44 protein-coding genes and 1 tRNA gene (2 of these 45 running past the window's edge) are annotated in these 57,671 nt (G+C 31.4%); 13 read left to right on the top strand and 32 right to left on the bottom strand.

What is annotated here, in order from left to right; translation table 11 throughout:
* The 20 genes from FUA26_RS00760 to FUA26_RS00665 all read right to left on the bottom strand — a co-directional run.
* On the bottom strand, window positions 1-127 hold the start of the coding sequence (locus tag FUA26_RS00760) for a hypothetical protein (RefSeq protein WP_147130491.1). It extends 299 nt beyond the left edge of the window; only the first 127 of its 426 coding nucleotides appear in the window; the start codon lies at window positions 125-127; its stop codon lies beyond the left edge, outside the window.
* Complete coding sequence (locus tag FUA26_RS00755) at window positions 127-1,617, bottom strand: cryptochrome/deoxyribodipyrimidine photo-lyase family protein (RefSeq protein WP_147130489.1); 1,491 nt, start codon at window positions 1,615-1,617, stop codon at window positions 127-129. The genes FUA26_RS00760 and FUA26_RS00755 overlap by 1 nt, the downstream gene beginning before the upstream one ends.
* The gene (locus FUA26_RS00750; protein ID WP_147130488.1) at window positions 1,618-3,123 is read right to left on the bottom strand and encodes a cryptochrome/photolyase family protein; all 1,506 of its coding nucleotides are present in this window, start codon (window positions 3,121-3,123) and stop codon (window positions 1,618-1,620) included. It abuts the gene before it with no gap.
* A 2-nt stretch (window positions 3,124-3,125) separates the two neighbouring features.
* Complete coding sequence (locus FUA26_RS00745; protein WP_147130486.1) at window positions 3,126-4,430, bottom strand: DASH family cryptochrome; 1,305 nt, start codon at window positions 4,428-4,430, stop codon at window positions 3,126-3,128.
* Window positions 4,406-4,549, bottom strand: a complete 144-nt coding sequence (locus tag FUA26_RS00740) for a DUF2256 domain-containing protein (RefSeq protein ID WP_147130484.1) — start codon at window positions 4,547-4,549, stop codon at window positions 4,406-4,408. The genes FUA26_RS00745 and FUA26_RS00740 overlap by 25 nt, the downstream gene beginning before the upstream one ends.
* Entirely contained in the window at window positions 4,539-5,963 is a 1,425-nt protein-coding gene (locus FUA26_RS00735; RefSeq protein ID WP_147130482.1) for an SDR family oxidoreductase, read from the bottom strand. The genes FUA26_RS00740 and FUA26_RS00735 overlap by 11 nt, the downstream gene beginning before the upstream one ends.
* 1 nt (window position 5,964) lies before the next feature.
* A complete protein-coding gene (locus FUA26_RS00730; protein ID WP_147130480.1) occupies window positions 5,965-6,597 on the bottom strand; it encodes a flavin reductase family protein in 633 nt (210 codons plus the stop codon).
* Window positions 6,594-7,907 carry an ABC1 kinase family protein gene (locus tag FUA26_RS00725; protein WP_147130478.1) on the bottom strand — a complete coding sequence of 438 codons (1,314 nt, stop codon included), beginning with the start codon at window positions 7,905-7,907 and terminating at the stop codon, window positions 6,594-6,596. Before FUA26_RS00725 ends, FUA26_RS00730 begins: the two co-directional genes overlap by 4 nt.
* Window positions 7,907-8,560 carry a TetR family transcriptional regulator C-terminal domain-containing protein gene (locus tag FUA26_RS00720; RefSeq protein WP_147130476.1) on the bottom strand — a complete coding sequence of 218 codons (654 nt, stop codon included), beginning with the start codon at window positions 8,558-8,560 and terminating at the stop codon, window positions 7,907-7,909. The genes FUA26_RS00725 and FUA26_RS00720 overlap by 1 nt, the downstream gene beginning before the upstream one ends.
* A 306-nt stretch (window positions 8,561-8,866) precedes the next feature.
* Entirely contained in the window at window positions 8,867-11,566 is a 2,700-nt protein-coding gene (locus FUA26_RS00715) for a S9 family peptidase (protein ID WP_147130474.1), read from the bottom strand.
* A gap of 282 nt (window positions 11,567-11,848) precedes the next feature.
* Window positions 11,849-12,823: a type I phosphomannose isomerase catalytic subunit gene (locus tag FUA26_RS00710; protein WP_147130472.1), complete on the bottom strand. Its 975-nt coding sequence runs from the start codon at window positions 12,821-12,823 to the stop codon at window positions 11,849-11,851.
* Complete coding sequence (locus FUA26_RS00705) at window positions 12,801-15,416, bottom strand: glycoside hydrolase family 2 protein (protein ID WP_147130471.1); 2,616 nt, start codon at window positions 15,414-15,416, stop codon at window positions 12,801-12,803. The genes FUA26_RS00710 and FUA26_RS00705 overlap by 23 nt, the downstream gene beginning before the upstream one ends.
* Window positions 15,417-15,622: 206 nt before the next feature.
* Window positions 15,623-16,459 carry a sialate O-acetylesterase gene (locus tag FUA26_RS00700; protein WP_147130469.1) on the bottom strand — a complete coding sequence of 279 codons (837 nt, stop codon included), beginning with the start codon at window positions 16,457-16,459 and terminating at the stop codon, window positions 15,623-15,625.
* An 8-nt stretch (window positions 16,460-16,467) separates the two neighbouring features.
* Window positions 16,468-18,063 (bottom strand): sodium:solute symporter, encoded by a 1,596-nt coding sequence (locus tag FUA26_RS00695; protein WP_147130467.1) that lies wholly within the window; start codon window positions 18,061-18,063, stop codon window positions 16,468-16,470.
* A 13-nt stretch (window positions 18,064-18,076) separates the two neighbouring features.
* Complete coding sequence (locus FUA26_RS00690) at window positions 18,077-19,648, bottom strand: hypothetical protein (protein ID WP_147130465.1); 1,572 nt, start codon at window positions 19,646-19,648, stop codon at window positions 18,077-18,079.
* Entirely contained in the window at window positions 19,645-20,742 is a 1,098-nt protein-coding gene (locus tag FUA26_RS00685) for a glycoside hydrolase family 130 protein (protein WP_246109042.1), read from the bottom strand. Before FUA26_RS00685 ends, FUA26_RS00690 begins: the two co-directional genes overlap by 4 nt.
* Window positions 20,742-22,277 carry a hypothetical protein gene (locus FUA26_RS00680; RefSeq protein ID WP_147130464.1) on the bottom strand — a complete coding sequence of 512 codons (1,536 nt, stop codon included), beginning with the start codon at window positions 22,275-22,277 and terminating at the stop codon, window positions 20,742-20,744. Before FUA26_RS00680 ends, FUA26_RS00685 begins: the two co-directional genes overlap by 1 nt.
* Before the next feature lie 55 nt (window positions 22,278-22,332).
* Entirely contained in the window at window positions 22,333-24,033 is a 1,701-nt protein-coding gene (locus tag FUA26_RS00675) for a hypothetical protein (protein WP_147130462.1), read from the bottom strand.
* 11 nt (window positions 24,034-24,044) lie between these two features.
* A complete protein-coding gene (locus tag FUA26_RS00670) occupies window positions 24,045-25,580 on the bottom strand; it encodes a RagB/SusD family nutrient uptake outer membrane protein (protein WP_246109041.1) in 1,536 nt (511 codons plus the stop codon).
* 9 nt (window positions 25,581-25,589) lie between these two features.
* The gene (locus FUA26_RS00665) at window positions 25,590-28,667 is read right to left on the bottom strand and encodes a SusC/RagA family TonB-linked outer membrane protein (RefSeq protein WP_147130460.1); all 3,078 of its coding nucleotides are present in this window, start codon (window positions 28,665-28,667) and stop codon (window positions 25,590-25,592) included.
* A 218-nt stretch (window positions 28,668-28,885) separates the two neighbouring features.
* Between FUA26_RS00665 and FUA26_RS00660 the strand changes: the two genes are divergently transcribed.
* Window positions 28,886-29,746, top strand: a complete 861-nt coding sequence (locus tag FUA26_RS00660; RefSeq protein ID WP_147130458.1) for an AraC family transcriptional regulator — start codon at window positions 28,886-28,888, stop codon at window positions 29,744-29,746.
* Between the two features lie 77 nt (window positions 29,747-29,823).
* Here the strand turns inward: FUA26_RS00660 and FUA26_RS00655 are convergent.
* Window positions 29,824-29,897: transfer RNA gene (locus FUA26_RS00655), tRNA-Arg, on the bottom strand.
* A gap of 163 nt (window positions 29,898-30,060) precedes the next feature.
* A complete protein-coding gene (locus FUA26_RS00650) occupies window positions 30,061-31,704 on the bottom strand; it encodes a sodium/sugar symporter (protein WP_147130456.1) in 1,644 nt (547 codons plus the stop codon).
* 147 nt (window positions 31,705-31,851) lie between these two features.
* On the opposite strand from FUA26_RS00650, the gene FUA26_RS00645 reads away from it, so the two are divergent.
* The 6 genes from FUA26_RS00645 to FUA26_RS00620 all read left to right on the top strand — a co-directional run bounded on the left by FUA26_RS00645 (window position 31,852) and on the right by FUA26_RS00620 (window position 38,274).
* Window positions 31,852-32,844, top strand: coding sequence for a winged helix-turn-helix domain-containing protein (locus tag FUA26_RS00645; protein ID WP_147130454.1), 993 nt, complete (start codon window positions 31,852-31,854; stop codon window positions 32,842-32,844).
* An 8-nt stretch (window positions 32,845-32,852) separates the two neighbouring features.
* Window positions 32,853-33,743, top strand: a complete 891-nt coding sequence (locus tag FUA26_RS00640; protein WP_147130452.1) for an aldose 1-epimerase — start codon at window positions 32,853-32,855, stop codon at window positions 33,741-33,743.
* A gap of 12 nt (window positions 33,744-33,755) precedes the next feature.
* The gene (gene galK / locus FUA26_RS00635; RefSeq protein ID WP_147130451.1) at window positions 33,756-34,904 is read left to right on the top strand and encodes a galactokinase; all 1,149 of its coding nucleotides are present in this window, start codon (window positions 33,756-33,758) and stop codon (window positions 34,902-34,904) included.
* A 22-nt stretch (window positions 34,905-34,926) separates the two neighbouring features.
* Window positions 34,927-35,946 carry a UDP-glucose--hexose-1-phosphate uridylyltransferase gene (locus FUA26_RS00630; RefSeq protein ID WP_147130449.1) on the top strand — a complete coding sequence of 340 codons (1,020 nt, stop codon included), beginning with the start codon at window positions 34,927-34,929 and terminating at the stop codon, window positions 35,944-35,946.
* A 307-nt stretch (window positions 35,947-36,253) separates the two neighbouring features.
* The gene (locus FUA26_RS00625) at window positions 36,254-37,813 is read left to right on the top strand and encodes a hypothetical protein (RefSeq protein WP_147130447.1); all 1,560 of its coding nucleotides are present in this window, start codon (window positions 36,254-36,256) and stop codon (window positions 37,811-37,813) included.
* A gap of 209 nt (window positions 37,814-38,022) precedes the next feature.
* The gene (locus tag FUA26_RS00620) at window positions 38,023-38,274 is read left to right on the top strand and encodes a YgaP family membrane protein (RefSeq protein WP_147130445.1); all 252 of its coding nucleotides are present in this window, start codon (window positions 38,023-38,025) and stop codon (window positions 38,272-38,274) included.
* Between the two features lie 67 nt (window positions 38,275-38,341).
* On the opposite strand, the gene glyA is transcribed toward FUA26_RS00620, so the two are convergent.
* Window positions 38,342-39,616 carry a serine hydroxymethyltransferase gene (gene glyA, locus FUA26_RS00615; RefSeq protein WP_147130443.1) on the bottom strand — a complete coding sequence of 425 codons (1,275 nt, stop codon included), beginning with the start codon at window positions 39,614-39,616 and terminating at the stop codon, window positions 38,342-38,344.
* A 213-nt stretch (window positions 39,617-39,829) separates the two neighbouring features.
* Here glyA and fahA point away from each other — a divergent pair, with 213 nt between their 5' ends.
* Together fahA and FUA26_RS00605 are read left to right on the top strand one after the other, a co-directional pair.
* A complete protein-coding gene (fahA, locus tag FUA26_RS00610) occupies window positions 39,830-41,113 on the top strand; it encodes a fumarylacetoacetase (protein WP_147130441.1) in 1,284 nt (427 codons plus the stop codon).
* A gap of 127 nt (window positions 41,114-41,240) precedes the next feature.
* Window positions 41,241-42,419, top strand: coding sequence for a hypothetical protein (locus FUA26_RS00605; protein WP_246109040.1), 1,179 nt, complete (start codon window positions 41,241-41,243; stop codon window positions 42,417-42,419).
* A 243-nt stretch (window positions 42,420-42,662) separates the two neighbouring features.
* On the opposite strand, the gene FUA26_RS00600 is transcribed toward FUA26_RS00605, so the two are convergent.
* The 6 genes from FUA26_RS00600 to FUA26_RS00575 form a co-directional block, all read right to left on the bottom strand.
* Window positions 42,663-43,322, bottom strand: a complete 660-nt coding sequence (locus FUA26_RS00600; RefSeq protein WP_147130439.1) for a hypothetical protein — start codon at window positions 43,320-43,322, stop codon at window positions 42,663-42,665.
* Window positions 43,323-43,482: 160 nt separating this feature from the next.
* The gene (locus FUA26_RS00595) at window positions 43,483-44,508 is read right to left on the bottom strand and encodes an NUMOD1 domain-containing DNA-binding protein (protein WP_147130437.1); all 1,026 of its coding nucleotides are present in this window, start codon (window positions 44,506-44,508) and stop codon (window positions 43,483-43,485) included.
* 150 nt (window positions 44,509-44,658) lie between these two features.
* The gene (locus FUA26_RS00590) at window positions 44,659-45,183 is read right to left on the bottom strand and encodes a hypothetical protein (RefSeq protein ID WP_147130435.1); all 525 of its coding nucleotides are present in this window, start codon (window positions 45,181-45,183) and stop codon (window positions 44,659-44,661) included.
* A 158-nt stretch (window positions 45,184-45,341) separates the two neighbouring features.
* Window positions 45,342-45,953 (bottom strand): DUF6252 family protein, encoded by a 612-nt coding sequence (locus FUA26_RS00585; RefSeq protein WP_147130433.1) that lies wholly within the window; start codon window positions 45,951-45,953, stop codon window positions 45,342-45,344.
* 233 nt (window positions 45,954-46,186) lie between these two features.
* Window positions 46,187-47,764, bottom strand: coding sequence for an alpha-L-fucosidase (locus FUA26_RS00580; RefSeq protein ID WP_147130431.1), 1,578 nt, complete (start codon window positions 47,762-47,764; stop codon window positions 46,187-46,189).
* A gap of 8 nt (window positions 47,765-47,772) precedes the next feature.
* Complete coding sequence (locus tag FUA26_RS00575; protein ID WP_147130429.1) at window positions 47,773-49,347, bottom strand: alpha-L-fucosidase; 1,575 nt, start codon at window positions 49,345-49,347, stop codon at window positions 47,773-47,775.
* Between the two features lie 269 nt (window positions 49,348-49,616).
* Between FUA26_RS00575 and FUA26_RS00570 the strand changes: the two genes are divergently transcribed.
* The gene (locus tag FUA26_RS00570; protein WP_147130428.1) at window positions 49,617-51,176 is read left to right on the top strand and encodes a helix-turn-helix transcriptional regulator; all 1,560 of its coding nucleotides are present in this window, start codon (window positions 49,617-49,619) and stop codon (window positions 51,174-51,176) included.
* On the opposite strand, the gene FUA26_RS00565 is transcribed toward FUA26_RS00570, so the two are convergent.
* From FUA26_RS00565 to ytxJ, 3 genes are read right to left on the bottom strand one after another with little or no spacing between them, the layout of a single operon-like run.
* A complete protein-coding gene (locus FUA26_RS00565; protein WP_147130426.1) occupies window positions 51,177-52,868 on the bottom strand; it encodes an RluA family pseudouridine synthase in 1,692 nt (563 codons plus the stop codon). It abuts the gene before it with no gap.
* Window positions 52,861-53,256: a gamma-glutamylcyclotransferase family protein gene (locus tag FUA26_RS00560; RefSeq protein WP_147130425.1), complete on the bottom strand. Its 396-nt coding sequence runs from the start codon at window positions 53,254-53,256 to the stop codon at window positions 52,861-52,863. The genes FUA26_RS00565 and FUA26_RS00560 overlap by 8 nt, the downstream gene beginning before the upstream one ends.
* Window positions 53,257-53,646 carry a bacillithiol system redox-active protein YtxJ gene (gene ytxJ / locus FUA26_RS00555; RefSeq protein WP_147130423.1) on the bottom strand — a complete coding sequence of 130 codons (390 nt, stop codon included), beginning with the start codon at window positions 53,644-53,646 and terminating at the stop codon, window positions 53,257-53,259.
* 158 nt (window positions 53,647-53,804) lie between these two features.
* Between ytxJ and clpB the strand changes: the two genes are divergently transcribed.
* From clpB to deoC (FUA26_RS00540), 3 genes are all read left to right on the top strand, one after another.
* Window positions 53,805-56,411, top strand: a complete 2,607-nt coding sequence (gene clpB / locus FUA26_RS00550; RefSeq protein WP_147130421.1) for an ATP-dependent chaperone ClpB — start codon at window positions 53,805-53,807, stop codon at window positions 56,409-56,411.
* Window positions 56,412-56,815: 404 nt separating this feature from the next.
* Window positions 56,816-57,463 (top strand): deoxyribose-phosphate aldolase, encoded by a 648-nt coding sequence (gene deoC, locus FUA26_RS00545; protein WP_147130420.1) that lies wholly within the window; start codon window positions 56,816-56,818, stop codon window positions 57,461-57,463.
* Window positions 57,464-57,582: 119 nt separating this feature from the next.
* Window positions 57,583-57,671, top strand: partial view of a deoxyribose-phosphate aldolase gene (gene deoC / locus FUA26_RS00540; RefSeq protein ID WP_147130418.1) — the start only. The gene runs 577 nt beyond the window's last position; only the first 89 of its 666 coding nucleotides appear in the window; its start codon is at window positions 57,583-57,585; the stop codon falls past the right edge of the window.

The raw sequence follows: 57,671 nt of genomic DNA, 5'->3' as shown, positions 1-57,671 counted from the left end.
CTATAATAAAACGGCCAGAACCTACTCCATTCAGTTTAACTTTATTTAGTAACGAGAATGGTTTCCCTAGTAATTCTTTACTATGGACTAAAAAGTCTTCATTTGTATATGTGGTATTAAATATCATTATTCATCTCTTAACATTCTACTTCTATTATCAATTGTATGCTTTTTTAAAATTCTATAGCTTTCTCTACGTACTTCAGGATCTTTTTTCATATTCCATAAAATATCACTAGCACGTTTTCTATTCTCTTTAATATCTACAATTGGAGCTGGATAATCTTCCCCAATAATGCAATTATTAAATTGTTGCTCTAAAGGAGTCAATAAATAGGGTTCATGAATAAAAGGAACTGGTAAATGAGCTAATTCAGGCACCCATTTTTTTATGAAAACAGCATCAGGGTCATGTTCTTGTCCATTTTTAACAGGATTATAAATTCTTAAATTATTAATACCTGTTTCACCTGCTTGCATCTGTAATTGTGGAAAATGAATACCAGGTTCAAAATCAAGAAATAAGCGTGATAAATGATGGGTTGCCTCTTGCCATGGTTGCCATAAAATATGCGTAAAAAAAGATACTAACATAGCGCGCATTCTAAAATTTATATAACCTGTTTGTGCTAAACAACGCATAGAAGCATCTACTAAAGGAAAACCCGTATATCCTGTTTCCCAAGCAGTTTTATAGGTTTCTGATATAGATTTTTTTAGCTTATGATATCCCTTATTAACACTTGCATTTTCCATAGTAGACTCCATTTCGAACTTTTGAATGAAGTGCGCTTGCCATCGTAATCGAGATATAAAAGCGCTTAAATGTCTTTTATTTTTTGATTGCGCTTTAACTTCTTTGGCTTTTTGAAATACGGTTCTGATAGATACATTTCCCCAAGCTATATATGGTGATAACCTACTGCAACTACTTCTAGACGCTTCTGGTTTAGATATATGAAACATATATTTTTCATATCGTTCATTAAAAAAAGAATCTGCATACTTCCAAGCCATTTTTGTTCCGCCATATTGAAAATTTACGTCTTTTTCTGTTGATAAATCTGTAATATGAAAATACTTACTTATGTTTTGGATTTCATCAATACTAATAAAATTTTCAGAAGAAGCTTCAAAAGGTATTTGTGGTAAATACATATAACGTTCCCACTTATCAAACCAATCTTCTCTATTTAATAAACCTCTTAATACACCATTATTTATATTTTCTATCCATTCAATAGAATTGTTTCTACAATATCTAGCGAATTCTTTATCTCTATTAAAAGTAACTTGTAATCCTGTTTCTTGATGAGAAAATACTTGTGTTACATCAAAATTGGTAAGTAACTGATTAAAAATGGCAAAAATTTCTCCAGTGGCACAAAAAACTTGCGTGTTATAGTGTTTTAAATCTTCGTTTAAATCTTGAATAGATTGTTTTATAAAGTTCCAATGACGCTTACTGTAATGTGCATCTTGAAGTAGTAAATTTTCGAAAACAAACATAAAAAGCACTCTGTTTCCTGACTGTAAAGCGTTATATATTGCTTCATTATCATGTAAACGCAAATCTCGTTTTAACCAAACAACAGATATGTTTTCTTTTTTACTCATTTATAATAAATTAAGCTGTGTTTCTTTTTTAGGATTTTCTAATTGTTCAAAAAACATAGCAGCGTTTTTAAAATGAGTTTCTCTTTTGGAATTATCCATTTTATCTAAATTGGACAATAACATATTTAAACGTGGATTTTTACTCAAAAAACTTCTGTTTTTATCCATAAAATTCCAAAATAAACCATCCCAAATTTGCTGCCATTCTCCATTAGGATAGTCACTCATTTTTTTTATATAATTACTACTACTTATATAGGGTTTTGTAGACATTAAACCACCGTCTGCAAACAAAGTCATACCATATACATTTGGTACCATAACCCAATCATAAGCATCAATAAACAACTCCATAAACCATTTGTAAACCTCATCAGGGTCAAACTCACATAACAACATAAAATTTCCTAAAATCATTAAACGTTCTATGTGATGCGCATATCCTGTTTTTAATAGTTTTTTAATTGTAGTATCTATAGGATCAATACCGGTTGTTCCGGTATAAAATGAAGCTGGTATTTTTCTAGTATGATTCCAAAAATTCTTTGTACGTTCTTCGGTACCTTTTACTTCATAAACACCTCTTATAAATTCTCTCCACCCTAAAATTTGTCTGACAAAACCTTCTAAAGAATTAATAGGAATGTCATTTTTAGCCGCAAAATCTATAGCCTCTTCAATTACATATAATGGAGATAATAATCCAACATTAATTAAAGGAGATAGAATACTGTGATTTAAAAAATGTTCTTTTTTTACAATAGCATCTTCATAAGCTCCAAAATCATGAAAACGCACCTTAAAAAAATCTTGTAACCAATCTTCAGATTCTTTAAAAGTTGTAGGATAGTACTGGATTGAATCTACCTCACCTATATTATTTTTAAAGTTGGCATTTACATAACCTACTGCTTCTTTAAAGTGTTTATTAACCTTTGGATATGTAATAGTTGGAGGTGTTTTATCTTTTGGATATTTTTTTCTGTTATCTGCATCAAAAGTCCATTTACCACCAACGGGTTCACCGTTTGTGACTAAAATATTTCTATCTGTACGTTGATTTTTATAAAATGACGTTTGAAAAAATTTCTTTTTGTTGGGTTTAAAAAATGAACTTAATTCTTCTTTAGAATTTATAAATAACGGATTTTCATAATACTGAATTGATATTTGCTCTGAAAAAGTTTTTATTCTTTTCTCCAGCCAATTATCAGTAGGGTTTATTATATGAACTGTTGTTATCTCTTCATCAATAAAAAAAGAAAATAACTTTCTAACATCACTTCTTTTATCTGATGCTTCTACATAGGTAACTTTGAAACCTTTGTCTACTAAAAAGCTTTCATAAAATTTCATACTTGCTCTATGGAAAGCTACTTTTTGTTTATGAAAATTATATTGACTAAAAAACAAGTATTCTTCTACTAAAAACACAGTTGTTTTTGATGGTAAAAACTCAGTATTTTTAAATAATTGATGCGGAAATATAACAGTAACTTCATTCATAACTAAAAAAGTGTTGGTTGTAACCACATGCGTTGAAAAGCACCTTTGCCATCATACCTTTCTGCCTGTAGCTGAACATTAAACTTTCTATCTCTTGGATCATTCCCTACACCTGCTACATATTGCCAATTTCCGTAGTTACTGTGTACATCATAATCTATTAACATACTCTCAAAATATGCAGCTCCAATTCGCCAATCTAACAGCAATTCTTTAGCAAAATAAGATGCTACATTTTGCCTTCCTCTATTACTCATCCAACCAGTTAATTTTAACTCTATCATATTCGCGTTTACAAATGGCTCTTGAGTTTCTCCGTTAATCCATCGATCTATTTGAGCTTGACTTTCTTTCCAATCGTAGTGTATGTTTTTTAAACCACTAATTTTAAACAGCTTATTTTGGTGTTTTAAAGCAATAAACTTGAAATAATCTCTCCAAATAAGCTCAAAAATCATCCAGTAGGTAGATTGATTTCCACCAAATTCATTTTCAAACTCTCTAACTTTCCAATAAATGGTTTTTGCTGAGATGCTTCCGTTTGCTAGCCATGATGAAAATTTAGAACTATAATCTGTCCCAATAAGTCCGTTTCTTGTTTTCTTGTAAAAAGCTAGCTTTTTAGTATTAAAAAAATAATCATTTAACCTTTGTAACGCGGCTGTTTCTCCTCCTTTAAAAGGAAAAGCAGTATTTACAGGAAGCTCAAATGAATCGAAGCCTAATGCTTTTAAAGATGGTACTTTAGATTCAGAAACTGATACTTTTGTTTCTTTTTTAGGGAGAAGTGAGAACCTTGATCTTACTTCTGATAATTTTTCAACCTTTTTTCTAAATATTGTAAAAACCTCTGGTAGTTTTCTAATAGAAAATGGCACATCATCTGGATGAAATAAAAACTGATCATAAAAACTATGAGTTGTTACATGTTTTGGCAAGTTTTTTAATACAGCATCTATTTGTTTGTTTTCTTCACTAGTAAACTCTTTCTGAAAAAAGAGGGCGTCCGCTTTGTTTTCTAAACATACACTTGTAACCACCTGTTGCGGACACCCATAATAAATAGAAAAAGGAACATTTAAATATTGTAAGTTTTTTTGAAGATCTATAACCGATTCTCTTAAAAACTGTGCTCTATATTTTTCAATTTTTTTAAATCCAAACTGTGTTTTTGTAAATAATTCCTCATCAAAACAATACACTGCAATTACTTGCTTGTAATTAGCACAAGCCTGATATAAAGCTTCATTATCTTGAACACGTAAATTATTAGTAAACCATACTATGGCTGTTTTGTTTTGCTGCATTTTTTACTACAATATTTTACATTCTCCCAGTCTCGCTCCCATTTTTTTCGCCATGTAAATGGTCGTTCGCAAACAGGACATATTTTACTGGGTAAATGTTGTTTTTTTCTACTTGTCATTAGCTACTAAAGCCTTTATCATACCATTAAAAACAAAGGCATGAAATGGTAAAACCGAGAACCAATATAGGCGACCCCAAATACCTTTGGGCCTAAAAACGGCACGCTGAAATAATTGATTTTTTACTATTTTAAATTCTAACCAAGCCTCTCCAGGTAGTTTCATTTCGGCAAATAACAATAGGCGTTTTTCTTCTTTATCGGCTAATAAAACACGCCAAAAATCTACCGGATCACCAGGCTCTAAATATGTATTATGTGTTCTGCCTCGCCTTAAGCCAACACCACCAAACAACTTATCTATATAACCTCTAATACGCCATAGCCAATTGAAACTATACCACCCGTTTTCTCCGCCAATAGACCATATTTTATTTAGTGTTTGAGTTTCGTTACTAACAGGTACAGAACGTAAATCTTTAAAACACCCATATTGCGGAATTTGTATATGTTTACTTAATTGTGAATTGAAAACACCACTACTCATAGCATCTTTCCAACTGGAAACAACAGCATTTTGCTCTATTTTTTGAAAAGCTAGGTCTACTGCTTTTTTATAGGTAATAGGAAAAACTCCAAGAATTTGATTGATATTACTTGGTTTTGCTACTACTTCAACTTTCATACTATCAACTAAAGCTTTTGCCAAATTAAATGATGTTGATGTTACAAAATACAACCAGTATGACGACATTTTTGGTGACAATACAGGCAAAGTAATTATATACCTTTTAAACCCTCTAACATTTGCAAACTGCAATAGCATTTGTTTGTAGGTTAAAACCTCGGGGCCACAAATATCAAAAGACTTATTTAATAGTTTTGGGTTTAATAATGCCCGTTCTAAAAACAGTAAAACATCTCTAATAGCAATAGGCTGTGTTTTTGTATTTAACCACTTGGGCGTTATCATTATTGGTAGTTTTTCAACTATATCTCTTATAATTTCAAATGATGCGCTACCACTACCCACTATAATACCTGCTCTAAATGTGGTTAATGCATAGTTTTTTGATTGCAAAGTATTTTCAACCTGCAATCTAGATTTTAAGTGTGTAGATAATGATTTGTCATTAACAATACCACTTAAATAAATAACCTGCTTGCAATTAGTTTTTTCAACCAATGTTTTAAAATTTTGAGCACATTTTTTTTCTAAATTCTCAAAATTATTGGCTGTTGTTGCCATAGAATGAATAAGATAATATGCGGCATCAATATCTTTAGGTAAATCTGGTAAGTTGCTGTTTAAAAAATCAACTTTTATAAATTCAACTTGGTTTTTAAATTCTATTTCATCAGGAATTCTGTTTAAATCACGTACACAACACACCAACTCGTGCCCGCTTTCAATTAGCTTTAAAGCGAGCCTTTTGGCAATATAACCGGTTGTTCCTGTGATTAAAATTTTCATTTTATAACTTTTTTTCTAAAGTTTTTGGTCTTTGATATTCAAAACGTGTGTTTAACTTTGGAATGGCATAACCATCTAAACCATTAATTGTAGCTGTTTTAGCTTTTGAAAGGTTTAAAAAACCATCTGTTTCAAGCATAGCTGTATCAACATAAAACTGTTGTATTTCACCAACAACTAAAATGGTATTATTGGCTTTAATATGATATTCTTCTACATACTTTAAACCTATTTGTACTGATGATTCTTTTACAAAAGGAGCTTTGAAACTATTTTTATACACAGGTGTTAAACCTGTAACCTCAAACTCTGAAACGCCTTTTGGATATTTTGCTGATGTATGATGAGCACGCTCAATAAAAGCTTCATTTATATGATTTATAGTATAAAAACCGGTGTCTTTTATATTCTCATACGTATTACGAGGCACTGTGTTTGGACGTAAAATAAACCCCAAAAGTGGCGGATTTGAACCTAAATGTATTACAGAACTAAATACAGCTACGTTTTCTTCAGCATTGTTTGAAACACTTCCAATTAGGTTAGCAGATTTGTAACCTGAAAGGCTATTCATTAAATTAATTCTGTAAATTTTATCAAAGCCATGTATATCTTCAGTATTAAAAAAAATCATATGTATGTTTTGAAATTATTTATTATTATGTTGGTAGCTTTTAAATCATGCATTAAATTATACAAGCCAAAAAACGTACGGTTTATATAAATGAAATGCTTTGAGCCACGGTTACCATTCATGTTACGCAACTCTGTGTTTTTTGAATATTTTGTACCTAATTCTGTTATTTTTCCAAAGAAAGTTTCATCTGAAAAATCAAAAGTTTCTGTATTGAAAGGCTCGGTAAATAAACTTAACATTTCATGAAACATATCTTTGAAAAATGCAAGTTCTTCTTTACTATCATCTGCTCTTAAAATTTCTAACTCATAAAGTTTTTGCTCAAAAAGATTTGGGTTTGATATATTTTCTTTTTTAGCTAATTCAAAATAAGGCACATAAAACTCCTCGGGTACTTCTTTCATACATCCAAAATCAATTACTATTAATTCATTGCTTTTAGATATCATAAAATTTCCGGGGTGCGGATCTGCATGTACTTTTTTAAGCACATGCATTTGGTACATGTAAAAATCCCATAAAGCTTGCCCTAGTTTGTTGGCAACTTCTTTGTTGGTGTTTTGTTTTGTGAATTCAGACAAGTGAATGCCATCCATCCAATCCATTGTAATTATTCTATCGGAAGATAAATTTTTGTAATAATTTGGAAATTGTAAATTTGGTATGTGTTTACAAGCATTAACAATGGCCTGACTTTGTTCTACTTCTAATACATAATTAGTTTCTTCAATTAATTTATTTTCAACCTCTTTAAAATATTTATCGCTGTCTTTACCACGTATGTTAAACATTTTAATTGCTATGGGTTTTACTAATGCTAAATCTGTTGAAATACTTTCGGCAACTCCTGGATATTGAATTTTAACTGCGTATTTTTTACCATCTTTTTTAGCTACGTGAACTTGTCCGATGCTTGCTCCGCTTACTGCATTTAGGTTAAAAGTATCAAACAACTCATCTGGGTTTTTACCAAAGTATTTTTTGAATGTTTTTTTTACTAAAGGTGCCGATAATGGTGGCACTGAAAACTGTGATAATGAAAATTGCTCAACATATGCTTGGGGTAAAATACCTTTTTCCATACTTAACATTTGGGCAACTTTTAAGGCACTTCCTTTTAGTTGCTTTAAACCGTCATAAATATCTTCAGCATTATCTTTGTTTAACTGCTCTTTAGCTTCATCTTCACCATTAACCAATTTACTTCCGTAGTATTTTAGGTAATTTACACCAACTTTAGCCCCTGTTTGCACAAGTTTTGAAGCACGCTGAATTTTTGATGTAGGTATTGTATCTATAGTTTTCATTATTGCATCATTTTTTCTTTAAACAAAAATTTCCCTAAATCAATTACACTTTTAACAGGTGCAATATTTATTACATCAAAACTTGCGTTAACTGATTTTTCAATGAATAAATCGGTTTTTTCAAAGCCAGCAGAACTATCATCTAACCAAAATTTAATGGTTACTACCAATTGCAACCAAGCGGTTTCACATAATGCTTTATTTTGAATTTTTTCTAAACGTTCTTGTTTAATGTCTAGTTTTTCAATGTTTAAACCATCAATAAATTTTGTAAAACCATGCTTTAAACCTTTTAAACTTTTTACAGCATCTAACTTGTTTTTTTGTTGTTTTAAAGCGTACACCACATAACTACGGTTGGCTGTAAGCATTTCAAAAAATGTATAGTAAAAACTTAATAATTGATTTCTGGCATCAAAACTTTCAAACTCTTCACTTTTATGAAGCAAATCAATTGTGTTTTCAAAAAATACAGTGAAAATTTCGTTTTTAATAGCTTCAAAAGATGTAAAACTTTGATAAAACAATGCTTCATCAAAATTGTTATCCTTACTGAATTTGTATACAGACTTTGGGTCTTCGTTATGTTCTAAAACAAAATCCATATACATTGATATTAAATCTGTTTTTGTGATATTTTTTTTCTTTGCCATGGTAGTATTATTATAGGTTAATAGGTAATCTACTTCAAAGATACGATATTTTGTTTAACTTATTTTTATTTTAATTAAACAAAAATTATTTAAGCATAAGAAAATGTTATGAAAGACTTGATAAACCACTAATTAATAACTTAAAAAAAGTTGTTATTGATTATAAAACGTTGTGAATAATGTTAGAAATAGCAGCTTTTTAAACTAATTTGAAATTGTACATGCAAAAAAAATCTCCACGCTTTAAGGTGGAGATTTTTTATAATCTTATAAATTATTTATGAATACTGAATTTAGTTTTTTTAATTATTCTTTTATTAACCTAATGCCTGTGTAATCACTTTTTAATAAATTTTCATCATTATAAACATCATAATAATCATAAGCACTGTAGCCGTAAATACCATCATTATAAAACTCTGCTACATTACCACCTAAATCATAAATTTCAGCATTACCTATTTTAACAGCTTTAAAGCTTCCTACAGGTTTTAAAAGCGATGTTTTTACATCGTTCAATTTTAATTGTAATTTTTCAAAATCGCTTGGTGTTAACTGATAACCTGCCCAATAGTTTACTATGTTTTCTTTTGATGCAACTTTTCTAGCAGATTTATGCAATGCTTTTGCTTCTTTTTTGTTAGGTAACCTGTAAACATTTCCGGTTAACTTATTTAACCAATTAATGTAATTTTTAGCGGTTTCTAAATCTACAACCGCTGGATAATTTTCGTGACCAACTGCATAAGTATAATTTTGTTTAAACGCTTTTAACTGTGCGTTTGTTACTTCAAAACGACCAATGGAAGTTGAATCTTTTTGTATGCTAACCGTTTCAGGAATTAACTTGTTATTATTTAATTCGCCATACAAACCATTTACGGATTTTACAGATTGAAGTTTTAAAATATTACCTAAAGGACTTTCTTTTTTAAATGCTTCATTTCTGGTTGTAGGTTTGTTAAGTAAATAGGTTTCTATCCAAGTAATTTCTTCTTTCATTTTACGTAACTGATGCGTAATTTTTCCCAATCCGTGAGGCTGATCAGGAAACCAAAGAAAACGCACAGGCGCTTTACCAACTTGTTGTAAGCCTCTGTAATACTCCCAACCTTGATCTCTAGGCACTGCTCTATCTGCACTTCCGTGAAATATTATGGTAGGTGTTTTAATTTTTTCAATTTCAAATAATGGTGATTTAAGTATGTAGTTTTCATTGTAGGTTTTACCATTAACATCATCCCAGGGTGCACCACCAAAGTAATGCTGATCAAAACTTACACCAAACCTACACGTACCATAATCTGATGTCCAGTTAACATCACCTGCTCCAGGAGCGGCTACCTTAAACATATCAGGATATTTTACTGTTAACATAGTACTAATTATTGCGCCGTTAGACCAGCCCATTGTACCCATTTTAGTTTTATCTATTTTACCTTCATTGTGTAATACCTCAATACCTTTTATAATATCTTCTAACTCGGGCACATAATAGTTTTCTTTTATGCTTTCTACATACGATAATCCATGGTTAGAAGAGCCATGATAATTAGGTTTTAAAATAAACATACCTTTTTGAGCTAACAAATTTGGGTAAGTACTCCAACGTTCAGACCACATATCTAAATCTTGACTTGCTGGCCCGCCGTGAATAGAAAGCATTAACGGGTATTTTTTACCTTCAACATAATTTTTAGGGTAGTATAAAATGCCTGTAACTTCCTCATTGTCATAGCCTTTCCAAACCATAACTTCGCTTTTAGTAATGTGTTTTTTTAGTAAATTTTCATTCAACTTAACTAATTCTGCTTCATTTAAAAATTTATGTTCTTTTAAGTCTGAAATAAGAAAACTTGGTAACTTTGAGGCTGTTGAATATGTGTAAGCTATTTTACTACCATCATTAGAAATAGCACTTATTGCTACATGATCATTTTTTTCTTTTAAATCAATTTTTTTCTTTGTCCAAGAATCACCATTCTTTTTATAGTATGCTAAACGTCTTGTTGCTTTGTTTGCCAAAGAAATTATAACATCATTTCCAACAACATAATAACCTCCTGCATGCCCTAAGTTCCAATTTAAATTTACTTTAGTATGCGTCATGGTTTCTAAATTAAAATAATATAGCTCATTAATTCCGGCCCCGTTGTATTTTGGGTTAGAACCATATGCCGAAGAAAAATAAAAGCCTTTTGAATTATTTGTAAATTGAAACCCGTAGGTTGGGTATTCAAAATTTGAAAGTATTTTTTCAACCTTGCCTGTTTCAAGGTTTTTTAAATACTGATAAGGATCTTTTTGCGCATCAGAAGCATAGGCAATATTACGCTGCATACCGTAAATTAACCATTTTCCGTCTTTAGATATTTTATAACTTGTTAATGGATTGGTATTGTTAGTAAGTTTTTTTATTGTTTTATGTTTAATATTATAGGCATACACGTGGTTGGGTTTCCAGTGTAAAGTATCTTCAACAATTACTACGTTATCTTTATTTTTTTCATTAGTAATTTCATATAATGTTTTACCGTCATTAGATTGAAACAATAGTGTTTCTTCATCTTTCCATTGTAAATTAGAAATTCCGTTTTTAAATTCTTTTACTTCTTGTGCTTCTCCTCCATAAATACTTAATTTCCATAACTTTTTGCCTTTATCTCTAGATGATAAAAAATAAATATACTCACCATCTTTTGAAAAAATTGGACTGTAATCATTGTCTTTACCATTGGTTAGTTGAATGGTTTTAAAATTAGCTTCATCTTTTAAATCTAATCTTGTTAAATAAATATCAGATATAAAACGGTCTTTATCCTTAACCCCTTTTTGTTTGGTCCATACAACCATAGTATTATTGGGTGCTATGGAAACAGATCTCATATATTCAGTGTTTATAATATCTTCGGGCGTCCAAGGTGATGCTTCTTTAGTGTTTTGGCTATAACTAAATTTAACAGAAGTAATTAAAATAATAACTAGATAAAAGTATTTAATACGCATTTTTTAAAAAGTGTAATTATGTTGACAGATATAATTGATTTTTGTAATTGATAAAATTACAAATTAGTTAGCTAATTATAGAGACTGTTAGTGGTTTTGTGGATATAATAATTTTACTATGAAATTTATTTTAATTATTGATAAATATGGTTTTTGTAGCTTTAATAACTAACGTATTATAATTTTATGAAATAGTTGAATAGTGAAAACTTGGGTGAAACAAAAAATCCCCACTTAAAAAAGTGAGGATTTTTAGCTTATTTTTTTCTTAAAAAATCTTGACTATAAATAAACCTCTAAAATTTTGGCATTTTTTCCTTTTAAAGTAACTTGAGATATACTTGCAGGTAGTAAAACTGTTTCACCTTTATTAATGTTAAATTCATCTTCATTATAATTTAAACTAAAATTACCTTCAACACAAATAAAAATCACAAATGAATCTAAAATATTATAATCTAACTTTAACTCATTGGTTAATTCAATTATATTAGTTTTAAAGTAAGGTGAATGAACTAATTTTGCGGGTTTATTTTTAATGGTATCATAATTTGTTTTATAATTATTGTATGTATTAAAATCAATAGCGTTTACTGCTAATTCGGTGTGTAACTCTCTTTGTTTTCCTGTTTTTTTATCTACACGTTCATAATCATAAATTCTATATGTAATATCTGATGTTTGTTGTATTTCTGCTAAAACTGTACCAGCACCTATGGCATGAACTCTTCCTGTAGGTATATAAAACACATCTCCCGTTTCAATTTTTTCTGTATTAAGAACATCTAAAATGTTTCCCTGTTGTAATGCTAAAATGTATTCATTTGTATCTATTTTTTCTTTAAAACCAACAATTAATTCAGCGTCTTCATCACAATCCATTATATACCACATTTCATTCTTACCGAATGAATTATGACGTTTTTTGGCAATTTCATTACTAGGATGCACCTGAATAGAAAGCGGGGTTTTAGCATCAATAAATTTTATTAAAACAGGAAAATTATCTTTAAAAGTTTCATAAACTTTATTTCCAACAAAACTGCCTTTATAAGTTTGCAGAAGTGTTTTTAATGTTTGCCCCTTTAATGGCCCGTTTGCCACTATTGAAACGTCTCCCTCAACACCTGAAATCTCCCAACTTTCACCTATATTGGTTTTATCTGAATTCTTTTTAAAAGTTGATGTTAATTTAGTTCCTCCCCAAATTCTTTCTTTTAAAATGGGTTCAAATTTAATTGGATATAATTGCTTCATTTGAGTTTTTGTAGGTATTAATTAATGATATTATTTTTAAACTACTTTTAAATTTTTCAGCATCAATTTTTTTATCAGAATTGAAATTGATGTGATAAGCTTTATTTGGAATGATATCAAAATAATTATTTGAAAATCGCCCCGATACATCTGTAGTTAAACGCACACTTTTAGCTAGGGTATTAGTTTTAACTTCAATTGTAATATTATTGTTTTCAACTTTTAAAATTGTAAAATCAATCTTAGCTTTTGCTAATTCTAAGTCTTTAGGTGTAGTAAAATAATGAATACTCTCATCAAAAGCTTTATTATAACTTCCTATTAATTCAGCAACTACAACCGTTTTATTTTTTTCTTCTTCAGAAATTAACGCGCTAATGTTTTTACTAAAATAAATAGCACTTGTATTTGCCTTAATGGTTATAGCCTCAGTAAATGTTTTAATAACTTTCCCTTCAAAATCTAAAATACTTAATTTAAGATGTGCTTTTTCATCTTTTAATTTATCTGAAACAATATGAACTTCTAATTTTTTTTCATTCTCATAAAACATTACTTTAATGGGCTTGTATAAATCTTTTACCTTGTAATGAGCTGCTTTCCAGTTGCCGTAATAGTCTATTGTAGACCATGAGGCCACTGGCCAACAATCGTTTATTTGCCAATACAAAGACCCCATGCAATAAGGCATATTTCTTCTATGTGCTTCTATAGCTATTTGCATGCCTTTTGCTTGTAATAACTGACTTACATATAAAAATGACTCAAAATCCTTTGGTTTTTTATACCAAGGTTCCATGTAATGCTCAATGTTTTTATTACCTATAGGGTGTCTTTGATGCGACTTCATTACTTCAGAATAAATATTCCAATCTTCTTTTGTTGTAAACTTTGCTACTGAACTAAACTCAGGAAATGATTGAAATCCATATTCAGACATAAAACGCGGAATGTATTCATTGAAAGCAGAAAACGGTTCTTGCTGCCCCCAAACACCCCAATAATGATAATCTCCTGATGTTAATGTGGCATCTTCTCCTCTTGCAGATGTTGGTGATGACGCCCAGTAAAAAGTATCATTATCAAATGCTTCAACTACATCTGGTAGAATTTTATGGAAAACATTTTTATAACCTTTCCATATTTTATCTACAACCTCCTGACCTTGACTGTTAAGAACCTCTGGAATCCATCCCCAATTTTTCCAAGCCGTTAAATTTTCATTATTACCACACCAAAGCGCAATGCATGTATGATTTCTTAATCTTTTTACATTGTAAATAGCTTCTTCTTTTACAGTATTTAAAAAAGCTTTATCACCAGGATACATGGCGCATGCAAACATAAAATCTTGCCAAACTAGAATACCGTATTTATCACATAAATCGTAAAAAATATCTTTTTCATAAATGCCTCCGCCCCAAACACGAATCATGTTGTAATTGGCGTCTACCATATCTTTTATAATTTGCTCATAATCTTCAACAGTTACTCTTGTTAAAAACACATCTTGAGGAATATAATTAGCACCTTTCATGAAAACTGGCTGTTCATTTAATTCAAAATAAAAGCTTTCTCCATATTCATCTTTATTTTGAACAACTTTTAAAGTTTTTAAGCCTATTTTTTTTTCTTCGGAAGAAATTAGTTTTCGCCCCTTCTTTAATTCAACAGCCACATTATATAATTTTTGTGTTCCTAACCCATTTGTCCACCACAATTTGGGGTTTTTAATAGTAAAAGGGATTTTAATTCTGTTTAATCCTTTACTTAAATTTATTGCCTTTTTAACAACAGTATTATTATCTACTTTAATATTAATTATGGTAGCTTGTGCAGTAATAGCCTCAATCTCTAATTCTGCATTTAATATTGCTTTATCTGGCGCTATTTCTTCTTGTTTTATATAGGTATCTCTTATTATTGCTTTATTCCAAGCATGTAAGTTAACATCTTTCCATATGCCGCTTGTTACTAGTCTGGGTCCCCAATCCCACCCAAAATGATATCCTGGTTTTCTACTAAATACCGCTACCTGTTTTTTTCCTAAGCCACCGTTTTCAGATTGGTCATTTACAGCATTAGGAAGTCTGTAGCCTAAAACATCTCGTTTTTCAAGTCCTTTTTTTATTGGAGAATTAAAAACTATTTTTAAGTTATTACTACCTAGTTTTAAGTATGGTTTTGCATTTATGGTATGCCCTACAAACATATTATCTGTTCTAGAGACTAAGGAATCATTTAAAAAAATACTTGCGTAAGTGTCTAAACCTTTAAACTCTATTTCAACCTTTTCTTTTTTTAACGTAGCCTTATCTATTTCAAAAAATGTTTTGTATTCCCAGTCGTTCTTATCAATCCATTGAAGTTGTTTCTCATTTGTTCTGTAAAATGGATTTGTAATAATATTATTTGAAAGCAAATCTGTATGCACAGTTCCTGGTACTTTTGCTTTTAGCCAACTAGTATCTTTTTCTGCTTTAAACAACCAATTTTCATGTATCTTAGTTTGTGATTTTTGGTACGTTTTACATGAAGCGAAAAAAAGTAAAATTGTAGTTATTGATAATAACTTGAAATATAATGTCTTCATATTTTAAATAATAAAAAAGCACTGCTATAAAAAGTTTTGCACAGTTCTTTAAACAAAACTAAAACTAACTTCCTATAAACTTTTCACAAATACATTTCCGTATTTATTGTTGTATATGTTGGCAGTAAGAAACAAATAGTAGTACCTCACACAATAGTAATATTAAAAGCTCTAATCAAAAAGTTTCTATACTTTAATAAATAGTTTTAAAAACCTTTAATGTTTAGCATCTTTAGGGCGTAGCGTTTTCCTAACTCTCTTACACCTTTTGAATTAAAATGTAAATTATCTTCTCTTACCTCGCACCCTTTAGATGAAATGATATAAGATGATGGAATAACCTCAGGAAGTGTATTTATAATAGGGTTCATACTAGCACATATTCCTTTTTGATCTTCATGAACTACCTCTCCTGCAAGTAAAGGCACTTCTTCTGCCGATAAAGACAAGTCGTTTAGTATATTCTCATAAACCTTTTTTACATATTCTGGCCAGTTTTCATCATCTTGGTTTGTTTCCCCTTGATGTAATAAGATACCTTTTATAACACCTTTTGTTTGAGCTAATTTTGCAAGTTCAATAAAATGTTGATAAGGATTCCCTCCGTAGTCTCTAATCTTTTTCTGGAACCAATCCTCAGGATATGTTTGCGTATAATTTTGGTAAACATCTTTATCGAACAACCTAATATCACTACCGCCAACAGCTACATTAATTACTCCTATTTTTATACTATCTGGCAAATGCTTTACCATAGTTTTTCCAAAATAGTCTGCGGGAGATAACCCCGAATAGCATTGACTTAACGGTGGTAAAGCAGGATACCAAATATTCTTTTTTCTTAATAAATTATCACAATCTAGAGATTGAAGTGCTAAAAACCTGCTATTAGTTATTCTGTCTTGGGCTTCAATTTGAGCAGATCCTTCCATATTAGATTGCCCAAAGCATAGATAAATATGAAAATTAGGGTCTTGACAAAAAACATTACATACTGTAAATAATACAAAACCAATGAGTATTTTTTTTAGTTTATTTTTCATTGTGAATTCTATTGATAAATATATAAGACCAACAAACAGAAGATAATAAGTATAACGGACCATATTCTAAAATTTTTGTAGAATGGCACGCCTGCTAAAGCTTTAGATTCTTCTTGATATATCTTTTTAGTCCAGATTAATTCTTCAATTTCAGTTTTGTTATCAGGCTTAGAAAACAAACTAACAACAATAATTATAGCCGCACTAAACACAAAGTAAAATGGTACTTTTAATAAAAAATGAATATCTCCTAAAAGTTCGTAATTAAAGGCTACTTTAGCAACAACAGTAACTACAGCAGCAAATGCTCCGCCTATTAGTCCCCAGAATGCACCATGCTTATTTATACGTTTCCAAAAAACGCCTAAAAAGAAAACTGCCACTACAGGAGGCGCTATATACGTAAGCATTTCTTGATAGTATTTTAGTAATGAATCGAATTTTGAAACAAAAGGCACCCATAATACAGCTAAAACCAATACTATAACCGAAACAATTTTACCAACATAAACTTGCTCTTTTTGAGATGTATCCTTTTTAATTTTGGTATAAAAATCCATAGTAAACAATGTAGCAACAGAATTTAAAAGTGCACTAAGCGTAGAGGTTAAAGCTGCAACCATAGCTGCTAACATTAAGCCCAACAAACCTGTTGGCATGAGTTCTATTACTAACTTTGGATATACCATATCATTTTTTGGTAGTCCTGGAAATAAATGCTTCCCTATTACAGCAGGAAAAATAATTATAAAAATAAGAGACACCGTTAAAAACCCTACTAACAAGATACCTTTTCTACCATGGTCTATAGATTTTGCAGTAAGAACACGTTGTACTAAAACTTGGTTATTTCCCCAGAAGTAAAACCCTAAAATTGGAATTCCAACAATCATTCCTAGCCACGGTACTGAGGCATCATCTAAAGGTCTAATTAATTTCATCATATAGTCACCATCAAGAAGCAAACTCTTAAGGTAATCTAAACCGCCATTACTCATGGCTAAAAATGTTAAGATAAATGTACCTCCTAATAATAAAATACCCTGTATTAAATCTACTTTTATTGCAGCAGAAAGCCCTCCTGGAATGGTATAAGCTGCCACAATTAATGCGAAAATTATAGATAAAGACATTATTGACATTGATGGAAATACCAGCTTCATTAACAGTGATGCGGCATATAAAGCACCTGCGGCATCAAGAAATGTTGATCCCATTAAGGTGATAAAGGAAAAATAATACCTAGAACGCTTATCAAAACGCTTTTCTAAGAATTCTGGAATGGTAAAAATACCCGATTTAATGTAAAACGGTAAAAAGAACATGGCAAAAAACACCATAACCAATACTGATATTAAATCGTAGTTGAACACAGCTATTCCTGTTGAATACGCATCACCACTTTTACCAATTAAAGTTGTACTAGAAATACTTGCGGCAAATAATGAAAAACCAATAATTGGCCAAGTCATGTTTCTTCCTGCTAAAAAATAATCACTAGTTGAATTGCTTCCCTTTTTAGAGGCTTTAATTCCAAACCAAACTATGAATATAAAGTATACAACAAGTACCGTTACATCTACAATTCCTAAATTATATTCCATAAATTTCTTTTTATCATTTGAGTTCTATTGAACTAATAAACACTACACTATTTTCTTTTAAGCTTAAGGTAAAACCTTGTGGTTTAAAATCTAAACGCCTTGTTACCACAGGAAAACCTTTTGCATTTACAGGTCTGTTATCCTCTGAGTATTCGTATAGAAATAGTCCTTTCTTAGACCATCCTAAATCGGATTTAACTTCAATTAATTTTGAAGCATCAGATTGATTTACAAAAGCCATAGAAAACACATCTTCCTTGATTGAGGCAACAGCTCTAATACTATCATTCTTTATTGAAAACTCAGGTTTAAAAATATCGGAACCTGGTGGGAATGTATTACATAACAACGCCCAAGTATAAGACCATGGTCTTGGCGTTTTATCAGCTTCTAAATTACCAAACTCTTCAGCTAAAATATTCCACATGCCCCACTTTTTCAGTTGATTTTTTTCTCCTAAATCTCCAACGGTATGCATGGCATCATCTAAATCCCAAGCAATGGCACCACCAACCTCAGCAAGCATACTTTGTATTGCTGCATCGGCCATATCTACACCGTAGAAATAATCATATACAAACATAGAAGAGTCATCTGGTCCAGCATATGGATCTGCTTCACCCCGCTTTTTATTTTCTTCTTTTAAAGCGCCACTGTATTTCATACCCAACTCACCTAAAACCATTGGTTTTTTAGTTTTGTTGATTTCAGAAGTAAAAGGCTGTAGGTACGAAATGAAGTTGCCCGATCTTATTAAATCTTGATCTGCATAAATATGAAAATCATATAAGCCCGTAATAGTATCTAGATCGGTTACCGTGGAGTACACCCAATCATGAGCTTTTTTTGGATGTTTTGGATGATCCCACTGGGTTACAGCATCAGGCCCCGAAAGTGTTACGTACTTGTTTAACCCAGTAGTTTCAAGTTCTTTTGCCAATAATCTATAGCCAGTTTGCCATTGCTCCCAATCACCATCAGTTGATGCCCAATAACCATTAGGTTCATTTACCAAGTTATAATACTTTATACAGGTATATCCTTTTTCAATTATTAAATGATTTAAATATTTGGTAATCATTTTTATCCATCTAGGATCATCTGCTCTTTCAATTTCTGGAATAGATTCATCTAAATTCCATAAACCTGGAGCTCCCCATTCTCCAAATAAAACAGGGATGTTACGTTTCTGGCAATAATCTAACAGTTTATAAAGGCTTTTTACCTCTTGTGTATTAAAATCTAAAATTGGGCTTCCACTTTCATCTAACCCCTTATAATATCTCCATGTAGAGACATCCATTACCCTAATAATATGCGGATTAACAAAATCTAGTCGTTTATACAGTTCTTCCCATTTCTCATCGGTCATTAAGAAACCCCATTCTGCCTCGTTAGAGTCTGCATGCGGATACGCAGACCACTGTACACCATGACCAATAAAAGGAAAATCTAATCTTCCAGATTCACTAAACGTGATGCTTACATCTACCTGTTTCTGTTTTTTATTTACACAATAGGTTAGAGTAAGCCCCAATATTATTAAAGCGCCATACGCTAGGAAATGAATGCCTTTTTTTATCATTTTGATTTTTTCAATTTGTCAAGTAATTCATTAATATTACATGTAGCCAGACCAATATATTTATCGGCTGCTCCATAATATACATAAAGTGTGTCATCAATAATCATATTACCTGTAGGGAAAACACAGCCTTTATAATACCCTTCAATTTCATAATCATGTTCTGGCTCCATAATCCAGTCTTCTAATCTGCCAATAACTTTTGTTGGGTCTTCTAAATCTAAAAGAGCAGCTCCAGCGCGGTAATATCCTAATCCTCCATTTTCAACACCATGATAAATTATTAACCAACCATCTTTAGTTTTTAAAGGTGGTGTACTACCTCCAACCTTTTCTTCCCAAGTACCTTCTCTTCCTGCTATTAACAATGTACTTTCTTCTTCCCATACCATTAGGTCATCTGAAAAACGAATCCATATTGCTGGTTTATTTGTACCATATGCCTCACCTATCCACTCTTTTGGTCTATGTAGCATTGCAAATTTTCCGTTAATTTTTTCCGGAAATAAGATAACATCTCTATCATCTAAATTAGACGTGGTTATTCTTCCTAAACGTTTATAATTTTTAAAATCTTTTGTAATTGCTAACCCTGAATTTGCAATGTTTTTTTTATAAACTAACGGTGTGTCTTCACCAGATTCTGGTAATAAAATAACATCGTGGGCAAATTTCCAATACTGCCCTGGAGGAAAGGGCCTGTAGGCGTAGGTTATGTAATATTCGTCTCCGAATTTTACAATTCTTGGATCTTCCACTCCGCCCATATCAGGCCCATCAACACTAGGTGAAAATATAGGTTCATTAGACATTCTTTCAAAGTTCACTCCATCTGAACTTTCTGCTAAACCAAACCTTATGTAATGTTCTTCATCATCTCCGGCGGCTCTGTACAGCATTGTAAATTTACCGTTTTCATACCACACACCAGGGTTACATACTACTATGTTTTCCCAATGGTTATCTGGGTTTGGACTAAAAATTGGATTTTTTTCGTGTTTTTTTAAACGTATTACACCTACACTATTTTTTTCAATAGTATTCATTCTATTTATATTTTTAATTACTTGGTTAATTTTAGATTGAAGACTCATTAATCCATATTGGTAAATAACACAAAGGATTCTCCTTGTAACGTCATTTCTTCGCCTTCTTGAAAATTTAATACAACATTATTTTCTGATGGTACTGCAAATCCATTACCATCTACTTCTCCAACAAAAGAGCCATCTGCATTCGACTTATAAGTGTACTTGTTGGCGGTTAGACTATTTAATGCGTCAGATTTTAAAACAATGTTATACGTTGTATAATGCGAATTAACAATGGCTACGGTATATTTTCCGTTATAAACGCCTACAACGGCTCTTAAACCCTTTTTGTTTGGTAGCTTAACATTGTATATTTCGCTGCCAGCTGGAAAGTATCTTGTTAACAAAGACACCGGATAGAAGTACGGGCGTATATTTTCATCTGCTGCATTACTAGTAAGTTCTTCTCCTAAAATATTCCAGAATCCCCAACGCTTTAGTGCGGTTGTTTGCCAATCACCATTATCCGGACTGTTGTACATAGCATCATCCATATTCCAAACTAAAGCACCAGAAAAGCCTTCTCTCATTGTTTGAATTAAGGCATCTGCCATATCTATTCCATAAAAAGCCTCGTACACCATCATATTAGAATCTTCTCCTGCAAACGGATCATTAGCAATCGCTTCTTCGTTAAGTCTTTTTAATTCAGCATCAACCTCATCATATTTAAAGCCTATTTCACCTAAAACAATTTGTTTTCCTTCTGGAGTTACTTTTTTGTAAGCTCTTAACATATCACTGAACTCACCATTACGAATTAACTGCTGCTTTGGATACACATGAATATCATAAAGCCCTACATTATCGCCTAAATCATTGTGAGTATTGGCAATCCACTCAGTTTGACTAGCTGTATTAAAAACGGCAATATCTGGTCCTAAAAGCTTTACTCCTGATAAGTCATATTTTGCCATTTCAGCTAAGTAGGCTATTTGAACATCTTTGTAGATTGCATAACTGCCTTGGGTAGAAGCCCAACTTCCATTAGGTTCGTTTATAATATTTATGGTTTTTATTACGGTGTATCCTTTTTCATTTACTAAATGATTTAAGAATTTTACAGAATTTGCAATCCAATCCATGTCTATTGTACTAATATCTCCAACAGATTGGTGTCCCCACTCGCCATAAGTTATCTCTATATTTCTGCTTTGTGCATAATCTAACATTTTAAATAATGATTTGGTTTTGGTAACCTCATCATAGGTACCATTGTTGTCATAAGACCACCCGGAATTAGTCATTATTCTTAAAAAAGGAGGACGCATAAAGTCAATTCTTTCAAACAACTTATTCCAGTCTGCATCACTTAAAGTTTCTTGCCCTAACCACGTTTGCACTAAATCATAACCTCCCCATTGTGCACCATTGCCAACAAAATTGTTGGAAACAACTTCTGAGGTTATGTGTATTTCTCTATTTGCTTGTACAGCTTTATTTATTTCATCATTAAGATTACTATCATCACAGCTGATTAAAACCAGAAATAGCGAAAACAATATGGAAATCATATATTTTAATTTAATATTCTTCATTTTTAAAAACATATTTAATACCCCAAAGCTGCGTTGTGCTTTTGGGGTTTTATTTTTACTTACTTAAATTATACCACATTCTTTTAGACATGTGTGCTGTTTCTTCATAACTGTAATTTTGTACATCCCAATCAAATTGATCTGATAAAAATTCTACATCTGCGGATAATGCTATTGTAGAACCTGTTTTTACCTCTAAGGTTAAAACGAAGTCGGTTCCACCACCATCTGTGATGGTAACCGTTTCTCCATCTAAAATCCAAGTACCAGTTCCTGTTGGCACTTTTCTATATCTGCTATTAAAATCTGTTTCTGGCCAACTAGCGTCATCAGACACAAAATTTCCATACGCACCATCAGTACCTGCATTGTTTTCATAAGTTCCGTATGGTCTATCTTGAGCATCTTTTCCTATTACAACAAAAGTTATTGTGTTATCTAACTCTGTGGATGCGTTAGGCAAATAGTTTGTTAATAATTCATTTTTCTCCCAGCCCCAGCTTTCCCAGGTAAATAAATCGGCGTAAACACCAATATCATCAATAGACCATGTTCCTGCTAATGAAACATCGCTTACATCTATGTCTAGTTCTAGATTGATTGTCCATACTACGGCTTCCCCAGCTTCTGAGGTTACGGTTATTTCTGTACTGTAATCTCCTGAGAAGTCTAAGATTTGACCAACTGTTTTATTAGAAGATGCTGCGAATGAGACATCTAAACCAGTAATTTCAATTGCCGAAATATCAGTCCCATTATCTTCTATTACAACTGTAACAGTTTTGTTACCTGCATCTATTGTTGCATCTCCTACTTGATTAGCAACCGTTAATGATCTAATATCATTACCTGCTTGCGGCACATATTCTCTTGTTAATCTATACCACATAGATTTAGACATATGTGCTAACTCTTCATAAGCCCATGCTTGCTCATCCCAATTAAAAAGTTCTGATTGGTAAAGTACTTCTGCTTTAATTGATACTTCTTTAGTATCAACAAACACCTCTAAATCTAGTTCATATACTCTTCTATTTTCATCTGTAATAATTACTTTATTACGTTCAAAATCTCTTAACCAAGTACCTGACCCTGTTGGTATTTTTCTAAACCTTTCATTGAAATTCCATCCTTGGTTAGCATCAGTAAATGATCCGTAAAGTCCGTCATTTCCTGGTTTATGCTCATAAGTACCAAATGGATTACCGTTTTCATCTGCACCTTCAACAGTAAAACTTAATATATTGTCTAGCTCTGGCGATAGTTCTGGCAGATAATTGTTTATTTTCTCATATTTCTCCCAGCCCCAGCTTTCCCAAGACCACATATCTGCATACAATCCAATTTCACCAATGTACCAATCTCCTTCCAGATCTGAGACAAAAGGTAACAGAGATACTTCCCAGTTTAGTGTTTCACCTGCACCAGACATAATTGCTATAGTACTTGCACCAGACGAGAAATCTAGAGTAGTACCAGCTTTATTGATTGTAGTTGCTCCATGAGAAAGTTCAATGTTTTTAATTTCAACCTTGCTTATATCTGCTATGTTTTCTTCTTTTGCAAATATTTTAATTTTAGCATCATCAAAATCTCTTTCAATAACGGCTGTTCCTATTTGTCCTTCAACTAAAATTGAAATGATATTTCGCTCTTTTTGCCAGCCAGTTCCTTCAATTGTTTCTAGAGGATTATCGGTACATGCTACCATGAATAGTGACAGTACAATTAAACTTATTTGATATAACTTTTTCATTGTGCTTATTTTTAGTTGATGTTTGGATTTAAATCAATTTCACGTTGCGGAATTGGATAAAAAGACACTGCATTTGGTGATAAACCTGCGGCTTGAAATACTTGAGATTGCACCATATTTTTACGTCTTAAATCCCACAAACGGTCACCTTCAAAGGCTAATTCTCGTTGACGCTCTTCAACTACTAAATTTCTAAATTGATTTACATCTGTTATGCTTGATAATTCACTAACCCCTGCTCTACGGCGTATCATATTATAGTGTTCTAAACCTTCGTTATTAGCTGTTGCTTCTGCATATACAAGTTGTATATCAGAATATCTAATTAAATAAGGTCTAGTACTTGTTTTGTCTCCTTCAAACTCTGGATCTATAAACTTTCTTGTGAAAGGGTATTGTACCGTACCATCTCCAATAGTTCCTAAAGATGTTCCGTTTTCATCATAGACTTCAGAAACTAGAAGTTCATTTCTACGCTTATCATCCACTTCGTAAGATGTATATAAATCATCAGTAGTTTGGAATACGCCCCAACCATCGTGCGTTGCGGAAAAAGAATCATCGGTATTTCTAAGATAAACGGTAGCTCCTCCAATCCAGGGAATAAAATATTTTGAAAGTTTTGAATAATCGCCCTCTTTTGTTCCCGATCTATCCATTGATAAAATGAATATGTGCTCTGGTCCGTTAGGAGCATTTACATCATAAATATTCTGCAAGTTAGTATCGTGGTAATATTCAACTTGATTATTTAATACAGCTCCTGAGTATTCGGCTGCTTTAGCATATAAATTATCTACACTCTCTGAAATGGCATTATAATTTGGCACGCCACTTTCTTTAGCAGAAGCTGCAAATAAATACACCTTTGCTAATAGCGCTTGGGCTGCAACTTTGTCTGCTCTTCCAGCTACACGGTTTACTTCTAAATAATCTATTGCTGTTGTTAAATCTTCAATTAGAAAATTGTAAACTTCTTCCATATTGGCAGGTAACACAGCTGTTGTTTCATCTAACCTATCAATTAAAGATCTTTGTAGTGGTGCTAACCCAAATGCTTTAACAACATTAAAGTGATTATAAGCTCTTAAAAATAAGGCTTCACCTAAAAGGCGTTTTTCATCGGCTTCATTAAAGCCTCTTCCTTCTACATTTTCAATTACGGCATTGGCTCTATTTATTGCAATGTAAGCTGATCTGTAGAATTGCAACAACAAATCATTTTGTGAACTTACTTCCCAGTTTACAAATTGTTGTGCATCTGCTCCTTCATCTGGTTTTACAATACAATTATCTGAGGCAAGTTCTGTTAAATAAAAAGTAATTGGAGCATAACTTACCAGTGTTAGTGCATCATATGCATAAAGTATAGAAGCTTCAGCATCTTCTATACTTTTATAGAAGTTCTCATCGGAGTAAAAGCCTTCTGGCTCTACATCTAAACTCTCACAAGACGCTAAGCCTATTGCTAAAGTTAACCCTAATATTATATTTCTAAAATTCATTTTTTTCAATTCGTTTATTGTTATAAATGCTTGTTTAGTCATAACCAAAAATTAAAATGTAAATTCTACACCTAATGTCCAGTTTCTCAACCTTGGGTAACCACCCCAGTATATACCATTTTCGCCAATTTCTGGGTCATAACCTTCAAAATCAGTTATTGTAAATAAGTTCGTTCCGTTAACAAATATTCTACCCCTTTTAAATAGGTTTGGAAGATCTAAATTGTAACCAATTGTAAGGTTTTGAAGCCTTACAAAGCTTCCTTTTTCTATAAACCAATCTGACATTAGAAGGTTACGGCCATCTCGTAAACTTGGATAATTATTGGTTAAATTATCTTGTGTCCATCTTAATGGTATATTATTTGGTTCACTAAATCGTTTTGTATTGAAAATATCTTGTCCAAAAGTTCCGTTAAAGAATAGTGAAGCATCAAATTTCTTATATCTAAATTGTAGATTTAAACTTGCAGAAAAATCTGGATTAGGATCACCAATTATTGTTCTATCTCCTTCATCTATAACACCATCTTCATTTAGGTCTACATATTTAAATTCACCTGGATGCGCTAAATCTCCGGTTAAACCAGAAGCCAATCCATCTGCTTCTGATTGCACAATGCCATTTACCTTATATCCATAAAACACATTAATAGGTTGTCCTACAGCCAAAATATTTGGCACCGCTCTAAACGCTTCAACTGTGCTGCCTGAGAATTCGTACTGCATTCCTGTTAAAGCATCAGTGTTTAAACCAGATGATAATGCATTACCTAGGCTAACTACTTCATTTTCATTTTTAGAGAAAATAAAGGTTCCGTTTACACCCCAATCGTCATTATTAATAAGTTTTCCATCTAAAGTAATTTCAATACCTCTATTTTCAATTTCACCATCATTAACCCACATTCTGTCATATGATGACGAAGGTGAAATTAACCGCTCACGCAATAGGTCATCTGTATATTTGTTATAATAATCTAGTGTTACATTTAAACGACGTTTAAAAAACGAGAAGTCTGCTCCAATATTAAATTGCCTTGTTGTTTCCCATTTTAAATCTGGGTTTGGTATACCACCCCAAATAAATTTTCCTGTTTGACTGTCTTGACCCACTGCATAACCCGGACCAATTGTTGTTTGCCATCTACCATTAACATAATATTGATCTTGACCATATCTGCTATTTATTAAATATGGTGAAATACCTTGGTTACCTGAAATACCTAAACTTGCTCTTAATTTTAATTGATCAAATACATTTAAGTTTTCAATAAATTTCTCATTATGTAATTTCCAACCTAAAGCTCCAGAAGGGAAATATGCCCATTGGTTATTAGCACCAAATTTTGAAGACCCATCTGCTCGCATGGTAAATGTTACCAGGTACTTATCATCATAAGTATAATTAAAACGCCCAAGCCCCGAATACAATACGGTTTCAGTTAATGAATTTGAAACAGACTGTTGTTCTGGATTACCAGAAGCTAGGTTACCGCTTCCTAAAGATTCGTTTAAGAAGTCAAAAGCTCTCAAATTAGAAGTGTTTGCCTGATAATATTGATAAGAAACACCACCCATTGCGGTTACCTTATGTTTTTCATTAAACAACTTATCAAACGTTAAGAAAGACTCAGCCACGGTTTCATGACTATCCCAATTACTTATACCTCCAGAACCATTGTTAAATGTACCATCTAAAGTGTAAATTTTAGGGTTGTAAAACTCATTAATTGAACGGCCGTATTTATAATTTAACTGTGTTTTAAACTTTAATGAAGGTAATAATTGCACATCTACATATGCTGAACTTATTAAGTCTAAAAATCTAGTTTCATTACTTCTATTTTCTGTTAAGGCTATTGGGTGAGAAAAATCTTGAACGCCCACTAAGAAATAATCTTTTGTAGGATCATTGTCTTCATAAACTGGAAAAATTGGGTTTCTCCAGTATGCTAAATCTCCATTATTGTTTTGCTTTCCTTTAGAGTAAATTACATTTGCACCTACTGTTACCTTATCCTCAAACAATTTATGAGTTACATTTAAATTAAGGTTTAGCTTATTGTAATCGTCTTCAATGTAAACACCTTCATTAGTATAATATGTTGCGCTTAAACTAAACTGAGTTCTATCTGTTTGGCTTCTTACAGCTAAATTTGTATTATTTGAAACAGGATCTCTAAAAACAACATCATCCCATTTTGTGTAATATGGCCATGCGTTATTTTTTAATTCACTTAAAGAAGGATAGTACACACCGTTTGCATCTTCTGAACCAATGTACAATGGCACAAAACCACCATTAATTCTAGATTCATTACTTAATTCTGCCATTAATGCAGGATCTCTCCAAAGGTTTAAATCTGAAGTAAAACTTGAAAATGTATTTTGCTGAGAAACTGTTACTTCGGTTGTATTTCTTGAACCTTTTTTAGTGGTAATCATTATAACACCATTAGCGCCCCTAGAACCATAAATTGCCGAAGCCGAAGCATCTTTTAGTACTTCCATAGAGGCTATATCTTGTGGAGAAATCTGTTTTAAATCTCCAGCAGTTCCTATTGGAAAACCATCTACAACCACTAAGGGGTCATTACCACCTCTTAATGAACTACCTCCTCTAATTCTAATAACAGCTCCTGCTCCAGGATCATCGGAGGCAGAAGTAACTTGAACTCCTGCAACTTGCCCTTGCAGCAAACCATCAACAGAATTTGCTGGTCTAGCAGGAATATCATCCATATCTACTGAAGCAACAGATCCGGTTAGATCACTTTTTTTAACTGATCCGTATCCAACAACAACAACTTCATCTAATGATGCTATATCTTCTTTTAAAACAATATTAAAATTAGTATTGTTTTCAACAGCTATTAATTGAGGTAAATAACCAATATAGGTTAACTCTAATTTTGATGTTTTACCATTTACCGTTAAAGCAAACCTGCCATCAAAATCTGTAGTAGTACCATTAGTAGTACCTTGTTCTATAACATTTGCTCCTGGTAAAGGAACGCCTCCTTCATCAGTAACAATACCGCTAACTTTAATCTGAGCATTTAAGGTGGTTAATCCTAAAATAAACATGACGCTAGCAAGAAACTTAATTCTATTTCTTTTATTCATTTAGTTTAGTTTTAAAATTTAATTGTTGGTCAAAATTAGAGAAGAAATAAACTTTAGAATGATTATTTAATGCTCAATACTTTGCATTTTTTGAACTTTACAATTATTTATTCTGAATTTTCAAACAAAAAACATTATCATATCATTAATTTAAGGGAAATATTTTTTTAAATTATTAATTTTACCCTAAAATCTGAATACAAAAATTGTATTTATTTATGAGATCTATAAGAGAAATTACACCTATAAAAAATGATGACCCTTTTGTTGTTTTGAAGCACAAAAATGCATTATTTGACTATCCTTTACATTTTCATAATGAGTATGAATTAAACCTTATAACAGATTTTAAAGGAAGTAGAACTGTTGGAGATTCTACTGAAAAAATTGAAGGCTCAGACTTAACACTTCTTGGTCCTGAGCTTAAACATGTATGGAAATCTGATAGTGTAATTAGTAAAGCAGCCGTTATAACTTTACAGTTTCAAGAGCATTTTTTGTATTCAAAAATAATGAGTTATTCAGTTTCAAAAGATATAAAAAAGCTTTTAGAATTATCAAAAAGAGGTATTTCATTTTCTAATCCAACAAAAGAAATTATTTACAAAAAAATGAAATTAATTACTGGTAATGATACCTTTAAATCATTTTTAATTTTTTTAGAAATACTTCATATACTATCTACTTCAAATGATGTTAAAATACTTAGTAGTCCTCAAAGTGCTAATTATAATGAAAAAAGAGAAAGCAGAAGAGTGTCACTTATTATGAATTACGTAAAAAACAATTACAAAATTCCTATTAAATTATCTAAAGTGGCCGAAATGGTTAATATGTCTGAATCTGCATTTAGTCATTATTTTAAAAAAAGAACTGGTATAAGTTTTACCAATTACCTAATGGATTATAGGCTTGGTGTTGTTACTAAATATTTAACTGAAACAAACATGCCTATTAATGAAGTATGCTACGAGGCCGGATTTAATTCTCTTTCCAATTTTAATAGAGCCTTTAAAAAGAAACATAACATGTCTCCAAAAGAGTTTAAACATAATTATGAAAAAGAAATTTTAAGGTAACACTTAATTTTTAATACACTTTAAAAAACAAGTTCTATAAAACAAAAAATCCCCACTTAAAAAAGTGAGGATTTTTGTGATCGCGACAGGATTCGAACCTGTGACCGTCTGCTTAGAAGGCAGATGCTCTATCCAGCTGAGCTACGCGACCATTAAAGCGGTTGCAAATATAAAATTAAACCTTTTTCTAACCAAAAGAAATTTGCATATTTTTTAACCTTATTTCAACTACCTTAAAAATAGGGTTTTATAGAGGCTATAATACACAAAAGCATCATATAAATATGATGCTTTTGTGTATTTAATATTAAATTTTACCAAAACTTAGTATATAAAAATGCTAATATTAACATTATTACAAATGCTCCTACATTAAATAATGGTGTTGTTTTAAACAAATCTTTAGAAAAATGAATACCCTTAGCATCATTCTCACCCTTATTCTCAATTTGGCTAATAATCATAATTACAACCATTGATAATAACGTTGCAAGCCCCATTTGATGCATCCATGGTGTTAACCACTCAAAAGCAGCTACTTTAGCAGGTAACCATTTAAGCAAACCAGCAACAGGAACAGATAATAATGCGCCCCAAATAGCAGCATTATTTGTTGTTTTCTTCCAGAATAAACCTAATAAAAATACCGCTAATATACCTGGACTAACTAAACCTGTGTATTCTTGAATAAACTGAAAAGCTTGATCTATACCACCTAATAATGGCGCTACAATAACCGCTATAACTAAAGCTACTGCAGCAGATATTCTACCAACATTTACTGTTTTCTTATCACTTGCGTTTTTATCAAAATACTCCTTATATATGTCCATTGTGAATATTGTAGATGTTGAATTTAGCATAGACGCTAAAGAAGATACAACGGCTGCTGCTAAAGCTGCAAATGCTACCCCTTTAAGACCTGTTGGTAAAAACTGTAATAACCAAGGATAGGCTTTATCGGCCTTATCTGCTGAAGGCATGTTTAACTGACCTATATCACCTAATCTAGCCATAATTTCAGGATCATTTACCATAACGTAAGCAGCAATACCTGGAATTACAACTATTAATGGAATAACTAGTTTTAAACCAGCTGCTAAAAGAATACCTTTTTGAGATTCTTTTAATGATTTAGCCGCTAAAGTTCTTTGAATAATATATTGATTGAAACCCCAATAGTAAATATTAGCAACCCATAAACCGCCTATTAATACCCAAATACCAGGAAGATTATTATAATTATCATTAGTTTCTTCTAATATCATATGGAATTTATCTGGCGCTGCGTCCATAACTTGAGAGAAACCAGCTAATATGCCTTGACCATCAGATACAGCGTTTAAAGCTAAATACGTGGTAACAAGACCACCTAATACTAAAAACACTACTTGAATTACATCTGTCCAAGCCACGGCAGATAATCCACCATATAATGAGTAAGCTGCTGCAAATAAGGCTAAACCTATAATAGCATACATCATATCTACACCCATAATGGTTTCAATAGCTAAACCTCCTAGGTAAAGTACTGATGCCAAATTAACAAACACATATAATGCTAACCAAAAAACAGCTAATATGGTTTTTAAGTTTGTTGAGAAACGTTTTTCAACAAATTCTGGTATAGTGTAAAGGCCTTTTTCTATAAAAATTGGTAAAAAGTACTTACCAACAATAATTAAGGTTAATGCTGCCATCCACTCATATGAGGCAATAGCTAAACCAAGTGCAAACCCAGAACCAGACATTCCTATAAATTGTTCTGCTGAAATGTTTGCGGCTATTAATGATGTACCAATAGCCCACCATGGTAAAGATTTACTTGCCAAAAAGTAATCTTCGGCGTTTTTTTGGTGTCCGTCTTTATCTCTAGACACCCATAAACCTACACCCAAAATTAATATGGCATAAGCAATAAAGACAATATAGTCCCACGTATCAAATCCTGCTGTCATTGTATAATATTAGTTTAGTTAGTGAAAAATAGAACTCAAATATAAAAATTAAATTTTAAAAATAGCTTCATTAAAAAGAAAAAAACCAAACTGGTAGGGTCTAGTAGGTTTTTGTTTAAAAAATTGTATATTTGTTACTTCAACACCATGATTAAAGTTAAAAGCAAAATAGGAATTCCGAAGTATAAACAAATTATTAATTCTATTGAAGAATTGATAGTATCAGGTACGCTTAAAAAGGGAGACAAAATTCCATCTATTAATAAAATTAAAGATGAGCATAATCTCTCTAGAGACACTGTTTTAATGGCATTTAACGAACTTAAAAATCGTGGTATTATTCAATCTGTAGTAGGTAAAGGTTACTATGTTTCAAGTGAAAATGTTAGTGTAACTCAAAAGATTTTTTTACTGTTTGATGAGCTAAATGCTTTTAAAGAAGATTTATACAATTCATTTTTACAACATTTAGGAACCAATATTCAAGTTGATATTTATTTTCATCATTTCAATAAAAATTTATTTTCAAAACTCATACAAGATAACATTGGTAATTACAATTACTATGTTATTATGCCTGCTAATTTAAAGAATACAAACTCTGAAATAAAACATTTACCTGAAGATAAAGTGTATATTTTAGACCAAATGCATGATGACCTAAAACACTATCCTGCTGTTTATCAAAATTTTGAAAGTGTTATTTTTAACAACCTTTCTAAAACACTGCATCTTTTAAAAAAATATAAAAAACTCATTTTAGTGTTTCAAGATGATAAGCAACCGCAAGGTCTACAAAATGGTTTTGTAAAGTTTTGTTATCAAAATAATTTTAGTCATAGTGTTATTAATTCTTTAAACAACAAGGCTTTAAAAAAGGGCAGTGTTTATATTATGCCTGAAGATAGTAGCTTACTTACAGTTATAAAAAAAATGAAAGAAGCCAACCTTAAACTGGCCGAAGATATTGGCGTTATTTCATACAATGATGCGCTTTTAAAAGAAATTGTTGAAGGCGGTATTACCACCATTTCTACAGATTTTAATGCTATGGGTAAACGCTTAGCTGAAATGATTTTAAATAAAGAGCAAACACAGGTTGAAAATCCGCATAATTTAATTTTAAGAAACTCATTATAACCAATTAAATGTACAATATAAACCACAATAAGGCAGCTAATGTTTTAGAAATTAAAAACGATAAAACAAAGCTATACAGTAAAATACACCTAAACCAAGGTGCTAGTTTACAAGAGTTAACACTTAATGGCCATGAAATTATTAAAGATTTAGCACCATTAAGCTATGCAGATACTTATGCATCATCTATCCTATTTCCATTTGCAAACAGAATAAAAGATGGCAAGTACACTTTTAACAACCAAAGTTTTCAGTTTGAGACCAATCAAAAAGAAGAAAACAACGCCTTACATGGTTTGGTTTACAACAAAACTTTTGAGGTTATTAAAACCGTTTCAAACGAAAATACGTCATCTATTTTACTTGAATATACTGAAAATAACGTTTCAAAAGGATTCCCTTACACATACAAAATTCAATTAGAATATTTATTTTCTGAAACAAATCTAGCTTTAAAAGTAACTATAAATAATACTGATAGTAAAGTATTTCCGTTCACATTAGGTTGGCACCCCTATTTTTTAAGTGCTAATTTAGCAGAAAGCACATTGCAATTTAATAGTAATGAAAAAATAGTTTTAGGCGAGCGTAATATCACTACAGGTATTGAGCCAACACATACAACTGAAGATTTAAAAATTGAAAACAAACAGCTTGATGATTGTTGGGTTTTAAATACTGATGAAGTTATATTTAAAACACCAAAGTATAATTTAAAATTTAACGCTACCGGTAATACAAACTTTTTACAAGTTTATACACCACCAAAACAAAACACCATAGCTATAGAGCCAACAACTGGTGTGTCTGATAGCTTTAATAATGACATTGGTTTACAAACTTTAAAGCCTAATGAAGCTTACAGTATTACATGGAAATTATCTATAAAAAACAACTAACAACAATAAAAAATGACAAATAAATTAATTAACGATGTTAAAGAGGTTTTTGTTAAAGAATTTAAACAAGAACCTGTGCTTATTTTTTCACCAGGACGTATAAATATTATTGGTGAACATACTGATTATAATGATGGTTTTGTATTTCCAGGAGCTGTTAATAAAGGTATTTATGCAGCCATACAAAAAACCAACGCCAACACATCATCTGCCTACGCGCTTGATAAAGATAGCTTAGTAAGTTTTAATTTAGATACTATTAAACCATTAAAAGAAGGTAGCTGGGAAAACTACATTTTAGGTGTTGTTGCCGAAATTAAAAACCGTAACAAAGTTATAGGTAACTTCAATATCGTTTTTAAAGGCGATATTCCAGGAGGTGCAGGTATGTCATCATCAGCCGCTTTAGAAAATAGTGTGGTTTTTGGCTTAAATGAAATATTCAACTTAGGGCTTTCTAAAGAAGAAATGATATTTATTTCGCAAAAAGCAGAACATAATTATGTTGGTGTTAATTGTGGTATAATGGACCAATACGCAAGTATGTTTGGAGTAAAAGATAACGCTCTTTTGCTAGATTGCCGTACCATTAAAGCAAAACCTTTTAAAATAGATTTTAAACACCACCAATTAATTTTAATAAACACAAACGTAAAACACAGCTTATCTGATAGTGCTTATAATGATAGACGTTCAGTTTGTGAAAATATCTCAAAAATGCTTAAAGTAAAAGCATTAAGAGATGCCACAGAAGAAGATTTAGAAACTATAAAAAACGAAGTAACCCCAGAAAATTACCAAAAAGCACTATTTGTTATACAAGAAAATAACAGAGCCCGTAAAGCATCAAAAGCCATGGAAAATGATGATTTAGAAACCCTTGGCGATTTAATTTACGGCTCACACGAAGGCCTTTCAAAACAATACAAAGTAAGTTGTGAAGAATTAGATTTTCTTGTTGGTAAAGCTAAAACAACAGATTATGTTATTGGCGCAAGAATGATGGGTGGTGGCTTTGGTGGTTGTACCATTAATTTAATTGAAAAAGGTAAAGAAGACGCTTTTAAAGCACTAGTATCAAAACCTTATAAAGATAAATTTGGTATGGATTGTACTTTTTATTCAGTTGAATTATCAAACGGAACACACGTAGTAAAATAAACAACATAAACGCAACAGAAAAATGACATCTAATTTACAAGACTATTCGCATAAAAGATTTAATATTTTAACAGGCGAATGGGTATTAGTATCACCACACAGAGCTAAAAGACCTTGGCAAGGACAAAATGAAGCGGTTAATAATGAAGTTAGACCAAGCTATGATGAAAACTGCTATTTATGCCCAGGCAATACAAGAATTAATGGCGAAGTAAACCCAGAATATACTGATGTTTACATTTTTACTAATGATTTTGCGGCTTTACAAAAAGACTCTCCAGATTTTTCGGTTAACGACGGACTTTTAATTGCCGAAAGTGAAAAAGGTATTTGTAAAGTAATTTGCTTTAGCCCAGACCACTCTAAAAGTTTAGCCGATATGTCTGCAAAAGAAATTCAAAAAGTTGTTTTTGCATGGCAAAAGGAATACAAAGAATTAGGCGACAATGAACTTATTAACTACGTACAAATTTTTGAAAACAAAGGAGCTGTAATGGGGTGTAGTAATCCGCACCCGCACGGTCAAATATGGAGCCAGTCTACCCTACCTAATGAAGTTGACAAAAAAAATACGCAGCAATTAAACTACTTTACTAAAAACAAAAGCAGTTTATTAGGTGATTATTTAGCACAAGAATTAGAAAAAAACGAACGTATTATTTATCAAAATGATGCCTTTGTTGTATTAACGCCTTTTTGGGCTGTTTGGCCTTTTGAGGTTATGATAGCACCAAAAAAACACCAAACTAACATTTTAGAAATGACTGAAAATGAAGCCTTGTTATATGCTGATGCTATTGCAGTTTTAACAAAAGCTTATGACAAAATCTTCAATACATCATTCCCATATTCAAGTGGTATACATCAAGCGCCAACAAATGGTGCAGATAATAGCCACTGGCATTGGCACATGAGTTTTTACCCACCACTATTACGTAGTGCAACGGTTAAAAAATTTATGGTTGGTTATGAAATGTTTGGTACACCACAACGTGATATTACTGCAGAAAAAGCAGCCCAAATGATTAGAGGTTTGGTATAAACTAATCTCCCGTATTAATAGCAAGTAAAAAGCCCCTGCATAATGCAAGGGCTTTTTTTCTAGCTTTATGTTAGAGTCGGGCATAAAACTAAAGTAACATGTAAAACGTTTACTTATGTTATATGATTTCTTAACCTAAAGTCTGTAAAAAATTCACACTTAAAAATACAACCTAAACACCACGTTTTTTATGATTTATATCATACAATTAGTTTATTTTTAATACAAACATCATCCTATTAAAAATTAGCAACTGTATACTAATTCATAAATTCAAAAGTTATATTTTAGCATAAATTACAGTTCAATGAAACGCTTTGTATATATAGTTTTCAGTATTATTTTTTTAACCCTTTGGAGCTCTTGCCGTAAAGATTTTGAATTTTCACCAAGTACAGGAAATTTGCAATTCTCTAAAGACACCGTGTATTTAGATACCGTTTTTACAAACATTGGCTCAAGCACCTATAACTTAAAAGTATATAATAGAAGTGATAATGATATTTCTATACCAACTGTAAAACTTGCTTTGGGCGAAAACTCAAATTACCGGTTAAGTGTTGATGGTGTTGCAGGCAAAGTATTTGAAAATGTAGAGCTGCTTGCAAAAGATAGTCTTTTTATTTTTGTTGAGTCTACCATTAACTTTAATGATTTTAACAACCCTAATGGCACCTATTTATACACTGACCAAATTGAATTTGATGCTGGTGACCATTTACAAAAAGTAGAACTAGTTACCTTAGTTAAAGATGCCATTTTTATTTACCCAAACAGAGATAACACCACCAAAATAGTTGAAACACTTACATTAAATATAGCTGGAGAAACTGTTGAAACTGAATTACAAGGGCGTGAACTTTTAACTTCAGAATTAACAATGACTAACCAAAAACCTTACGTAATATATGGTTTTGCAGCAGTACCACCCGGAGAAACCCTAACCGTTGAAGCTGGTGCACGCTTACATTTTCATGAAAACTCTGGTTTAATTGTTCAAAACAACGCATCATTACACGTAAACGGAGCATACAGCACAAACCAAGAACTTTTAGAAAATGAAGTGATTTTTGAAGGCGACCGCTTAGAACCTAGTTTTGCCGAAAGACCCGGGCAATGGGGCACCATTTGGCTTTTAGAAGGTAGTACTAACAATATTATAAATTATGCCACCATAAAAAATGCATTAGTTGGCATTTTAAGTGATGGTAACTCCAACACTAATAAGTTAACCATAACAAACTCACAAATTTATAATAGCAGTAACTTTGGTATTTTAGGCCGAAATACCGCTATTAATGGAGAAAACGTTGTAATAAACAATGCAGGCTTATCATCATTTGCGGGTACTTTTGGTGGTACATATAATTTTACCCATAGTACCATTGCTAACTACTGGAATGCCAGTTTTAGGCAATTTCCGGCGTTACTTTTAAACAATTTTATAGTAGATGATAACGAAAACACGGTTGTTACCAATTTAACCGAAGCTAATTTTAATAATTGTATTATTTATGGAAATGATAGCAATGAAATTTTATTTGATGAAGTTGAAGATGATGCTGTTAACTTTAATTTTAAGTTTACAAACTGTTTAATAAGGTTTCAAAATAATAACTCTGAATTTACTGGTGAAAATTACAATTTTGAAAACACTTCTCATTTCGAAAATATTATTTTTAATGAAACTCCTGATTTTAAAAACCCTGATTCAAATATGTTCATAATTGGCGAAAATTCATCAGCTATCAACAAAGGTTCATTAAATTTTGCTTTACAAGTACCAACTGATATTTTAAATAAAAACCGTACAACTTCACCAGATTTAGGTGCCTACCAACACATTATTATTTCAGAAGAAGATTAAAATAAAGTGCTTACAACATTTTAAAAACCGTATGTAGTTTATCGGTATTTTTTAACATGAACTATATTTTAATCTGAAAAATTTTAAATTTAAACGAATAACTTTTTCAATATTTTATTTTAATTGAGTTTCGTTATAATTTTATTACACATTAATTAATTCTTCCCTCAAAAAATTAATGTTTATCCCAAATCTTATACACCTATATTATGATTCATTTCAAAAGAAACATGAGTAGTTTTGATAGAGTTTCAAAATTTATTGTTGCAGTATTATTGTTAAGTTTATTTTTTGTTGCAGGCGTTAGAGGCTTTTTAGGTTTAATATTCTTAGTTGTTGGTTTATTATTTTCATTTTCTAGTATAACGTCTTATTGCCCACTTTATAAAACATCAAAACTTCCAATAGATTATGATTTAAAAAACATAATAAACAATAAATCGTTAAAAAAACATTATTAAAACAGAAAACAAAAAAAGCCCGAAAATATTGAATTTTCGGGCTTTTTTTTACTGAATAAATTTTTAATTAAGCTACAAATAAAGGCTTATTTGCCATCATAGCATTTACTTTTTCTCTTACGGTTTCTAAAACTGTTTCATCTTCGTGGTTGGCAATTACTTCATCAACTAAATTAGCAATAACAACCATATCATCTTCTTTTAAACCACGCGTAGTTACAGCAGCAACACCTAAACGGATTCCTGAAGTTACAAACGGCGATTTATCATCAAACGGTACCATGTTTTTATTTACTGTAATATCGGCTTTTACCAATGCTTGTTCTGCATCTTTACCAGATACGTTTTTGTTTCGTAAATCAATAAGCATACAGTGGTTATCAGTTCCGCCAGAAATAATTTTATAATCTTTAGCTACTAAAGCATCCGCTAAAGCAGCAGCATTTTTCTTAACTTGTAATTGGTAATGTAAAAACGCATCAGATAAAGCTTCACCAAAAGCAATAGCTTTGGCAGCAATTATATGCTCTAATGGCCCACCTTGGTTTCCAGGAAACACAGCCGAATCTAATAAAGATGACATTTTACGTAGGTTACCGTTTTTAAGCTTAATACCAAACGGGTTATCAAAATCTTCTCCCATTAATATTAAACCACCTCTTGGGCCTCTTAAAGTTTTGTGCGTAGTTGTTGTTACAATGTGGCAATGTGGTATAGGATCATTTAAAATACCTTTAGCAATTAAACCTGCAGGATGCGATATATCGGCCATTAAAATAGCACCAACACTATCTGCAATAACTCTAAAACGCTTAAAATCAATATCACGTGAGTATGCTGATGCTCCTGCAATAATTAATTTTGGCTGCTCTTTAGTAGCTATTTCTTGAATTTTATCATAGTTTAAAACACCTGTTTCTTCTTCAACACCATAAAAAACAGGGTCGTATAATTTTCCTGAAAAGTTTACTGGCGATCCGTGGGTTAAATGCCCACCATGTGATAAATCAAAACCTAAAATTTTATCGCCTGGTTTTATGCATGCTGCAAAAACAGCAGTGTTTGCCTGACTTCCAGAGTGTGGTTGAACATTTGCATACGCTGCGCCAAATAATTCTTTTGCTCTATCAATAGCTATTTGTTCTACTTCATCAACTACTTCACAACCACCATAGTAGCGTTTTCCTGGGTAGCCTTCAGCATATTTATTGGTTAAAACAGAGCCTGCAGCTTCCATTACTTGGTTGCTTACAAAATTCTCTGATGCTATAAGTTCAATACCATGTAATTGACGCTCTTTTTCAGCTTCAATAAGTTCAAAAATTTGTTCGTCGCGTTGCATAAAATTAAATTATGATTAAATATTTGTGCAAAAATATAAAATAGAATAGTTTTTAGCATTAAAAAACGCATATTTAAACGTAAGTTTTAAACCATATTATTAACCATTGGTTTCACATTAAAATTTTATTTGTTTTAAGGTAATTTTTATATTAAAATAAAAAAAATTGTGTACGTTTGAAGATAATTCAATAATTCAAATTAAAATATAGTTATGCCATTATCAGCTAACAATCCAGATAGAAAATCGTGGTTACACGTAGATAAAAATTCAGATTTCCCAATACAAAACATACCGTTTGGGGTATTTTTAACCAGAGATGATATTATTACCATTGGTACACGTATTGGTGATACCGCTATAGATTTAGGCGCATTACACCAATTAGGATATTTTGATGGTATTGCTTTAACTGATGATATTTTTTTACAAGACACCTTAAACGATTTTATTGCCGATGGCCGTAAAACTTGGCGTGCTGTTAGAAACCGTATTGCTGAAATTTTTGATGCTGAAAATGATGCCCTTAAAAATAACGTAAAACATAAAGAAATTGTATTGTTTCGTTTAGATGAAATTGAAATGCAATTACCTGTACAAGTTGGTGATTATACTGATTTTTACTCAAGTATTGAACACGCAACTAATGTAGGCACTATGTTTAGAGACCCTGATAATGCACTGTTACCAAACTGGCTACATATTCCTGTTGGGTATCATGGCAGAAGCTCATCTATAATTCCATCGGGTATTCCGGTGCACAGGCCACAAGGGCAAACACTACCAAATGGTGCTACCGAACCTGTTTTTGGCCCAAGTAAGTTGGTAGATTTTGAGCTTGAAATGGCTTTTATTACTACCGATGCAAACGACTTAGGAGAACCAATACCTGTTAACGAAGCTGAGGAGTATATTTTTGGTGTTGTATTATTTAATGATTGGAGTGCCCGCGATATTCAAAAATGGGAATACGTGCCTTTAGGCCCGTTTTTAGCTAAAAACTTTGCGTCTTCAATGTCGCCATGGATTGTAACGCTTGATGCCTTAGAACCCTACAGAGTTCAGGGCCCAAAACCTATTAAACCTCAATTACCGTATTTACAATACAAAGGCAAAAAGAGCTTTGATATTAATTTAGAAGTTGCCATACAGCCAAAAGGTGCCAAAGAAACCGTGGTTAGCAAATCTAACTTTAAATATATGTACTGGAATATGGCGCAACAATTAGCACACCACACTATTAACGGTTGCCCTGTTAACTCTGGTGATATGATGGGAAGCGGTACTATTTCTGGCCCAACAGAAGATAGTTATGGCTCAATGCTAGAGCTAACATGGAAAGGTGAAAAACCACTTAAAATGGCCGATGGTAGTGAACGTAAATTTATAAACGACTATGATACTGTAATTATGCGTGGCTATTGCGAAAAAGACGGTACACGTATTGGTTTTGGCGAAGTAAAAACAGAATTACTGCCTGTTTTTTCAAAAAAATAAACTTTTAAGAACCATTTTAATAAAAAATAAGCCTCTGTTTTTCAGAGGCTTAAATATTTAAATTGAAATTTATTTACATTTGGCATTACTATTGAAATACACACCCAATAACCTAAAATTTTAACCTATGAAAAAACTACTACTTTTAACGTCATGCATAACCTTATTTGTGGCTTGTAGTGCTAAAAAGCAAGTAGAACAAGCCGTAAATACTGGTAACTACAACCAAGCTATTACAACCGCTTTACAAAAGTTAAAAACCAATAAAAACAAAAAGCGTAAAGCAGAATATGTAATAATGCTACAAGATGCGTACTACAAATCTGTTGAACGCGATTTAAACACCATAAAACATTTTAAAAAAGATAACAACCCTGAACTGTTAAAAAATATATTTGAAATTTATAATGATTTAGATGCAAGACAAGAAGCCATTAAGCCCGTTTTACCACTGTATGTAAATGGTAAAAACATTGTATTTAAATTTAACGATTACAGTGATGCCATAGCCGAAAGTAAAGCAAAACTATCTGATTATTTATATGAAAAAGGTATAGATTTATTAGAGTCTGATGATAAATACACCATTAGAGAAGCCTACAATACTTTGGAGTATTTAGATAATATAAACCCTAATTATGAAACCACACGCAATTTATTAAATGAGGCACATGCCCGAGGCACACATTACGTTTTAGTTTCAATAAACAACCAAACACAACAAGTAATTCCAAGGCGCTTAGAAGATGATTTACTAAATTTTAATACCTATGGTTTAAATCAGTTTTGGACGGTTTATCACGCCACACCCAATAAAAATATAGGCTATGATTTTGCTATGCAACTACAATTAAAACGCATAAATATTTCGCCAGAGCGTATAAAAGAACGTGAGTTTATAAGAGAACGTGATGTGGCTGATGGTTGGAAATACAAAAAAGACCGCAACGGCAACGTTATGAAAGATAGCTTGGGTAACGATATTAAAATAGATAAAATTATACGTGTAAAAGCACGTGTAAATGAAATAATACAAAGCAAAGAATCTCAAATTATTGCCGATGTTGTTTATACCAATTTGAAAACAAAACAAATAATTGATACGTTTTCATTTGATAGCGGTTTTATTTTTGAAAACATTTTTGCCCGTTACCGCGGAGATAAACGTGCTTTAGAACAAGAAGACAGACGCTTAATTGATAACAGGCGTGTGCCCTTCCCTACTAACGAACAAATGGTATATGATACTGGCGAAGACCTAAAAGCTAAACTTAAAAATATTATTGTTAAGCAACGTTTTAATTAGTATTTAAAAGGATGTTTAAAACGTATTAAATGATTATTTTTTTGAGGTTTATCTAAAAAAATTAATTTGTAAGTAAGCATTTGCTTTAAAGGTATTTTTTCACCTTTTTAAATAGCAACTTTTTAAACATCCTCTTTTTTGTATTTTAACTTTATAAACTAGCCAATAACTTAGCAGTTGTAGTTGGTTTTTACTAAATAATATTTATGATAATTGTGGTTATTAATTGCATAAATACATATTTTATATGCTATCACCTTGTTCTATTAATTTATTAGCATAGTCAATATCTTCATTAATATTGAAGATTTTGAATTCAACGTGTTTATAAAAATATTGATTCAAATTTGTTTTAATGTGTTTTTTATCAATTTCTATTTGTTTATATAATTCAATACCAATTACATAATATGGCTTTTTGTATTCATCAACATTAATAAATAATGCTACGTATGTATTTTTTATAGGAACTAAATTTAAGTTTGTTTTTCTAATAGCTTTAGTAATACTTTTTTTATCTAACTTATTTACTTTTTGAAAAATGTTATGAATTATTTTAATATTTACTTCCTTATTTTTAAGCTGTTCTTCCGTTAAATTTGCTAAAACATCTTTAGTTACATCAATACCACCGCTTTTATTTACTTTATATGCATTATATGTTAAAAATGGACCTTTAAAAATAAACCAAGGCCCTAATATTACATTTAATACATTGTATTTCTTTTTAAATTTTTGAATGTCTTTTTCTCTTCTTACAAAAATAGCTGGTGAAAATCTTAATAAAGAAAATAACCCTAGACCAATTCTATAATTGAATAAAACAAACTTTGCTCCAGAATCTACATCTTTCTTTAGGGTTTCTAAATCATAATTTGGTGTGTTTTGTAACTTGTAATTCATAAGTATTAAAACATTTTATAGATTTTAATAGCCTTTATTAAACCTTAATTATACATCACACCACACATAAAAGCTATACACTTTTTCTTTAGAAATTAAGAAAAAACAACTTATTAAAACCTTTATTATCTGTTGGCTATTAGCAAGCAATTACTTATAGTCATTGTTGTGGTGTCGTTTTTATCACTTTAATATCATTTTTTGTATCTCCTGATTTTAAAAGTTTAGATAGAAGAGCTCTTTTAATACCAGTTTTATATTCTGCTTTTCTCAAGGAATCAAATTGTCCAACTAAAATACCATTTTTATAAATAGTAATTCCATTTGCTCGAGGTAGTTTTCTCTTATGTTCTTTTAAATCTAAATTATAATCCTCTTCAGCATATTTCCATATAAAACCTCCCATAGTTTTTCTTTTTCCTTTGCAAACAGATGATACATTTGAAATGCCTAAAACTCTTTGTGGCTCTCTGCTTGAATTCCACGTTCTTATTATTTCTCCCGATTCTGGGTCTATTTGATGGACTTTTCTTTTCTGTGTATTGGATTTTTTTACCTTTAGCTTATTTTGAAAATTTTTTGATGCAAATGAATACCATTTGTCTTTGAAGAAGATTGGTTTATTTCGATTTTCTTTTTTGAAAACAGATCTTTCTATTCCATTTCTAGCAGCATCACGAATTGATTCATAAGACTTAATATAGTTGCCTTCTAAATCATATTCGTGTAAAACCTGTTTAGATTCATTGTTTGAATTTATGTAAGGCTCAATTTTCTTTTTCGGAAACTCACTAAATCTTCTCCACTGATAGCCTTTAATATTATTGACATTATTTTCTTCGTTGCACGCTGCAGACAAATTATTCACGCTTACTTCAAATTCAATTGCTGCATCTTCTGTAGATTCAAAAACTTTAATTAATTCTCCTTCTAAAGAATACATTGCAATACTTTTTTTCAAAAGCTCAGCATAGTCTTTTCTAGCCTCTTCTATAGCCCTTGAACTTGGTGTATGTCTAAAATGATGCTTATTTGACATTGAAGCCATTGCGTGAAAAGCTGCAGCAAATGGCCTAACTCCAGGAAATTGTCTGTGTAGCAACCAATGTGCAATGAAATGTTCTCGTCCAGTTAGTTTTACGATATTACTTTCATCTTCAACACTCTTTAAATGTGAGTCATCCATATAACCTTTACCATATATGCTCCTTGGAATTATATGATGTTTCTCTAGATAACAATCTCTTACGAGTTTTTGTCTTGAATTTACTAGATTATAATATGTTTTTAAATAGTCCAAATTTATGCCTCGACTTATATTGATTTAGGTCAATATTTATAATTCTTTGGTTTTAGTAGTATCTGACTCATTTTTTATTTTTGGTGTGGTGGACTGTTTTTTTAATTCGGTTTTGAGCGAATCAATCGTTTTATTCAATTCGATTATTTCAGTCTTTTGATTGCTAATTTTTTTATCATCAATAATTTTATAATAGCTCAATATGATTGAACTAAATCCGAATAGTATAGCACTTATTTTACTTATATTATTTAGCTTTCTATCAGTACTTTTTTGAACGAGTTCTTTATTGTTAGATTTTTTCAAATCACGTAAAAAAGATGAATAAGAACCGTATTTATGATAAACCTGTTGTCCATCGTATTTTATCATTACGGAAAACTTATCATAGTTGGATTCTTTTACCCAATCTCGTTCAATCATTTCGTCAACTATTGATTCAATCAAAATTTCATCTGTGATATTAAAATATTGTTCAGAAGTTGAAATCAAACCCCAAAATCCATCTTTATTTTCGCAAAGATGTTTTAGTAATTTGTCAAATAATTCATTTCTATTCATACAGTATTGTCAAAATGCACCACAACGTGTTTGTGTATGGCTTGTTGCGGAAAATCAGCTATGATTTTCCGCCGTAACTGAAAGATAGCAAATTGCAATGAATTCCGATTAAGGAATTCAGCCGCAATTAGCTATACACGTTGTTGGCATAAGTTTTTTTAAAACCAGTTGTCATATTCAATATCAAATCGACCGTCAATAACTTCAACTATTTCATTAGTTTCAGGATTTATACAGCTAAAATAAAACACACCAGAAATTATTTGGTTTTCTTCATCAACTAAATTAAAAGTTATTTCTCCATTATAATTTGATGTTGTGATGTGATTGAATGAATTATAATAATAAATGTTGGGATTATCTGGGTCTTGAGTATTTGTTGAAAAACTATATTCTGCCGAAATATTACCATTATTTTTTAGAACTATTGGATAGGTTTCTCCAGTCATTATTGGTTCATCTGACGCTGGCAATTCAATTCTAATGCTTTTGTCAGTTAAAGAGTTATAGGCGCTAATAGCTAGATGATATCCTGGTTCTAATCCATAATATTCGTATTCATAATAGCGGTATTGTGCTCTTAATACGGTTGTATAACCTGCACTAAATCCACCATTATTTCTGGGTAGGAAAGTTTCTCCATCAATTCTACATCCAAAAGTATTTTTTCCTTCGGAAGTTATTGCAGGCAGAGAACTTCCTGTTCCATCGTCATCATTCGAACACGAATAAAAACATAAAAACATAAATAGTATTAAAAGTTTTCTCATCTTTTTCAAATTTATGCCAACTATCTTATATAAAGAATAAAACTAACATTATACCCCATCAAAAACAGCTAATAACAGTAATTTTCTGTTGTTTACAATTTAAATTATTACGTACAACCAAAAATAGAATTTTCTTTCTAAAAAATATCAGTGTGCTGCAAATACCTTTTAAACAAGTTTTTAACAAAAAAAGCACCTATTTACAGGTGCTTAAAAATTATAGAATAGAAAAACTACTTTAGTTTAATTTTATAACACCATGCATGTTTGCCTTTAGCGTTTTTAGGAAATGACAATTCAAGACCCGATAATCCGCGGTTATAGGTTATTATTTCATCTTCATTTCCTATAAGTTCAACCGAGGCGATGTCTCTTGATAAATATGGGTTTACAGTAGATAACATTTTTGAAATAACTTTCCCTTTTGACGGCTTATCTAAAACAATAACATATAACGTGTTATTATCTTTGCTTCTAGTAAATCGAATATCTTCTTCGGTATAAATAGCTTCCCAATTTTCATTAAAATGGCCATCGGCTTCAAGTTTTGTAGGGCCTTCTTCTGCAATGGTAAACGGGCGTGTATTGTAAATAGCTTCGCCATTCATTTTTAACCATTCACCAATTCCTATTAAGGTTTCTTGTTGGTCTTTAGGTATTGTACCATCTGCTTTAGGGCTTACATCTAGCAACAAACAGCCATTTTTACTTACAATATCAATTAGAATTTCAACAATTGCCTTTGCTGAACGTGATTTTCTTCCGTTATAAAACCAGCCTCCCAGAGGTGTATCACTTAACCATGGGTCTGGTCTTAATCCTGTTGAACGTCCCTTTTCATAATCTAAAATTCCTGCTCTAGGCGGTATACAAACATCAAATTTAATTTTATAGGCTATACCTATATCTTGCTGTTTTTGTTCTGCCTGGTTAAGTAAATAGGCAAATGCCTTTTTTCTAATATCATCGCTTAACAACTCTAGCCCCATATCAAACCAAAACAAATCTGGACTATACTTATCAGCTGATTCTTTTAATATTTGAAACCAACGTGCTTCAAAATCAGCATCAGGATAAGGTTCAAAGCTATCGCTATCAGAAGAAAAGCTGTGTACTTTTCCATATAAGTCTTCATTACCAGGAACACCGCCATCAAAAGCAAATGAGTGGTAGTACCAGTACCAAGTAAAAGCATGGTGGTAAGTAATTAATAATTTCATACCTCGTTTTTTTATAGATTTTTCTAAATTGCCTGTAATATCTACACCGGCCATATCTTTACTATTCCATCGGCTAACATCAGAATCCCAATTCAAATAATTATCATGAAATACTCCAATAGGCCCCATAAATTTAGCTCCAGATTTTTGAAATAATTCTGCCCACTCTTCGGCATCAAATTTGGTGGGTTTAAATTGCTTAATAATGTCTTTATAACCAAATTCATGTGGTGTACCACCAAATAATTCTTTATGTTTAAGATATACATTTGAAGGTTTAGGATCTTTTTGTCTTGGAGCATTATTCCAGTAAACACCAATTGTATCATACATTGCCCAACCGTACCACTCAGTAGTTTTATGTTGTGTGCCAAGTGTTGCCGGCCCAATGCAGGTAAAAATGCCAAATTTTGCATCTCTAAACCACTCTGGTGTACTGTGTTTTGCTATAGATGGCCATTCTTCTTTAAATGTATTACCTGCTTTTTTTGCTTGGGCTATATGGTCTACCTCACTAGCGTTTTCTTTTTTGTTTTGGGCATTAAATTGCATTAACACCAAACACATTATTAATGTTATAAAATGTTTCATTTTAATTTTTATTTTAATTTTAATTGATAACTAAAAGCATGCTTACCATTAGCGCTTTGTGGAAATTCTAAATGCAAACCCTTTTCATCTCTTTTCCACGAAATAATTGCATTAGTTCCTAAGAGTTTAACTTCGGCAATATCGCGCTCTAAATAGGGATAAATACTAGCTAGTTTTGTGACTACTACTTCTCCTTTAGTTGGTTTATCTAATACGGTTATATAAAGGATGTTTTTGTTTTTACTTTGGGTAAAACGGATGTCTTTTTCTGTATAAATAGCCTCCCAGTTTTCGTTAAAATGTCCATCTTTATCTAATTCTGTTGGGCCTTCTCCAGCAATAATCCATGGGCGTGTATTGTAAATTGCTTCACCATTTATTTTTAACCACTCGCCAATACCTAATAACGTTTCTTTTTGATCCTGTGGTATAGAACCATCTGGTTTGGGGCTAACATCTAGCAATAAACATCCATTTTTACTAACAATATCAACTAGAATTTCTACAATTGCTTCAGTAGAACGAGAAGGTCTTCCATTATAAAACCAACCTGCTAATGGTGTATCTGTTAGCCACGGACGTTCTAAAGCTCTTACAGATCTTCCTTTTTCAAAATCTAAAATACCAGCTGAAGCAGGAATGCATTGTTGGAACTTAATTTTATAACTAATCCCTATATCTTGATTTTTAGAAGCGGCTAGGTTTAATAATCTGGCATAGGCTTTTTTTCTAATATCATCACTCAACAGTTCCAAGCCCATATCAAACCAATATAAATCAGGATGATATTTTAATGCTGCCTCTTCAAGTTTTTTAAACCAAAGATCTTCATATTCGGCATCAGGATATTCATCAAAACTATCCTGATCACTAGAAAATTCATGGGGTTTACAATACAAATCTTCATTTCCAGGAACACCACCGTCATATTTATAAGATTCACTAAAAAACCACCAAGAGAAGGCATGATGAAACGTGATTAAATATTTCATACCTCGTTTTCTAATGGCTTTTTCTAAATCACCCACAATATTAACGCCAACAGTTTTAACACTATTCCAACGTGTAACTTCAGAATCCCACAACATGTAATTATCATGATGTGTTCCCATAGGGCCACAAAATTTTGCACCAGCTTTATCAAATAAATCTGCCCACTCTTCTGCATTAAATTTTGTTGGTTTAAATTCTTTTATAAAATCTTTGTAACCAAAGTTATTTGGGTGCCCCCATTTTTCTAATTGCAATTTAAAGGCACTGGTTGTATCAGGTGAGTTTGGCCTAATAGCATTAGTCCAAAATTTTTGTTTGGTATTATACATAGCCCAACCCCACCATTCCGTTTGTTTGTATTTTGTAGCGTTTACTGCAGGCCCGTAATGTGTATAAATTCCAAATTTAGCATCTCTAAACCACTCTGGGCAAGAATGTTTGGCTATAGATACCCATTCTTCTTTATAGCGTTTTCTTTCTTTTTGTTCAATTTTCTTAGTCTCACTAATATTATTTTGAGCGTTTGTATTAATAATTGAAAACAACGCTATGTATAAAAAAACTGTGTTTAAAATTGTTCTAATAGTCATATCTTACTTATTTAATTATATTGGCTTATTTGTAATTGAAACTATATTAACAAGACCCAAGGCACTATATTTTAATTTGAATTTTAAAAAACTCCATCAAATTTTAAATCCTGCACAATCACTTGTTTTTCAATACTTCAAAGTTCATTTATTAATCTTTAAATAAACAAAAACAGACTATATTATAACTATATTTAAAGGTTTGCGTTGCTAATTTCAACTCTATTTTTAACAGTAATTATTACTTTTAAAACCCTAACTTTTTATTTATGAAAAAATGTTTGCCTTTAATGCTTTGTATTTTAACTACAATAAATAGTATTTCTCAGGTTTTAGATTCAATTTATACAGAAGAGCGATTTAACAAAGAGCAGTACATAATGGCACAAAAAAACACAGAAAAAGCTTTTGGCTATTTTAGTGAAGGTGCTACTTATTTTAAACAAAAATGTAATATTTTAAACTATTTAATATGCATTAATTACCTTGCTGATATAGCCCATAGGAAAGGCCATTTCAATGAAGCTTTCGATTTAATTTGGGAAGCTTTACCTACAGCCGATAGTATTGAAAACAAAAAACCTTTATACAAATTCCATCAAATGCTAGGTATTTTATATACTGCATTTGGTAAAGATAGTATTGCCTTAAAGCACACAAAGGCTGGCTTAAAATTAGCTAAAACACATGCCTTGAAAATGAATGAAAGTTCTAATACCGTAATTTCATCATATCTTGATGTTGCTGTTCAATATTTAGAAATGAAAAATTACAATAAAGCACTTGTGTATTTAGACTCTTGCTATATAGCACAAGGAAACTTAAAAAAACTTTATTTTGTTGATGGTGTTTACGGCATTACATATTTAAAAAAGAAAAACTACAAACTTTCAAAAAAGTATTTTAATAATATTTTGCCCTTTTTAGAAAAGCAAAATAATGGATTTCAAACCTCTATCTCTTTTCATATTGGAGAACTAAAACAAGCACTCAATCAAACTGACAGTGCTAAGTTTTATTATAAAAAATCATTACGCGCCATAGATTCTTTAACCTACAACATCAAGTTAAAGCCAATAGTATTAGAAGCATTATCTGTTTTAAATTATGAAACAAAAAATTATATTGAAGCTTACAAAAACATACAACAATCAAAAATTATTTCAGATAGTTTATTTAACGCTCAGAGCATTTTAAATAAGCAACTTTTTGAAATAAAAAACAACTATAAAAAAGCTCTAGAAAAAAAGGAAGTACAACTACAATCACAAATTAAAATTCTTAAAGCAAATAAACGTGCTAGTTTATGGTTAAAGCTTTCAATTGGAGTGCTTATACTTTTTATTGCATTGTTTTTTATTGCTGTTAAACAGCGAAGTAAAATGAAACAAATGGCTAATTTAAGAGAAAAAAATAAAGCTATTTTAAATTTAAAAAATAAAGAACTTACCTCTAATGCGCTTCAAATTATAGAAAAAGAATCTGCAGTTAAAGAACTTTTAGAAGCTATTGAACAAAACAACCCTGAACTATATAAAACCTTAAAACGTAAATATAAACTTACTAATAAAAAAATTTGGGACGATTTTCATTTAAGATTCACACAAGTTAACAGTTCTTTTTATGATAAATTATTAGAAAAACATCCAGATTTAACTCCTACAGATTTAAAACATTGTGCATTAATAAAGCTTAATTTTGACAGCAAAGAAATGTCTCACTTGTTAGGAATTTCAATAAACAGCGTGCATATGGCCCGCTCTAGAATACGTAAAAAAATTGGCTTACAACGTAATGATAACTTAACTAATTATCTAACTTTAATTTAACTAAAAAGGCGCCTCGCAAACAATATGCAACTCCTTTTTAGTAACAGGATGCTCAAATGTTAAAGCAGCTGCGTGTAAGTGTAAGCGTTTTGCCTTGGTACCATACAAATCATCGCCAACAATGGGTATATTTAAGCCATTACTATGTGCTGCATGTACCCGTAATTGATGTGTTCTGCCTGTAATTGGATAAAAATGAATGCGGGTTTTTCCATCTTCAACCTTTATTACTTTATATTTTGTTTTTGCTGGTTTACCATGCTCATAACACACCAATTGCTGTGGGCGGTTATCTAAATCTACACGCAAGGGTAAATTTATAATACCTTCTTTATTAGAAAGTTCGCCATCTAAAACAGCAACGTAACGTTTTTTTACTGTACGTTTTATAAATTGCTTTTGAAGGTTTTTATGTGTTTTTTCATTTTTTGCCACCAGTAAAATACCTGATGTTGACATATCTAACCTATGCACCAACAGCGGGCCTTTACTTTTTGGCAAGTATTGTTGCATTTTTGTTTGTACAGACTCTAAATTAGTTTTTCCTGGTACCGATAAAAATTCATGTGGTTTATTTACTACCAATAAATAATCATCTTCAAACAAAATTTCTAGAGGCTTATGGTGTTTTTTAACTTCTAAAATAGGGTTAGGTTCTACCTGTAGCCCTTGCATCATATGCTCTAAAATAGGCTCGCATTTACTACGGCACGACGGATAAAATTGTTTGTGTTTACGCACTTCAGATTTTGGTGATGCGCCCCACCAAAACTCTGCCATGGCTATAGGCTTTAAATTATTTTGATAAGCATACTGAAATAACTTGGGCGCTGCACATTCACCTGCTCCTGCTGGCGGAATTCTAACAGTGGTATTTTTAAAAATATCTAGTAAATCTTTGCTTTCGCCTTTATAATTTAAAAACGCATATTGTTTATGTAATTGTTTTTGAAGTGAAGCCGACTGTAAACGGCGTTTTTCTTTTAAAGTAGTTAATGTAGTTTGTATGGTATCAAACTGAATTTGCGCTGCTTTAATTTTAAGTTTCCAATTGGTTTTTAAATCTTTTAACCTAAAATGATAATAAATACTTTCATTTTTAAGTTTTTCAAGCAAATCTACATAAGCTTCTGGTGTTAATTTTTCAGCTTCAGAATCTCTAAGTTTATTGCGCTTTGCTTTCTTTTCTTTTATAGTTTGCTTTAAAGCTTTTAAGTCGTTTTCATAAGTTTTTAAGCACGTTTCTAAATTACTTTTAGCTAATTTATAAGCTTCAGAATTTTCTAAAACCTCTATTTTTTCATTAATGGCATTTAGTTCCTGCTCGCCTATTTTATAAAATCCTTCAGGATTCAACGTGTCATAAACCGTGGGTACAAAACCTTTGTGTAAATTACTTTCGGCTAGTTTTCCTGAAAAAGCTGCTAAATACCCAATAGTGCCTGCTTCATTTTCAACTACCATAACACCAAACATCTTCCCTATTACTAAACCTTCTGCATTAGGTTTTAATCCAAAATTATGATTAAAATTAGCCTCATGCTCAAGGTAGTTTTGTAAATCTTTAGCAGCTAAAATGCTTAAAGTATGTGGTTCATAATAAAAAGGAAACGTGAATAACCGAGGTATTACGGTTTTATTTTGTTTGTGAAGCGGATGAAAAAGGGTGTCTGTAAATTTAGGGTTAGGCATCTTTTAAAAAATCTCCGGAAACTATGCGGTTTTGTGGGTTTACATTTTGGTTGTAAAGATACACCCATGCATTGTAAACACGATTGTTTTTTGCAAAAACTGTAACTTTTTGACGTATAAAAAGGCTCTTACTAGGGTTATTGGGTTTAAAATCTTCGTAATCATCTAAAACTTCAAATACGTTTTTTGTAAGTTTTACCAAAGTACCGTAAACTTTTTGTGTTTGGTCATTACTTAAAATAGCACCCGGAAACCACGATATTTTATACAACTGACCTATAAAATAACCTTTAGAAATTACGGTAGCATGTGCTTTTAAAAACGCCGACATTTCGTTTTCGGCATTTTGTAATAATGTGCCGTAAACAAAAAGATAGTGTGCCGTCAATTAAACAAAGGTTTCTAATTGCACATCATTAATAGCTCCGTGTGATGCGTGCGCAACAGTTTGCCCATTTTTTATAACTAATATTTGTGGCGACTCGTGCAGTACTTGAAATTTATAACCAACTTCATTTGATACGTTTCTGTGGTTTAATAAATCTAAATAATATAAATCTAAATCGTTTTCATTTAAATTATATGCTGCAATAAACTGATTCATTACCATACGGCTAATGCCGCAACGTGTTGAGTGTTTAAATATTACTTGTGTTTTTGTTTCAGATTTTTTTTCAATTTCTGTTAACTGCTCTAGGTTGTTTAATGCAATCCAAGGCAATACGTTTTCTTCTTTAGGTTCACCTGAACCTCCAAATATTTTATTAAAAATTCCCATTACTATTTTAATTTTATAGTTAAGTCGACTTTACCAACATTACTTACAAACTGACTAAAAGTCATTAACAACAGATTAAAAACCGCCATTTTGTCTCTTAAATTATGTTGGTAAGATTATTGACTATTACCCAGTGTAAAGAAAAACAAATTTAAGCTATGAACTTTAATAATTATACAATAAAATCACAAGAAGCCATACAACAAGCGCAACAAATAGCGCAAGGTTTTGGCCACCAACAAATAGAAAATGAACACCTTTTTAAAGGTATTTTTGAAGTAGATGAAAACGTATTACCATTTATCTTAAAAAAACTAAATGTAAACGTTAGTATTTTAAAACAAGCTTTAGATAAGCAATTGGAAAGTTTTGCTAAAGTAACTGGCACCGATTTGATGCTGTCTCGCGAAGCCGGAAAAACGCTAAATGAAGCTGCAAATATTGCAAAAAACAAAAAAGACGATTACGTATCTGTTGAGCATTTAATTATGGCCGTTTTTAAATCTAAAAGTAAAATTGCCCAAATGCTAAAAGACCAAGGTGTTACTGAAGTTACGTTAAACGCAGCCATTAATGAGCTTCGTAAAGGCCAAAATGTAACATCGCAAAGTCAAGAAGATACTTATAATTCTTTGAATAAATATGCTAAAAATTTAAATCAATTAGCTAAAGATGGTAAGTTAGATCCGGTTATTGGTAGAGATGAAGAAATACGACGCATACTTCAAATTTTATCACGCAGAACCAAAAACAACCCTATTTTAGTAGGTGAACCTGGTACAGGTAAAACCGCCATTGCCGAAGGTTTAGCCCACAGAATTATTGATGGTGATATTCCTGAAAACCTAAAAGATAAACAAATTTTTGCTTTAGATATGGGCGCACTTATTGCCGGTGCTAAATACAAAGGTGAATTTGAAGAACGCCTAAAAGCGGTTATTAAAGAAGTTACAACAAGTAATGGAGATATAGTACTGTTTATTGATGAAATTCACACACTTGTAGGTGCTGGTGGCGGCCAAGGTGCTATGGATGCAGCTAATATTTTAAAACCCGCTTTAGCTCGTGGTGAATTAAGAGCTATTGGCGCAACAACTTTAGATGAATACCAAAAATATTTTGAAAAAGACAAAGCCTTAGAGCGTCGTTTCCAAAAGGTTATGGTAGACGAGCCTGATACTGAAAGTGCTATTTCTATTTTAAGAGGTATTAAAGAAAAGTACGAAACACACCATAAAGTGCGTATTAAAGACGAAGCTATTATTGGCGCTGTAGAGCTATCTACTCGTTACATAACTAATAGGTATTTACCAGACAAGGCTATTGATTTAATGGATGAAGCTGCTTCAAAATTGCGTATGGAAATCAATTCTAAACCTGAAGAATTAGATGTTTTAGACAGAAAAATTATGCAGCTAGAAATTGAAATTGAAGCAATTAAACGTGAAAAAGATGAAAGTAAATTAAAATCGCTTCGTTCAGATTTAGCTAATTTAAAAGAAACACGCAATGAAATTAATGCTAAATGGAAAAGCGAAAAAGACGTTGTAGATAATATTCAAAATACTAAACAAGATATTGAAAACTATAAAATAGAAGCTGAACGTGCTGAACGTGATGGAGATTATGGTAAAGTAGCCGAACTACGCTATGGTAAAATTAAAGAAGCACAACAATTGCTTGAAACTTACCAAACGCAATTACAAGCACAGGCCGATAATTCGCTTATAAAAGAAGAAGTAACCTACGAAGATATTGCTGAAGTTGTAGCAAAATGGACAGGAATACCGGTTACTAAAATGATACAAAGTGAACGCGAAAAACTTTTAAAATTAGAAGATGAATTACACAAACGTGTTGTTGGCCAAGAAGAAGCTATTGAAGCAGTAAGTGATGCCGTTAGACGTAGTAGAGCAGGATTACAAAACCCGCAAAAACCCATTGGCACTTTCCTATTTTTAGGTACAACGGGTGTTGGTAAAACCGAATTAGCTAAGGCTTTAGCAGAATACTTATTTGATGATGAAAATGCTATGACCAGAATTGATATGAGTGAATACCAAGAGCGTCATGCTGTGAGTAGATTAGTAGGTGCGCCTCCTGGGTATGTTGGTTATGATGAAGGTGGTCAATTAACCGAAGCTGTAAGACGTAAACCTTACTCTGTAGTACTTTTAGATGAAATTGAAAAAGCACACCCTGATACATTCAATATTCTATTACAAGTATTAGATGAAGGCAGATTAACTGATAACAAAGGTAGAATTGCAGATTTTAAAAACACCATTATTATCATGACTTCAAACATGGGAAGTAACATTATTCAAGAGCGTTTTGAAGCTACAAAAGATATTAATTCTGCTATTGAAACTGCAAAACTAGATGTACTTGCATTGTTAAAACAAAGCGTGCGCCCTGAGTTTTTAAATAGAATAGATGACACTATTATGTTTACACCTTTATCAAAAGAAAACATTATAAACATTGTTGGCTTGCAGCTTAAAGGCATAACAAAAATGATAGCACAACAAGGCATTACTTTTGATGCTACACCTGAAGCCATTGCGTATTTAGCAGGTAAAGGTTATAACCCAGAATATGGAGCAAGACCCGTAAAACGTGTTATTCAAAAAGAAGTTTTAAATGCATTGAGTAAAGAAATATTAGCAGGTAAAGTAACAACAGATAGCATTATTTTACTTGATGCTTTTGATGATAATTTGGTTTTTAGAAACCAAGGTGATTTAGTTACTGAAGAATTTTAGTTTAGTTGGTTAGTTAGTTTGAAAAAGCAATCTGAAAACACATTAATTTGAGTTTAAAGATTGCTTTTTTTTTATGCACATTCAATTATAAATTACAATTAATAATTGCCATTTCATTTATTTTAAAAGCCTAGGTTAAAAAATCTTCAATTCCGATAAAAACTACTAAAAATCCGTTTAAAATCTCAAAAACTAGCTAAAATGCAATTTTTTGACTTTTAAGAAGTTAAAAAAAACAAGTATGTAGTTCATCGAAAAACACAAAACTTAGCCCTAAAATCTGTTAATAATTTATAATTTAGTAAAAATGTTAATCCCTAATAAAACATTACTTCCCTCAATTTTTAACATTAATAGCATCTATTTTACCCCAATAAAATAGAAAAAAAAACCTACTTATAATTATGAACTTATTTAAGCACATTGAATTTACACAACTTAATCCTAAAACTACCGAAAGAGATATTATTGACTTTTGCCTTGAAGCCAAAAAGCAAGATGCCAATGCCGTTTGTGTAAACAGTTGCTACGTACCATTAGCTAAAGAATTACTTGAAAATAGTAATATAAAAATTGCATCTACAGTTGCTTTTCCATTTGGGGCTGCAAATACTTCTACTAAAATAAAAGAAGCCAAAACAGCCATAAATAATGGCGCCAATGAAATTGATATGGTTATTAATATTGGCCTATTAAAAAGCAAAAACTACGTATCTGTTTTAAAAGATATTAGCGATGTTAAATTAGCTATAGGTGCAATACCTTTAAAAGTTATTTTAGAAATATCTGAACTTAATAAAAATGAAATTATAAAAGCTTGCCAAATTTGTTTAGATGCTAATGTAGACTACATTAAAACATCAACCGGATTTTCAAAAGGTGGCGCCACCTTTACCGTTGTAAAAATTATAAAGAAAACTGTAAAAAACTACGTAAAAATATGCGCTTCAGGAGGCATAACCGATAGTGATACAGCAAACAAATTTTTAGATATTGGTGTTGATAGAATTAGTACAAACACCACTTTTAAAATAAGTGCAATTTCAGCTTAAAACAAAAACAAACACACTAAAATATAAAAGAGCTTTTTTAAGCTCTTTTTTTTGTTTTAAACTAACGTAAATCATAATTTAAAACCTTAAAAATTAGCATTTTTGTTAAAATTAACCTTATGAAACCACTAAACACATACATAGACCACACTTTATTAAAAGCAACTGCAACAAAAAATGATATTATTACATTGTGTGACGAAGCAAA

It is taken from the genome of Seonamhaeicola algicola, assembly GCF_007997385.1.
GTDB lineage: Bacteria > Bacteroidota > Bacteroidia > Flavobacteriales > Flavobacteriaceae > Seonamhaeicola > Seonamhaeicola algicola.
This window is presented reverse-complemented; position numbering and strand designations above follow the sequence as displayed.

Bases quoted from the DNA above. Each gene is read 5' to 3' on its own strand.
- clpB (WP_147130421.1), top strand. From the start codon at position 53,805: ATGAACTTTAATAATTATACAATAAAATCACAAGAAGCCATACAACAA.
- FUA26_RS00625 (WP_147130447.1), top strand. From the start codon at position 36,254: ATGAAACGCTTTGTATATATAGTTTTCAGTATTATTTTTTTAACCCTT.
- FUA26_RS00600 (WP_147130439.1), bottom strand. From the start codon at position 43,322: ATGAATTACAAGTTACAAAACACACCAAATTATGATTTAGAAACCCTA.
- FUA26_RS00630 (WP_147130449.1), top strand. From the start codon at position 34,927: ATGACATCTAATTTACAAGACTATTCGCATAAAAGATTTAATATTTTA.
- FUA26_RS00735 (WP_147130482.1), bottom strand. From the start codon at position 5,963: ATGAAAATTTTAATCACAGGAACAACCGGTTATATTGCCAAAAGGCTC.
- fahA (WP_147130441.1), top strand. From the start codon at position 39,830: ATGCCATTATCAGCTAACAATCCAGATAGAAAATCGTGGTTACACGTA.
- FUA26_RS00745 (WP_147130486.1), bottom strand. From the start codon at position 4,430: ATGCAGCAAAACAAAACAGCCATAGTATGGTTTACTAATAATTTACGT.
- FUA26_RS00680 (WP_147130464.1), bottom strand. From the start codon at position 22,277: ATGAAGAATATTAAATTAAAATATATGATTTCCATATTGTTTTCGCTA.
- FUA26_RS00595 (WP_147130437.1), bottom strand. From the start codon at position 44,508: ATGGATGACTCACATTTAAAGAGTGTTGAAGATGAAAGTAATATCGTA.
- deoC (WP_147130420.1), top strand. From the start codon at position 56,816: ATGAACTTATTTAAGCACATTGAATTTACACAACTTAATCCTAAAACT.
- FUA26_RS00725 (WP_147130478.1), bottom strand. From the start codon at position 7,907: ATGAAAACTATAGATACAATACCTACATCAAAAATTCAGCGTGCTTCA.
- FUA26_RS00730 (WP_147130480.1), bottom strand. From the start codon at position 6,597: ATGATTTTTTTTAATACTGAAGATATACATGGCTTTGATAAAATTTAC.
- FUA26_RS00670 (WP_246109041.1), bottom strand. From the start codon at position 25,580: ATGACTAAACAAGCATTTATAACAATAAACGAATTGAAAAAAATGAAT.
- FUA26_RS00650 (WP_147130456.1), bottom strand. From the start codon at position 31,704: ATGACAGCAGGATTTGATACGTGGGACTATATTGTCTTTATTGCTTAT.
- ytxJ (WP_147130423.1), bottom strand. From the start codon at position 53,646: ATGGGAATTTTTAATAAAATATTTGGAGGTTCAGGTGAACCTAAAGAA.
- FUA26_RS00705 (WP_147130471.1), bottom strand. From the start codon at position 15,416: ATGAAGACATTATATTTCAAGTTATTATCAATAACTACAATTTTACTT.
- FUA26_RS00720 (WP_147130476.1), bottom strand. From the start codon at position 8,560: ATGGCAAAGAAAAAAAATATCACAAAAACAGATTTAATATCAATGTAT.
- FUA26_RS00590 (WP_147130435.1), bottom strand. From the start codon at position 45,183: ATGAATAGAAATGAATTATTTGACAAATTACTAAAACATCTTTGCGAA.
- FUA26_RS00755 (WP_147130489.1), bottom strand. From the start codon at position 1,617: ATGAGTAAAAAAGAAAACATATCTGTTGTTTGGTTAAAACGAGATTTG.
- FUA26_RS00640 (WP_147130452.1), top strand. From the start codon at position 32,853: ATGTACAATATAAACCACAATAAGGCAGCTAATGTTTTAGAAATTAAA.
- FUA26_RS00715 (WP_147130474.1), bottom strand. From the start codon at position 11,566: ATGCGTATTAAATACTTTTATCTAGTTATTATTTTAATTACTTCTGTT.
- FUA26_RS00605 (WP_246109040.1), top strand. From the start codon at position 41,241: ATGAAAAAACTACTACTTTTAACGTCATGCATAACCTTATTTGTGGCT.
- FUA26_RS00570 (WP_147130428.1), top strand. From the start codon at position 49,617: ATGAAAAAATGTTTGCCTTTAATGCTTTGTATTTTAACTACAATAAAT.
- FUA26_RS00660 (WP_147130458.1), top strand. From the start codon at position 28,886: ATGAGATCTATAAGAGAAATTACACCTATAAAAAATGATGACCCTTTT.
- galK (WP_147130451.1), top strand. From the start codon at position 33,756: ATGACAAATAAATTAATTAACGATGTTAAAGAGGTTTTTGTTAAAGAA.
- FUA26_RS00695 (WP_147130467.1), bottom strand. From the start codon at position 18,063: ATGGAATATAATTTAGGAATTGTAGATGTAACGGTACTTGTTGTATAC.
- FUA26_RS00710 (WP_147130472.1), bottom strand. From the start codon at position 12,823: ATGAAGCAATTATATCCAATTAAATTTGAACCCATTTTAAAAGAAAGA.
- FUA26_RS00565 (WP_147130426.1), bottom strand. From the start codon at position 52,868: ATGCCTAACCCTAAATTTACAGACACCCTTTTTCATCCGCTTCACAAA.
- FUA26_RS00690 (WP_147130465.1), bottom strand. From the start codon at position 19,648: ATGATAAAAAAAGGCATTCATTTCCTAGCGTATGGCGCTTTAATAATA.
- FUA26_RS00620 (WP_147130445.1), top strand. From the start codon at position 38,023: ATGATTCATTTCAAAAGAAACATGAGTAGTTTTGATAGAGTTTCAAAA.
- glyA (WP_147130443.1), bottom strand. From the start codon at position 39,616: ATGCAACGCGACGAACAAATTTTTGAACTTATTGAAGCTGAAAAAGAG.
- FUA26_RS00685 (WP_246109042.1), bottom strand. From the start codon at position 20,742: ATGAGTCTTCAATCTAAAATTAACCAAGTAATTAAAAATATAAATAGA.
- FUA26_RS00645 (WP_147130454.1), top strand. From the start codon at position 31,852: ATGATTAAAGTTAAAAGCAAAATAGGAATTCCGAAGTATAAACAAATT.
- FUA26_RS00750 (WP_147130488.1), bottom strand. From the start codon at position 3,123: ATGAATGAAGTTACTGTTATATTTCCGCATCAATTATTTAAAAATACT.
- FUA26_RS00580 (WP_147130431.1), bottom strand. From the start codon at position 47,764: ATGAAACATTTTATAACATTAATAATGTGTTTGGTGTTAATGCAATTT.
- FUA26_RS00700 (WP_147130469.1), bottom strand. From the start codon at position 16,459: ATGAAAAATAAACTAAAAAAAATACTCATTGGTTTTGTATTATTTACA.
- FUA26_RS00575 (WP_147130429.1), bottom strand. From the start codon at position 49,347: ATGACTATTAGAACAATTTTAAACACAGTTTTTTTATACATAGCGTTG.
- FUA26_RS00740 (WP_147130484.1), bottom strand. From the start codon at position 4,549: ATGACAAGTAGAAAAAAACAACATTTACCCAGTAAAATATGTCCTGTT.
- FUA26_RS00675 (WP_147130462.1), bottom strand. From the start codon at position 24,033: ATGAAAAAGTTATATCAAATAAGTTTAATTGTACTGTCACTATTCATG.
- FUA26_RS00585 (WP_147130433.1), bottom strand. From the start codon at position 45,953: ATGAGAAAACTTTTAATACTATTTATGTTTTTATGTTTTTATTCGTGT.
- FUA26_RS00665 (WP_147130460.1), bottom strand. From the start codon at position 28,667: ATGAATAAAAGAAATAGAATTAAGTTTCTTGCTAGCGTCATGTTTATT.